Origin of the sequence: Streptomyces sp. NPDC101393, assembly GCF_044767385.1 — a bacterium.
In the GTDB taxonomy this organism is placed as follows: Bacteria; Actinomycetota; Actinomycetes; order Streptomycetales; family Streptomycetaceae; genus Streptomyces.
The window spans coordinates 454,592-512,262 of the sequence record NZ_JBIWNU010000009.1; the positions used below are offsets into that span (position 1 = coordinate 454,592).

The 57,671-nt window shown below is 70.5% G+C and carries 45 protein-coding genes, 2 tRNA genes and 1 pseudogene (2 of these 48 running past the window's edge); 33 read left to right on the forward strand and 15 right to left on the reverse strand.

Annotated elements, in window-relative coordinates:
- Together ACIRQ7_RS29055 and alc are read left to right on the forward strand one after the other, a co-directional pair.
- On the forward strand, positions 1-964 hold the 3' portion of the coding sequence (locus tag ACIRQ7_RS29055) for a LysR family transcriptional regulator (RefSeq protein ID WP_404265588.1). The gene continues 23 nt to the left of window position 1, outside the view; 964 of the gene's 987 nt are visible here — the last part of the coding sequence; the start codon falls outside the window, past its left edge; it ends in the stop codon at positions 962-964.
- Between the two features lie 92 nt (positions 965-1,056).
- Entirely contained in the window at positions 1,057-2,211 is a 1,155-nt protein-coding gene (alc, locus tag ACIRQ7_RS29060) for an allantoicase (RefSeq protein ID WP_404265589.1), read from the forward strand.
- 220 nt (positions 2,212-2,431) lie between these two features.
- On the opposite strand, the gene pepN (ACIRQ7_RS29065) is transcribed toward alc, so the two are convergent.
- The gene (gene pepN / locus ACIRQ7_RS29065; RefSeq protein ID WP_404265590.1) at positions 2,432-5,032 is read right to left on the reverse strand and encodes an aminopeptidase N; all 2,601 of its coding nucleotides are present in this window, start codon (positions 5,030-5,032) and stop codon (positions 2,432-2,434) included.
- Between the two features lie 121 nt (positions 5,033-5,153).
- On the opposite strand from pepN (ACIRQ7_RS29065), the gene ACIRQ7_RS29070 reads away from it, so the two are divergent.
- Both ACIRQ7_RS29070 and ACIRQ7_RS29075 read left to right on the forward strand, forming a co-directional pair.
- Entirely contained in the window at positions 5,154-5,384 is a 231-nt protein-coding gene (locus ACIRQ7_RS29070) for a ribbon-helix-helix domain-containing protein (RefSeq protein ID WP_404265591.1), read from the forward strand.
- On the forward strand, positions 5,371-5,718 hold the full coding sequence (locus ACIRQ7_RS29075; RefSeq protein ID WP_404265592.1) for a type II toxin-antitoxin system PemK/MazF family toxin: 348 nt from the start codon (positions 5,371-5,373) through the stop codon (positions 5,716-5,718). Before ACIRQ7_RS29070 ends, ACIRQ7_RS29075 begins: the two co-directional genes overlap by 14 nt.
- A gap of 77 nt (positions 5,719-5,795) precedes the next feature.
- Here ACIRQ7_RS29075 and ACIRQ7_RS29080 read toward each other — a convergent pair whose 3' ends face one another.
- The gene (locus tag ACIRQ7_RS29080; protein WP_401470209.1) at positions 5,796-6,827 is read right to left on the reverse strand and encodes an aspartate-semialdehyde dehydrogenase; all 1,032 of its coding nucleotides are present in this window, start codon (positions 6,825-6,827) and stop codon (positions 5,796-5,798) included.
- 419 nt (positions 6,828-7,246) lie between these two features.
- On the opposite strand from ACIRQ7_RS29080, the gene ACIRQ7_RS29085 reads away from it, so the two are divergent.
- Positions 7,247-8,992, forward strand: a complete 1,746-nt coding sequence (locus tag ACIRQ7_RS29085) for a TIGR03767 family metallophosphoesterase (protein WP_404265593.1) — start codon at positions 7,247-7,249, stop codon at positions 8,990-8,992.
- 26 nt (positions 8,993-9,018) lie between these two features.
- On the opposite strand, the gene ACIRQ7_RS29090 is transcribed toward ACIRQ7_RS29085, so the two are convergent.
- Positions 9,019-10,041 (reverse strand): hypothetical protein, encoded by a 1,023-nt coding sequence (locus ACIRQ7_RS29090; RefSeq protein ID WP_404265594.1) that lies wholly within the window; start codon positions 10,039-10,041, stop codon positions 9,019-9,021.
- A 150-nt stretch (positions 10,042-10,191) separates the two neighbouring features.
- Positions 10,192-12,774 carry an aminopeptidase N gene (gene pepN / locus ACIRQ7_RS29095; protein ID WP_404265595.1) on the reverse strand — a complete coding sequence of 861 codons (2,583 nt, stop codon included), beginning with the start codon at positions 12,772-12,774 and terminating at the stop codon, positions 10,192-10,194.
- Positions 12,775-12,876: 102 nt separating this feature from the next.
- On the opposite strand from pepN (ACIRQ7_RS29095), the gene ACIRQ7_RS29100 reads away from it, so the two are divergent.
- On the forward strand, positions 12,877-13,512 hold the full coding sequence (locus tag ACIRQ7_RS29100; RefSeq protein WP_404265596.1) for a DsbA family protein: 636 nt from the start codon (positions 12,877-12,879) through the stop codon (positions 13,510-13,512).
- 625 nt (positions 13,513-14,137) lie between these two features.
- Here the strand turns inward: ACIRQ7_RS29100 and ACIRQ7_RS29105 are convergent.
- From ACIRQ7_RS29105 to ACIRQ7_RS29115, 3 genes are all read right to left on the reverse strand, one after another.
- On the reverse strand, positions 14,138-14,779 hold the full coding sequence (locus ACIRQ7_RS29105; protein WP_404265597.1) for a superoxide dismutase: 642 nt from the start codon (positions 14,777-14,779) through the stop codon (positions 14,138-14,140).
- A gap of 183 nt (positions 14,780-14,962) precedes the next feature.
- Complete coding sequence (locus tag ACIRQ7_RS29110) at positions 14,963-16,411, reverse strand: amino acid permease (protein ID WP_404265598.1); 1,449 nt, start codon at positions 16,409-16,411, stop codon at positions 14,963-14,965.
- Positions 16,412-16,704: 293 nt separating this feature from the next.
- Positions 16,705-18,129 carry an amino acid permease gene (locus tag ACIRQ7_RS29115; protein ID WP_404265599.1) on the reverse strand — a complete coding sequence of 475 codons (1,425 nt, stop codon included), beginning with the start codon at positions 18,127-18,129 and terminating at the stop codon, positions 16,705-16,707.
- A gap of 309 nt (positions 18,130-18,438) precedes the next feature.
- On the opposite strand from ACIRQ7_RS29115, the gene ACIRQ7_RS29120 reads away from it, so the two are divergent.
- Positions 18,439-19,035: a biotin transporter BioY gene (locus tag ACIRQ7_RS29120; protein WP_401470232.1), complete on the forward strand. Its 597-nt coding sequence runs from the start codon at positions 18,439-18,441 to the stop codon at positions 19,033-19,035.
- 87 nt (positions 19,036-19,122) lie between these two features.
- Here ACIRQ7_RS29120 and ACIRQ7_RS29125 read toward each other — a convergent pair whose 3' ends face one another.
- Positions 19,123-20,592, reverse strand: coding sequence for an amino acid permease (locus ACIRQ7_RS29125; protein WP_404265600.1), 1,470 nt, complete (start codon positions 20,590-20,592; stop codon positions 19,123-19,125).
- Positions 20,593-20,782: 190 nt separating this feature from the next.
- Here ACIRQ7_RS29125 and ACIRQ7_RS29130 point away from each other — a divergent pair, with 190 nt between their 5' ends.
- The 3 genes from ACIRQ7_RS29130 (at position 20,783) to ACIRQ7_RS29140 (ending at position 23,447) form a co-directional block, all read left to right on the forward strand.
- Positions 20,783-21,268: a ribose-5-phosphate isomerase gene (locus ACIRQ7_RS29130; RefSeq protein ID WP_404265601.1), complete on the forward strand. Its 486-nt coding sequence runs from the start codon at positions 20,783-20,785 to the stop codon at positions 21,266-21,268.
- A 67-nt stretch (positions 21,269-21,335) separates the two neighbouring features.
- Positions 21,336-22,163, forward strand: a complete 828-nt coding sequence (locus ACIRQ7_RS29135) for an Fpg/Nei family DNA glycosylase (protein WP_404265602.1) — start codon at positions 21,336-21,338, stop codon at positions 22,161-22,163.
- A gap of 147 nt (positions 22,164-22,310) precedes the next feature.
- Positions 22,311-23,447, forward strand: coding sequence for a PP2C family protein-serine/threonine phosphatase (locus tag ACIRQ7_RS29140; protein WP_404265603.1), 1,137 nt, complete (start codon positions 22,311-22,313; stop codon positions 23,445-23,447).
- 88 nt (positions 23,448-23,535) lie between these two features.
- On the opposite strand, the gene ACIRQ7_RS29145 is transcribed toward ACIRQ7_RS29140, so the two are convergent.
- A complete protein-coding gene (locus ACIRQ7_RS29145) occupies positions 23,536-24,741 on the reverse strand; it encodes a cation:proton antiporter (protein ID WP_404265604.1) in 1,206 nt (401 codons plus the stop codon).
- 298 nt (positions 24,742-25,039) lie between these two features.
- Here ACIRQ7_RS29145 and ACIRQ7_RS29150 point away from each other — a divergent pair, with 298 nt between their 5' ends.
- Complete coding sequence (locus ACIRQ7_RS29150; RefSeq protein WP_404265636.1) at positions 25,040-25,861, forward strand: ABC transporter ATP-binding protein; 822 nt, start codon at positions 25,040-25,042, stop codon at positions 25,859-25,861.
- Here the strand turns inward: ACIRQ7_RS29150 and ACIRQ7_RS29155 are convergent.
- Positions 25,851-27,017: an acyltransferase family protein gene (locus tag ACIRQ7_RS29155; RefSeq protein ID WP_404265605.1), complete on the reverse strand. Its 1,167-nt coding sequence runs from the start codon at positions 27,015-27,017 to the stop codon at positions 25,851-25,853. The two genes, ACIRQ7_RS29150 and ACIRQ7_RS29155, sit on opposite strands and share 11 nt — an antisense overlap.
- Positions 27,018-27,692: 675 nt before the next feature.
- Here ACIRQ7_RS29155 and ACIRQ7_RS29160 point away from each other — a divergent pair.
- Complete coding sequence (locus ACIRQ7_RS29160) at positions 27,693-27,887, forward strand: hypothetical protein (protein ID WP_401470252.1); 195 nt, start codon at positions 27,693-27,695, stop codon at positions 27,885-27,887.
- Here ACIRQ7_RS29160 and ACIRQ7_RS29165 read toward each other — a convergent pair.
- Both ACIRQ7_RS29165 and ACIRQ7_RS29170 read right to left on the reverse strand, forming a co-directional pair.
- Positions 27,884-28,275, reverse strand: a pseudogene (locus ACIRQ7_RS29165) (ArsC/Spx/MgsR family protein). The gene ACIRQ7_RS29160 and the pseudogene ACIRQ7_RS29165 sit on opposite strands and share 4 nt — an antisense overlap.
- Positions 28,276-28,390: 115 nt before the next feature.
- Positions 28,391-28,464 (reverse strand) — tRNA-Gly (locus ACIRQ7_RS29170).
- Positions 28,465-28,646: 182 nt separating this feature from the next.
- On the opposite strand from ACIRQ7_RS29170, the gene ACIRQ7_RS29175 reads away from it, so the two are divergent.
- The 5 genes from ACIRQ7_RS29175 (at position 28,647) to clpX (ending at position 33,445) form a co-directional block, all read left to right on the forward strand.
- A tRNA-Pro gene (locus ACIRQ7_RS29175) sits at positions 28,647-28,723 on the forward strand.
- Positions 28,724-28,969: 246 nt separating this feature from the next.
- Positions 28,970-30,358: a trigger factor gene (tig, locus tag ACIRQ7_RS29180; RefSeq protein ID WP_404265606.1), complete on the forward strand. Its 1,389-nt coding sequence runs from the start codon at positions 28,970-28,972 to the stop codon at positions 30,356-30,358.
- A 295-nt stretch (positions 30,359-30,653) separates the two neighbouring features.
- Entirely contained in the window at positions 30,654-31,256 is a 603-nt protein-coding gene (locus ACIRQ7_RS29185) for an ATP-dependent Clp protease proteolytic subunit (protein ID WP_401470367.1), read from the forward strand.
- Positions 31,257-31,323: 67 nt separating this feature from the next.
- Positions 31,324-31,998: an ATP-dependent Clp protease proteolytic subunit gene (locus tag ACIRQ7_RS29190; protein WP_401470370.1), complete on the forward strand. Its 675-nt coding sequence runs from the start codon at positions 31,324-31,326 to the stop codon at positions 31,996-31,998.
- Between the two features lie 163 nt (positions 31,999-32,161).
- A complete protein-coding gene (clpX, locus tag ACIRQ7_RS29195; protein ID WP_401470261.1) occupies positions 32,162-33,445 on the forward strand; it encodes an ATP-dependent Clp protease ATP-binding subunit ClpX in 1,284 nt (427 codons plus the stop codon).
- 72 nt (positions 33,446-33,517) lie between these two features.
- Here the strand turns inward: clpX and ACIRQ7_RS29200 are convergent, their stop codons facing one another.
- Entirely contained in the window at positions 33,518-34,489 is a 972-nt protein-coding gene (locus ACIRQ7_RS29200; RefSeq protein WP_404265607.1) for a hypothetical protein, read from the reverse strand.
- A gap of 139 nt (positions 34,490-34,628) precedes the next feature.
- On the opposite strand from ACIRQ7_RS29200, the gene ACIRQ7_RS29205 reads away from it, so the two are divergent.
- Positions 34,629-37,250, forward strand: coding sequence for a valine--tRNA ligase (locus tag ACIRQ7_RS29205; protein WP_401470270.1), 2,622 nt, complete (start codon positions 34,629-34,631; stop codon positions 37,248-37,250).
- Here ACIRQ7_RS29205 and ACIRQ7_RS29210 read toward each other — a convergent pair.
- The gene (locus tag ACIRQ7_RS29210) at positions 37,216-38,439 is read right to left on the reverse strand and encodes a hypothetical protein (protein ID WP_404265637.1); all 1,224 of its coding nucleotides are present in this window, start codon (positions 38,437-38,439) and stop codon (positions 37,216-37,218) included. The genes ACIRQ7_RS29205 and ACIRQ7_RS29210 overlap by 35 nt on opposite strands.
- 224 nt (positions 38,440-38,663) lie before the next feature.
- Between ACIRQ7_RS29210 and ACIRQ7_RS29215 the strand changes: the two genes are divergently transcribed.
- From ACIRQ7_RS29215 to rodA, 9 genes are all read left to right on the forward strand, one after another.
- Positions 38,664-40,112 carry a peptidoglycan D,D-transpeptidase FtsI family protein gene (locus ACIRQ7_RS29215; RefSeq protein WP_404265608.1) on the forward strand — a complete coding sequence of 483 codons (1,449 nt, stop codon included), beginning with the start codon at positions 38,664-38,666 and terminating at the stop codon, positions 40,110-40,112.
- 47 nt (positions 40,113-40,159) lie between these two features.
- The gene (locus tag ACIRQ7_RS29220) at positions 40,160-41,674 is read left to right on the forward strand and encodes a bifunctional folylpolyglutamate synthase/dihydrofolate synthase (RefSeq protein ID WP_404265609.1); all 1,515 of its coding nucleotides are present in this window, start codon (positions 40,160-40,162) and stop codon (positions 41,672-41,674) included.
- A 2-nt stretch (positions 41,675-41,676) separates the two neighbouring features.
- Complete coding sequence (locus tag ACIRQ7_RS29225) at positions 41,677-42,042, forward strand: DUF4233 domain-containing protein (RefSeq protein ID WP_401470279.1); 366 nt, start codon at positions 41,677-41,679, stop codon at positions 42,040-42,042.
- Positions 42,043-42,187: 145 nt separating this feature from the next.
- Positions 42,188-42,601: a nucleoside-diphosphate kinase gene (ndk, locus tag ACIRQ7_RS29230; RefSeq protein ID WP_401470282.1), complete on the forward strand. Its 414-nt coding sequence runs from the start codon at positions 42,188-42,190 to the stop codon at positions 42,599-42,601.
- 295 nt (positions 42,602-42,896) lie between these two features.
- Positions 42,897-43,916: a rod shape-determining protein gene (locus tag ACIRQ7_RS29235; RefSeq protein WP_401470376.1), complete on the forward strand. Its 1,020-nt coding sequence runs from the start codon at positions 42,897-42,899 to the stop codon at positions 43,914-43,916.
- Positions 43,917-44,207: 291 nt separating this feature from the next.
- Complete coding sequence (gene mreC / locus ACIRQ7_RS29240) at positions 44,208-45,140, forward strand: rod shape-determining protein MreC (protein WP_401470285.1); 933 nt, start codon at positions 44,208-44,210, stop codon at positions 45,138-45,140.
- Positions 45,141-45,145: 5 nt separating this feature from the next.
- Positions 45,146-45,880: a rod shape-determining protein MreD gene (gene mreD / locus ACIRQ7_RS29245; protein WP_401470288.1), complete on the forward strand. Its 735-nt coding sequence runs from the start codon at positions 45,146-45,148 to the stop codon at positions 45,878-45,880.
- An 85-nt stretch (positions 45,881-45,965) separates the two neighbouring features.
- Complete coding sequence (mrdA, locus tag ACIRQ7_RS29250; protein WP_404265610.1) at positions 45,966-48,116, forward strand: penicillin-binding protein 2; 2,151 nt, start codon at positions 45,966-45,968, stop codon at positions 48,114-48,116.
- Entirely contained in the window at positions 48,113-49,327 is a 1,215-nt protein-coding gene (gene rodA / locus ACIRQ7_RS29255; RefSeq protein WP_404265611.1) for a rod shape-determining protein RodA, read from the forward strand. The genes mrdA and rodA overlap by 4 nt, the downstream gene beginning before the upstream one ends.
- 72 nt (positions 49,328-49,399) lie before the next feature.
- On the opposite strand, the gene ACIRQ7_RS29260 is transcribed toward rodA, so the two are convergent.
- Positions 49,400-49,900: an ATP-binding protein gene (locus ACIRQ7_RS29260; RefSeq protein ID WP_404265612.1), complete on the reverse strand. Its 501-nt coding sequence runs from the start codon at positions 49,898-49,900 to the stop codon at positions 49,400-49,402.
- Positions 49,901-50,146: 246 nt separating this feature from the next.
- On the opposite strand from ACIRQ7_RS29260, the gene ACIRQ7_RS29265 reads away from it, so the two are divergent.
- The 6 genes from ACIRQ7_RS29265 to ACIRQ7_RS29290 all read left to right on the forward strand — a co-directional run.
- Positions 50,147-51,745, forward strand: coding sequence for a CHAD domain-containing protein (locus ACIRQ7_RS29265; protein WP_404265613.1), 1,599 nt, complete (start codon positions 50,147-50,149; stop codon positions 51,743-51,745).
- 80 nt (positions 51,746-51,825) lie between these two features.
- Positions 51,826-53,751, forward strand: a complete 1,926-nt coding sequence (locus ACIRQ7_RS29270; protein ID WP_401470303.1) for a TIGR03960 family B12-binding radical SAM protein — start codon at positions 51,826-51,828, stop codon at positions 53,749-53,751.
- A 77-nt stretch (positions 53,752-53,828) separates the two neighbouring features.
- Complete coding sequence (locus ACIRQ7_RS29275; RefSeq protein ID WP_404265614.1) at positions 53,829-54,419, forward strand: GNAT family N-acetyltransferase; 591 nt, start codon at positions 53,829-53,831, stop codon at positions 54,417-54,419.
- Positions 54,400-55,803 carry a hypothetical protein gene (locus ACIRQ7_RS29280; RefSeq protein WP_404265615.1) on the forward strand — a complete coding sequence of 468 codons (1,404 nt, stop codon included), beginning with the start codon at positions 54,400-54,402 and terminating at the stop codon, positions 55,801-55,803. Before ACIRQ7_RS29275 ends, ACIRQ7_RS29280 begins: the two co-directional genes overlap by 20 nt.
- Before the next feature lie 48 nt (positions 55,804-55,851).
- Complete coding sequence (locus ACIRQ7_RS29285) at positions 55,852-56,655, forward strand: TIGR03936 family radical SAM-associated protein (protein WP_401470312.1); 804 nt, start codon at positions 55,852-55,854, stop codon at positions 56,653-56,655.
- A gap of 219 nt (positions 56,656-56,874) precedes the next feature.
- Positions 56,875-57,671 carry the 5' portion of an Rne/Rng family ribonuclease gene (locus ACIRQ7_RS29290; protein WP_404265616.1) on the forward strand. Its footprint extends 3,070 nt past the window's final position, so 797 of the gene's 3,867 nt are visible here — the first part of the coding sequence; its start codon is at positions 56,875-56,877; its stop codon lies beyond the right edge, outside the window.

Below are 57,671 nucleotides of genomic sequence, written 5' to 3' on the forward strand. Positions count from 1 at the left end.
GCTGCGCATCCTGCGCACCCTGAACGAACTGGGCACGGTCACCGCGACCGCCGAGGCGCTGCACATGACGCCCTCGGCGGTCTCGCAGCAGCTGACCGGGCTCGCCAAGCAGCTCGGGGTGACGCTCCTGGAAGCCCACGGCCGACGGGTCCGGCTCACCGACGCCGCGCATCTGGTGCTGCGGCACGCCGAGGCCGTCTTCGCCCAGCTCGAGCGCGCCGATGCCGAACTCCTCGGCTACCTCCAGGGCGAGGCCGGCCAGATCCGGGTCGGCGCGTTCTCCACCTCCATCCCCGCGCTGGTCGTCCCCGCCGTGCAGGAGCTGCGCCGTACGCATCCGGGGCTGGCCGTCACCGTCCGCGAGGCGGAGGCGGAGGCCGCGTACGAGCTGCTCGCGGAGGGCAGCGTCGACCTCGCGCTGTCGCTGGCCGCGCACGCCCCCACCCCGCGCGACCCCAAGTTCAGCCGGGTCTCGCTGCTCGCCGACCCGCTGGACGTGGCGCTGCCGGCCGGCCATCCGCGGGCCGCCGAACCGGGGCTGCGGCTGGCCGACCTCGCGGACGAGCCGTGGATCTTCGGCAGCAGCGGCCCCTGGTCCCAGATCACCACCGCGGCCTGCGAGAACGCCGGGTTCGTGCCCGAGCAGGCGCACGAGGCGGCCGACTGGAGCGCCATCCTGGCGATGGTCGCGGCGGGCATGGGGGTCGCGCTGGTGCCGCGGATGGCGATGGCGGGCGGGATCGGCGCCGCGCTCAGCCGCGGGGAGCGCGGCGGCGCCCGGGTCGCCCTGCGGGTGCTGCACGCCGACCAGCCGCGCCGCCATGTGGTGGCCGCCGCCCGTCGCGGTTCCGAGGCGGCGCCGGGGCTCACCCGGTTGCTGGCCGCGCTCCGGCAGGCGGCGACCGACCAGACGGCGGGTGCGCAGGCGCCCCAGGAGTCCGCCGGGACTGTTCAGTCCAGCTGAACGTATACCTCAAGAACTTTCGATGGACCTGCTGGATGCGGGGTGCGACTGTGGAGAGGTCCCCAGCACGCAGGTCACGTCGAAAGGCAGAAATGACCACCACCCCGGCCGCCCACTCCACTGACCCGCACGCCAACGACGCCAACCCGTACGGCGGCGGCGACCCCTTCGCCGACTACCGCGGAGGGGACTTCCCCTTCACCTCGCTCATCGACCTCGCCGACCGCCGCTTCGGCGCCGGTGTGATCGCCGCGAACGACGAGTTCTTCGCCGAGCGCGAGAACCTGCTGAAGCCGGGCCCGGCGGTCTTCGACCCCGAGCACTTCGGCCACAAGGGCAAGATCATGGACGGCTGGGAGACCCGCAGGCGCCGCGGCGCCGACGGCGACCACCCCTTCCCCACCGACGACGAGCACGACTGGGCGCTGATCCGCCTCGCCGCCCCCGGCGTGATCCGCGGCATCATCGTCGACACCGCCCACTTCCGCGGCAACTACCCGCAGCAGGTCACCGTCGAGGCCACCGCGCTGCCCGGCAGCCCCGGCCCCGACCAGCTGCTCGCCGCCGATGTGAAGTGGGAGGAGCTGGTCCCGCGCACGCCCGTACGCGGCCACGCCGCGAACGGCTTCGAGGTCACCGTCGACCGCCGCTTCACCCACCTGCGCCTCAAGCAGCACCCCGACGGCGGCATAGCCCGCCTCCGCGTGCACGGCGAGGTCGTCCCCGACCCCGAGTGGCTGGACGTGCTCGGCACCCTGGACCTGGCGTCGGTGATGCACGGCGGCTCCGTCGAGGACGCCTCCGACCGCTTCTACTCCTCACCGACCCAGATCATCCAGCCCGACCTGTCCCGCAAGATGGACGACGGCTGGGAGAACCGCCGCCGCCGCGTCAAGGGCACCAACGACTGGGTCCGCTTCCGCCTCGCCGCGCAGGGCGAGATCCGCGCCGTCGAGATCGACACCGCCTACCTCAAGGGCAACTCCGCGGGCTGGGCCGCCCTCTACGCCTGCGACGCGGCCACCGCGGACCCGGCCGACGACGCCTCGTGGTTCCCGGTCCTGCCCAAGACCAAGCTGCAGCCCGACACCCCGCACCGCTTCAAGCTGCCCGAGGCCGTCACCGCCACCCATGTACGGCTCGACGTCTTCCCCGACGGTGGCCTCGCCCGGATGCGGGTGCACGGCAGCCTCACCGACGCCGGCCGCGCCGAGCTCGGCCGCCGCTTCGACGAGCTGAACGGCTGAGCGGACCGGACCGGACCGCTCCGCGGACCCACTTCCTCCGCCGGGCCCCGTAGGAGGGGGACGGGGCCCGGCGGACATTCCCCCGAGCTCTTCAAGGGGCCGGGTACCCCCACTCGCCCGGCGGGCGGCCGCGCACCGACGCCCGCCCGCCGGGCGGTTTCACCCCATACGCAGGGGCGCCCGGGACCACACGGTCCCGGGCGCCCCTGTCGCCTGCGGGTCAGCCGGCCGCGGCGTCCGCCGCCCGCGCCTTCAGCGCCCGCTCGACGCCCGCGCGCGATTCGGTGACCAGCCGGCGCAGCGCCGCGCTCGGACCGGCCGAGGCCAGCCAGGCGTCGGTCGCATCCAGCGTCTCCTGCGACACCTGGAGCGCCGGGTAGAGGCCGATCGCGATCTGCTGGGCCATCTCATGGCTGCGGGCGTCCCAGACGCCCTTGACCGCGTCGAAGTACTTCGCGGTGTACGGCGCCAGCAGTTCCCGCTGGTCGGTCTGCACGAAACCGCCGATCACGGCCTCCTGCAGGGCGTTCGGCAGCTTGTCCGACGCCACGACCGATGCCCAGGCCTCCGCCTTCGCCTCGGCCGTCGGCCGTGCGGCACGCGCCACGGCCGCGTGCCGCTCGCCCGCCGACGTCCGGTCCCGCTCCAGCTCCGCCGCGATGGCCTTCTCGTCGGCCCGGCCGGTGGCGGCCAGTCGCTGCAGCAGCGACCAGCGCAGGTCGGTGTCCATCGCCAGCCCGTCCAGCGTCTCCGTACCGTCCAACAGGCCCTGGAGCAGGTCCAGTTGATCGCCGGTACGGGCCGCGCCGGCGAACGCGCGGGCCCACGCCAGCTGGTGGTCGCTGCCCGGCGCGGCCGCCCGCAGCTGCTCCAGCGCGGCGTCCGTCCACTGCGTGAGGCCGCTCTCGCGCCACTCCGGGGCCGCGTACAGGTCCAGCGCCAGCTTCACCTGGCGGTGCAGCGACTGGACGACGCCGATGTCCGACTCCTTGCCGATACCGGACAGCACCAGCGCGAGGTAGTCGCGGGTGGCCAGCTCGCCGTCCCGCGTCATGTCCCACGCCGACGCCCACGACAGGGCGCGCGGCAGCGACTCGGTGAAGTCGCCCAGGTGCGCGGTGACGACCTTCAGGGACTCCTCGTCGAGACGGACCTTGGCGTACGACAGGTCGTCGTCGTTGAGCAGGATCACCGCGGGGCGCGGGGTGTTCTTGGGGAACGGCACCTCGGTCAGCTCGCCGTCGACATCCAGCTCGATCCGGCTGCTGCGGACGACCTTGCCGTCCTTGAGGTCGTAGCAGCCGATCGCGATGCGGTGCGGGCGCAGCACCGGCTCGCCCGTCGCGCCGGTGGGCAGCGCGGGCGCCTCCTGGCGCACCGCGAACGACGTGACCACGCCGTCGGCGCCGACCTCGATCTCCGGGCGCAGGACGTTGATCCCGGCGGTCTGCAGCCACTTCTTCGACCAGGTCTTCAGGTCACGGCCGCTGGTCTCCTCCAGCGCGCCCAGCAGATCGCTCAGCCGGGTGTTCTTGTAGGCGTGCGCCTTGAAGTAGGCCTGCACGCCCTTGAAGAACGCGTCCATGCCGACATAGGCGACCAGCTGCTTGAGCACCGAGGCGCCCTTGGCGTAGGTGATGCCGTCGAAGTTGACGAGGACGTCGTCCAGGTCACGGATCTCCGCCATGATCGGGTGCGTCGACGGCAGCTGGTCCTGCCGGTAGGCCCAGGTCTTCATGGAGTTCGCGAACGTCGTCCAGGAGTGCGGCCACTTCGAGCCCGGCGCGTACGCCTGGCAGGCGATCGAGGTGTACGTCGCGAACGACTCGTTCAGCCACAGGTCGTTCCACCACTCCATGGTGACCAGGTCGCCGAACCACATGTGCGCCAGCTCGTGCAGGATGGTCTCGGCGCGCACCTCGTAGGCCGCGTCGGTCACCTTCGAGCGGAAGATGTACTGGTCGCGGATGGTCACCGCGCCGGCGTTCTCCATCGCGCCCGCGTTGAACTCCGGCACGAAGAGCTGGTCGTACTTCGCGAACGGGTAGGCGTAGTCGAACTTCTCCTGGAACCAGTCGAAGCCCTGCCGGGTCACCGCGAAGATCTCCTCCGCGTCCAGGTGCTCGGCCAGCGACGGCCGGCAGTAGATCCCCAGCGGCACGGACCGCCCGTCCGCGCCCTCCCAGGTGCTGTGCACGCTGTGGTAGGGGCCGACGATCAGCGCCGTGATGTACGTCGAGATGCGGGGCGTCGGCTTGAAGTGCCAGACATGGTCCACCGGCGTGGGGGTCGGCGAGTTGGAGATCACGGTCCAGCCCTCGGGGGCCTTCACGGTGAACTTGAACGTCGCCTTCAGGTCCGGCTGCTCGAAGTTCGCGAACACCCGGCGGGCGTCCGGCACCTCGAACTGCGTGTAGAGATACGCCTGCTCGTCCACCGGGTCGACGAAGCGGTGCAGCCCCTCACCGGTGTTGGTGTACGCGCAGTCCGCGACCACCGTCAGCTCGTTGCGGCCCGCCCGCAGCCCCGCGAGCGCGATCCGCGAGTCCTTGAAGACCTCGGCCACGTCCAGCGTCTCGCCGTTGAGCCGGACCTCGTGCACGGCCGGCGCGACCAGGTCGATGAACGTCCGGGCGTCCGCCTCGGCCGAGTCGAACCGCACGGTGGTCGCGGACCGGAACGTCCCGCCCGCGGCCTCGCCCGAGGGAGAGGTCCCCCCACCCTGCGCGCCGGAGAGGTCGAGATCGATCTCGTACGCGTCCACGGTCAGCAGCCGTGCCCGCTGCTGCGCCTCGTCGCGGGTCAGATTCGTGCCAGGCACCTGGTCATCTCCTCGTAAGCGTCCTTGTATGCGGCGTTACGCCATCCTTCCACGCGTTCCCGGGCGGGCGCGGGGGGATATCGCGGTAGTGCGCTCGTTCGCACCGGGGTAGCATCAAGGTATGAAGATTAGTGTGAGTCTGCCCGCGGAGGATCTCGCTTTCGTTGACGAGTACGCGACGAGAACGGCGGCCGAGTCGCGGTCCGCCGTGATACACGCCGCCATCGAAGCGTTGCGCGCCGGGGACCTGGAAGCGGAGTACACGGAGGCATTCGCCGAGTGGGACGCCAGCGAGGACGCGGCGCTGTGGGATCGCACGAGCGGCGACGGGATCTCCCATGAGGCGTGGTGACATCTACATGGTCGACTTGGAACCGGCGCGCGGCAGCGAGACGAACAAGGTCCGACCGGCCGTCATTGTGTCGAACAACGGCGCCAACCAGTCGGTCGAGTTCAACGGCCGTGGGGTGATCACGGTCATTCCTCTGACGTCGAACACCTCACGCGTGCTCACGTTCCAGGTCTTCCTCGGTGCGGACGAGTGCCGGTTGCCGAGGGACTCCAAAGCCCAGTGCGAGCAGGTCCGTGCCGTCACCCCCGAGCGCATGCGCAAGAAGGTCGGCGCCGTGCCGCGCCCCCGTATGGCGGAGATCGACGTGGCGCTGCGCCGCCACCTTGCGCTCTGAGCGCCCCACACACACGACAGGGCGGGCGGCCCCGGTGACCACCGGATCCGCCCGCCCTGTGCGGGGCCGCGCGCGGATCAGCCGCGCAGCTCCGCCGCGACCAGCTCCGCGATCTGCACGGCGTTCAGCGCCGCGCCCTTGCGGAGGTTGTCGTTGGAGACGAACAGCGCCAGGCCGTTCTCGGCGGTCTCGTCCTCGCGGATACGGCCCACGAAGGACGCGTCCTGGCCGGCGGCCTGCAGCGGGGTCGGGACGTCGGAGAGCGTGACACCGGGGGCGCCGGCCAGCAGCTCCTGGGCGCGGGCGGCGCTCAGCGGGCGCGCGAAGCGGGCGTTGATCTGGAGCGAGTGGCCGGTGAAGACCGGGACCCGGACGCAGGTGCCGGACACCTTCAGCTCCGGGATCTCCAGGATCTTGCGGCTCTCGTTGCGGAGCTTCTGCTCCTCGTCCGTCTCGTTCAGCCCGTCGTCGACGATCGAGCCCGCCATCGGCAGCACATTGAACGCGATCGGGCGGACGTAGTTGTCCGGCTCCGGGAACTCCACCGCCGCACCGTCGTGCGTCAGCTTCGTGGCGTCCTGCTCGATGACCTTGCGGGCCTGCCCGTCCAGCTCCGCCACACCGGCGAGACCGCTGCCGGACACCGCCTGGTAGGTCGAGACGACCAGCGAGACCAGCTCGGCCTCGTCGTGCAGCGGACGCAGCACGGGCATCGCGGCCATCGTGGTGCAGTTCGGGTTGGCGATGATGCCCTTGGGGCGGTCGGTGATCGCCGAGGGGTTCACCTCGGAGACGATCAGCGGGACCTCGGGGTCACGCCGCCAGGCCGAGGAGTTGTCGATCACGACGGGGCCGGCGTCGGCGACCTTCTGCGCCAGTGCCTTCGACGTCGCGCCGCCGGCCGAGAACAGCACGATGTCCAGCGCCGAGTAGTCGGCGGTGGCCGCGTCCTCGACGGTGATCTCGGTGTCCTGCCAGGGCAGCGTGCGTCCGGCGGACCGGGCCGAAGCGAACAGGCGCAGCTGCTCGACCGGGAAGTTCCGCTCGGCGAGAATGCCCCGCATCACGCCGCCGACCTGTCCGGTGGCTCCGACGATTCCGATCCTCATGGGACTCCTTCTTTCCGACCTGACATAGGCGTCTTCAGACATGGGTGTCTTCGGACAACACCTGCTCAGTAGCGCTCCCATCATGTGTGTGACCCCCGTCGCCTTGTCCAATCCGTTCCATAACGTGGCGGGTCGGGACGGCCGAAGTCGACGCATAGTGCCGGGTCGGGCGCGGTGTGTAACCATATCTGGCCCGCTCGGACGCCCGGCGCCCGGCCGGGTGAACGCGCGGTGGACACCGCCCGCACCCGGAGCGGGCGGCCGGTGACCGCCCGCCCGCCGAAGATCCCTGTCCGGTGATGGGCGGCCGTCGTTGCGGCGCCGTTCACGCCCAGGCAACCCCCGCTGTCAACGATCCAGGATGAGCGGGCAGTTGCGCTGCCCGGCCGCCTTCGCGCTCGCACCCGGGGAGTTCGCGCATGTCCCGCATACGGTCCGCCGCCACCCTCGACCGCCGTACCTTCCTCGCCGCTTCCGGCGCCGTCACCGCCGCCACCGGGCTCGGCCTCACCCTCGGCCTCGGCGCCGACCGGCCCGCCGCGGCCGCCACCGCCGCACCGGGCCCCGCCCCCGTCGCCCCCGAACCGGTCGACGCGCCCGCAGTCCCCCGCGTGCCCTACGCGCGGGGCACCACCCTCGGCAGCGTCGCCACCCCGCGCGGCACGGGCGGCTACCGGCGGCTCGGCGACGGCCCCGCCTGGGACCGCGTCGTACGCGCCGAGCTCGCCGCCGCCCACCGCGGGCGCGCCGGGCGGCGCACCACGCTCGCGTCGTTCGTGCAGTTCACCGACCTGCACCTGGTCGATGTGCAGAGCCCGCTGCGCTACGAATACCTGCGCGCCGAGACCGCCAGCGCCTGGCGGCCGCAGGAGGCGCTGTCCGTCCCCGGCGTGATCTCGCTGATCGAACGGATCAACGCGCTGCCCGGCGGGCCGGCCACCGGATCCCCGCTGTCGTTCGTGATGACCACCGGCGACAACACCGACAACAATTCCCGGCTCGAACTCGACTGGTTCCTGACCGCGATGAGCGGCGGCCGGATCACCCCCAACTCCGGCGACCCGCGCCGCTACGAAGGCGTCCAGAACAGCGGACTTCCCCTCTACTGGCAGCCGGGCAGCGCCCTGCGCGACGCCGACAAGCGGGCCGGCTTCCCCCGCCTCGACGGCTTCCTCGACGCCGCGATCCGCACCGTGCACAGCCCGGGACTGCGGATGCCCTGGTACTCCACCGTCGGCAACCACGACTCACTGCCCGGTGGCTGCTACGCCCCCGGGGACCCCTTCTTCACCGACCTCGCCACCGGCGACCGCAAGCTGGAGACGCTGCCGGCCGCCGAGGCCGCGACGGTGTGGAAGGCGGTCGAGAAGGGGCTCGACCCGCGAGGCGCCGACTTCAAGCGGCTGCTGACCGCACACGCGAAGAAGGCGCGTACGGTCACCCCCGACGAGCGGCGTGCCCCCTTCACCCGCGCCGAATACCTCACGGCGCACCTCGACCCGGCCCACGCCGGCCCCGGCCCGCACGGTCACGGCTACACCGCCACCCACCTCGCCGAGGACCGGCTCTACTACACCTTCGACATCTCCGACGACGTCCTCGGCATCAGCCTGGACACCACCGACCCCGCCGGCCACTACACCGGCTCCCTGGGCGGCGCCCAGCTGCGCTGGCTCAAGGAGACGCTGCGGGACAACGAACGGCACGCCGGCCGCCATGTCCTGGTCTTCAGCCACCACACCGGCAAGACCATGAAGAACACCCGCCCCGACCCGGCCCGCCCGCACGAGACGCGGCACACCGGCGCCGAACTCATCGAGCTGCTGCGCGCCCACCCCGCCGTGGTGGGCTGGATCAACGGCCACAGCCACAAGAACGACATCACCCCGCACGGCACCTTCTGGGAGGTCTCCACCGCCTCGCACATCGACTTCCCGCAGCTCGCGCGGGTCATCGAGCTGACCGACAACCAGGACGGCACGCTCTCGCTGTTCACCACCCTGGTGGAATCGGCCGCCCCGCACCGCACCGACTTCGGCGACCTCTCCCAGACCGGCCTCGCCGCCCTCTACCGCGAACTGTCCGCCAACGCGCCCCAGGCCCGTACGGACCTGGCCGGCGAGCCCGGCGACCGCAACGTCGAGCTGCTCGTCGACCGCCGCTGAAACCCTCGCCCCCTCGACGGACAGGCCTAGCGGGGCAGTACCACCACATACGCGCTCGGCTCCCGGTCCGGTGCCGTCATCAGCGCCGTCCGCACCACCGCGGCCTGATGCGCCGGGGCCTCGCGCAGGGTGCGCGGCACACAGCGCACGACCGTGATGCCCAGCCGCTCCAGATGCTCGCGCTTGCGGTCGAAGGGCGAGCGCATCGGGTCCTCCTCCGGGCGGGGCGCCCGGGTGTCGATCTCCAGGGCCACCGCGTGCTCCGGCCAGAACGCGTCCACACCACCCAGGTGCGGCCCGCCCGGCAGCCGCAGATCCACGTTCCACAGCGGATCGGGCAGCCCGTGGGTGTGCACCATCGCGTACAGCCGCTGCTCGGCCAGCGACCGGCCTTCCGCCAGCAAGGTGTCGACCGCGTCCACCACATGCGGCCGGGTCAGCACCCGGGCGCGGCTCAACTCCCGTACCACCGTGGTCGCTTCGCAGTGCCCGCCGCGTACCGCCTCGGTCAGCAGCCGGCGCGCCGACGACGCGTCGGTGAGCCGGCCGACCGCGTCCGCCAGCGCCCGGGGCACCGGCGCCACCGGCACCCCGGTGATCTCCGCGGGAAGCGGCATCTCCTGCGCCCGCACGATCTGCGCGAATCCCGTCGAACGCAGCCGCCGGGTGCGCGCGACCAGCACCTCGATCCGGTCCAGCGACAGCAGCGGGGGAGCGGCGGAGAAGCCGTGCAGGGCCAGCGCCGCCAGCCCGGTGATCATCGCCTCCGGCGCGTCCGGCACCACACCGCCCTGGCCGGGCACCCGCGGCCCCCGGTGCGCGGCGTACAGCAGCACGGCGTGCAGCCGCTCCTCGCTGGTGGGCGGCCCCGGGTGCAGCAGATACACGCCGGGCAGCACCTGTTGCCAGGGGCCGCCGGGGCGGCACCGTTCGGTGGTCTCGGTGGCGGCCACGCCGTGCTCGCGCAGCTGCCGGGTGGTGACCACCCGGCAGCCGGCACCGGCGAGGTGGTGGAGGGGGAGCGGGGAGAGCGGGGTGTCGTGGTTCATGACCCGGCCATTCCCGCTCCCGCTCCACCCCCTAACCGCTGTTACACGCCCGTACCTCAAACCGGACAACACCGCACTAAAGTACGGGAGTTCGACTGCCGAAAAGGACGGGTCCGGCAGATCTGTCCCCCGGCGCCCGCCCCTCCCGGGTCACAGCCTCGGCGCGGCCGCCTCGTCGCACACCTGCGCACGCAGCGCCCGTGCCAGGTCGTCCCGCTCCTCCGACACCAGCCGGCGCAGCGCGGGCGCCGCCCCCGCATGCCCGGCCAGCCACTCGTCCGCGGCGTCCAGGGTGGCCTGCTCCACCTGCCAGGACGGGAAGAGCCCGCGCACCACATCCATCCCGATCTCGATGGACCGCTCCCGCCACACCCGCTCGATCATCGCGAAGTAGCGCGGTGCGTACGGCGCCAGCAGCTCCCGCTGACTTGGCTGCGCGAACCCGCTGATCGTCGCCTCGACCAGTGCGTTCGACAGGGTGTCGGCCTCGACCACATCGGCCCACGCCCGCGCCTTGACCTCCGCCGACGGGCGGGCGGCCAGGCAGCGCACCTGATGGCGCTTGCCGGACGCGGTGTCGTCGCGGGCCAGCTCGGCCGCGAGGGCGTCCGCGTCGGCGGCGCCGTGCGAGGCCAGCGGCGCGAGGAGCGTCCAGCGCAGCTCCTGGTCCACCACCAGCCCGTCGATCTTCGCGGTGCCGTTCAGCAGCCCCTGCACCAGCTGGAGATCGGCCGCGGTCGAGGCGACCGAGGCGAAATGCCGGGCCCAGGCCAGCTGGTGGCCGCTGCCCGGCTCCGCCAGCCGCAGCTCGCGCAGCGCCCCCTCGGCCAGCTCGCGGGTGGCGGCCTCCCGGCGGCCCGGAGCGGAGTAGTGGTCCAGCGCCGTGCGCGCCTGGGCGTGCAGCGACTGCAGCACACCGATGTCGGTCTCCCGGCCCGCGAACCGCAGCACCAGATCCAGGTAGTCGCGGGCCGGCATCAGGCCGTCCCGGGTCAGCCCCCACAGCGCGGACCAGCACAGGGCGCGGGCCAGCGGGTCGGCGATCTCGTCGAGCCGGGCGCGCAGCGTCGCCAGCGACCCCTCGTCGAAGCGGATCTTGCAGTACGTCAGGTCGTCGTCATTGACCATGATCAGGTCCGGCCGCTCCAGACCGGCCAGCTCCGCCACCGGCGTCCGCGGCCCGGCGACATCCACCTCGGCGCGGGCGTACCGCACCAGCGTGGACTGCCGGCGCCGGTAGAGGCCCACGGCGACCCGGTGCGGCCGCAGCTCCGGATGCGAGGGGGCGGCCTCCTGGAGGACGCTCAGCTCGGTGATTCGGTCCTGCGCGTCATAAGTCACCTGCGGCGTCAGCGAATTGACGCCCGCGGTCTCCAGCCAGGCGCGCGACCAGGCGGCCATGTCCCGCCCGGAGGTCTCCTCCAGCACCGACAGCAGATCCGCCAGCCGCGTGTTCCCGTACGCGTGCCGCTTGAAATAGCGCCGCGCCCCCTCCAGGAACGCGTCCCGGCCCGCGTACGCGACCAGCTGCTTGAGCACCGAGGCGCCCTTCGCGTACGTGATCCCGTCGAAGTTGAGCTTGGCGTCCTCCAGGTCACGGATGTCCGCGGTGACCGGATGCGTCGACGGCAGCTGGTCGGCGCGGTACGCCCACGACTTGCGGCGGTTGGCGAACGTGATCCAGGCGTCCTGGAAACGCGTCGCCTCCACCAGCGAGAGAGCCCCCATGAAGTCCGCGAACGACTCCTTCAGCCACAGGTCGTCCCACCACTGCATGGTGACCAGATCGCCGAACCACATGTGCGCCATCTCGTGCAGGATGACGTTGGCGCGGCCCTCGTACGCCGCGGTGGTCGTCTTCCCGCGGAAGATGAACTCCTCGCGGAAGGTCACACACCCCGGGTTCTCCATGGCCCCGAGGTTGTACTCCGGCACGAACGCCTGGTCGTACTTCCCGAAGGGATACGGGTAGTCGAAGTGGTCGTGGAAGAAGTCCAGGCCCTGCTTGGTGACGGTGAAGATGTCGTCGGAGTCGAAGTGCTTCGCCAGCCCCTTGCGGCACAGCGCGCCCAGCGGGATCTCCAGCTCACTGCCGTCCTCGAACGTGCGCCGGTAGGAGTCGGCGACGTAGTGGTACGGACCGGCCACGACGGCGGTGATGTACGTCGAGATCGGCCGCGTCGTCGCGAAACGGTGCCGACCGTCCTCGGCGTCCCCCTCCTGCGCGCCGTTGCTGAGTACCGTCCAGCCCTCCGGCGCGGTCACCTCGAAGGTGAACGGCGCCTTCAGGTCCGGCTGTTCGAAGTTCGCGAAGACCCGGCGGGCATCGGCCGGTTCGTACTGCGTGTAGAGGTAGACCTCGCCGTCCTCGGGGTCCACGAACCGGTGCAGCCCCTCGCCCGTCCGGCTGTAGGCGCACTGCGCGTCGACGACCAGGGTGTTCTCCGCCGCCAGCCCCTCCAGCGCGATCCGGGTGCCGTCGAAGACCTCGGCGGCGTCCAGCTCGCGGCCGTTGAGGTGGACGGAGGTGACGGACGGCGCCAGCAGGTCCGCGAACGTCGCGGCACCCGGCTCGGAACAACGGAAGCGCAGGGTGGTCACGGACCGGAAGGTGGCCGCCGCATCCCCCCGCTGTACCGCTGACCGGACATCCAGTGCCACGTCGTACCCGTCAACGCTCAGCAGCAGGCCCCGATCACGGGCCTCGTCCCGGGACAGATTCTCACCTGGCACGAAGTGACTCCCTTGCCGTCGTCTCGAATATCGAACACGGGAATCATGGCACGCCGGCTCTCTGTTGAACCGTCCACAGGACTGTTCCTATGAGGAGACGACGTGCCCGAGACCACGAAAACCCCGGCCGACTTCTGGTTCGACCCGCTGTGCCCCTGGGCCTGGATGACCTCCCGCTGGATGCTGGAGGTGGAGAAGGTCCGCCCCGTCGAGGTGCGCTGGCACGTCATGAGCCTGGCGGTGCTCAACGAGGACAAGCTCGACGAGCTCCCCGAGGGCTACCGCGAGCTGCTGGCGACCGCCTGGGGACCGGTGCGGGTGTGCATCGCCGCGGAGCAGCAGCACGGCAGCGAGGTGCTCGGCGCGCTCTACACCGCGCTCGGCACCCGTTTCCACAACCAGGGCCTGGAGCGGACCCGCGAGACCATCCTGGCCGCCCTGGAGGAGGCCGGCCTGCCCGCCGAGCTGGCCGACGCGGCGGACTCCGACGCGTACGACAAGCAGCTGCGCGCCTCTCACAAGGAGGGCATCGACCTGGTCGGCCAGGAGGTCGGCACCCCGGTCATCGCCGTCCCCGGCTCCGACGGCGACCAGATCGCCTTCTTCGGCCCGGTCGTCACCCCCGCCCCCAAGGGCGAGGACGCGGCCAAGCTGTGGGACGGCACGCTGATGGTGGCGTCCATCCCCGGCTTCTACGAGATCAAGCGCACCCGCACCCAGGGCCCGATCTTCGACTGACCCCACCCCTGGCTCGCGGTGTCGGCCGGGCTGCGTGGGCGGGCGCCGGAGGGTCCGCACCGAGGTGTCTCCTCGACGCATGTGCCCTCGGCTACGTGCAGAAGTCGCCCCCGCCCCCGGCCGCCCCACGACAGCAAGCCCCCCAGTGGGCCGGAACGTGAGCGAGCAACGGGCCCGGCGCACCAGGCAACAGCGGGCCAGGCGTACGCCTGTCATACGGTCATGGGTACGGCGGGAGAGTCGGCAATGGCGGACGGCCGGAGGGGGGCCGCCCCGGGGTGTCCCCGCAGCGACAGGTGCCAGACGGGGGCCCGTCTAATCCACGTACCCGAGGGCACATGCGTCGAGGAGATACCCCGGGGCGGCCCCCCTCCGGCCCCACCACCCACACACCGAACCCACCCCACCCAAGCCACCCGACCCGTAACCACGTACGCCGACGGCAACCCGCACCGGGCCGCCGGCACGCAAGAGGCGAGGCCCCACGAGTCACGTCCTCGTGGGGCCTCGCCGTTATTCCGCCTGCCAGGTGAAGGTTGAGAAGACGATCACGAGGCAGGACGTCCAGTTCACGCCGCTACGGCACTCGCTACTGCACCCGCTACGGCACTCGCACCGGCACCCGCTACGGCACCAGCAGCAGATTGTTGGCGCGCTCCTTCGCGGACGCGTACCGCTTCGCGACGTCCTGCCAGTTGACGACCTGCCACATGGCCTCGATGAAGTCGACCTTCTGGTTCTTGTACTGGAGGTAGAACGCGTGCTCCCAGGCGTCGAAGACCAGGATCGGCACCGACCCCTGCCCGACGTTCCCCTGGTGGTCGTAGATCTGCTCGACGATCAGGCGCCCGCTGACCGGCTCGTACGCCAGCACGCCCCAGCCGGAGCCCTGCGTGGTGGCCGCGGCCTTCGTCAGCTGGGCCTTGAACCCGGCGTACGAGCCGAAGCTCTCCGCGATGGCATCGGCCAGCTCGCCCACGCCGTCCTTCTCCAGCGGCTCGCCGCCACCGTCACCGGTCATGTTGTGCCAGTAGATGCTGTGCAGGATGTGGCCGGAGAGGTGGAACGCGAGGTTCTTCTCCAGGCCGTTGATGCCGCCCCACTGTTCCTTGTCGCGCGCCTCGGCGAGCTGCTCCAGGGTGTCGTTCGCACCCTTCACGTACGCCGCGTGGTGCTTGTCGTGGTGCAGCTCGATGATCTCGGGGCTGATGACCGGGGCCAGCGCCGAGTAGTCGTACGGAAGTTCAGGAAGTGTGTAGGTGGCCATGCCGAGCCTCTCCAACTGCTTACGACTTCTTATTGCGTCTCATTTGCAAGAGCACGCTACCAGCAGGACTGATCACCGGCCGGTTGCGGGGCCCGGCCTCGTCCAAAAGACGGAGGCGGGGTGGGACCCCGGTCCGAGGTCCCACCCCGCCTTGTGTCGCGAGGAGTTGAGGTGAGGCTTGCCTTACTTTTCCGGTGCCTCCGCGGCCGCTTCGGCACCCTGCGGCGCACGCCGCTGCCGGATGAGCGCGATCAGCGTGAGGATCACTGCAAACCCGCCGGTGAACAGCAGCTGGATGCGCTGGTTCTCATCGCGCAGCATCAGCAGCAGCACCACCACGACGCCCGCCAGGGCCACCCAGGTCAGGTAGGGGAAGGCCCACATCTTCACGACGAGCTTCTCGGGCGCCTCGCGCTCCAGCCGGCGGCGCATCCGCAGCTGGGCGGCGGCGATGAAGCCCCACACGACGAGGACGGCGGCGCCGACCATGTTGAGCAGCCACTGGAAGACGGTGTCCGGCCACCAGAAGCTGAGCAGGACCGCGAGGAAGCCGAAGGCGGAGCAGACCAGCACCGTACGGCGCGGCACCCCGCCGCTCACGTGGTTGAGGAACTTGGGGCCCTGGCCGCGGGAGGTCAGCGAGAAGGCCATCCGGGACGAGCCGTAGATGTTGGCGTTCATCGCGGACAGCAGGGCCACCAGGATGACGACGTTCATGATCTGGCCGGCCGCCGGGATGTCCAGGTAGTCCAGGACCGCGACGTAGGGGCCGCTCTTGGCGATCGAGGAGTCGTTCCAGGGGATGACGGTGACGATGATGGCCATCGAGCCGACGTAGAAGAGGGCGATGCGCCACATGGCGGTGCGTACCGCGCGCGCGACGCCGCGGACCGGGTCCTTGGACTCGGCGGCGGCGATGGTCACCGTCTCCAGCCCGCCGTAGGCGAACACCGAGGCGAGCAGGCCGACCATCAGGCCGTCGACGCCCTTGGGGAGGAAGCCGCCGTCACCGGTGAGGTGGGAGGCGCCCGGTGCGTCGGTGCCGGGGAGGACGCCGAAGATGGCGAGCAGGCCGAGGACCAGGAAGATGCCGATCGCCGCGACCTTCAGGGCGGCGAACCAGAACTCGAATTCACCGAAGTTGCTGACCGCGGCCAGGTTCGTACCGGTGAAGATCACCATGAACAGCAGCACCCACATCCAGGGCTCGCTGCCCGGGAACCAGGCGGTCATGATGTCCGCGGCGCCGAGCGCCTCCGCGGCCACCGCCACACACAGCAGGGCGGTGAACATCCAGCCCACGGTGAAGCCGGCCCAGCGGCCGATGGAGCGTTCGGCGTGCACGGAGAAGGAGCCGGAGGCGGGGTTCGCGGCGGCCATCTCGCCGAGCATCCGCATCACGAGCATGACCAGGCCGCCGGATATCGCATAGGCGAGCACGATCGAGGGGCCGGCGGCGGCGATGCCCTCGCGGGAGCCGACGAACAGGCCCGCCCCGATCACGCCGCCGAGGGCGATCATCGAAAGGTGGCGCTGCTTGAGGCCGTTGGACAGCGGGGAGCCGTTGTCCTGACCTGTGCCCGGGACCGCGTCGGTCTGCGCGGGAGCGGCGGACGAGGGTGTCCGATTCATGTCGTACCTGTCCCAGTATGTGAGAGCGAAGTGGGGCGATACAGCGTTCTCCCGGGGCCGCGACCAGTGCGGTGCTGCTGCCTGGCCCCCCTGGCCCCCGGACCCCCGCCGGGACAGCTGGTCGCGCAGGAACTGCCGACGGCTCAACTCCGGGGTCCTCCTGAAGCGCGCTCAGTTTGGGTGCCGGTGTCCGCTCAGGGCAACAGTCATGCAGCGAATGTTCGGTATTCAGACGCGATCGTCACCGTAAGTGTCCGATACATCGTCGAATGCGACGCGGTGTGAGGTCCGCCTCAGGGGCGCCGGCCGCCGCCGGCGCGGCGGGCCCGCAGTTCGCGTGCGCCCGCGACCAGCAGCACCGCGGCGGTGGCCCCGGCGGACCACAGCAGCTGCGGGCGGGCCGTGGCGTCGGTGAGCATGAGCACCAGCACCCCTGCCATCGCGACCAGCGCCGCCCAGGTCAGGTAGGGGAAGGCCCACATGCGCAGGGTCAGCGTCGCCGGCGCCTCGCGCTCGATGCGCGGGCGCAGCCGCAGCTGGGAGACGGCGATCAGGCCCCAGACGAACAGCAGCACGGCGCCGACCGCGTTGAGCATGTAGAGGAAGACCGAATCCGGCCATTTCAGATTCAGCAGGACGGAGACGAAGCCGAAGGCGACGGAGGCCAGCACGGCCCGGCGCGGCACCCCGCCGCCGGACACCTTCAGCAGCGCGCGCGGCGCCTCGCCCCGTTCGGCGAGCGAGAACACCATCCGCGACGAGCCGTAGAGGTTGGCGTTCAGCGCCGACAGCAGCGCCACGAAGACCACGATGTTCATGATCTGTCCGGCGCCCGGCACCCCGATGCTGTCCAGCACCGCGACGTACGGGCTCTTGCCCGGCTGCATCGACGACCAGGGCAGCAGGGTGACGATGACCAGCATCGAGCCGACGTAGAAGAAGAGGATGCGCCAGACCGCGCTGCGCACCGCACGGCCCACGGCGCGCGCCGGATCGTCCGATTCCGCCGCCGCGATGGTGACGACCTCCAGGCCGCCGAAGGCGAAGACCACGGCGAGGACGCCGGAGACGACGCCGGACCAGCCATTGGGGAGGAACCCGCCCTGGCCGGTGAGGTTGGCCAGGCCGACGGGGTGGGTGTCGGGCAGCACGCCGAAGACCGCGAGCACGCTCAGGACGAGGAAGAGCACGATCGCGGTGACCTTGAGCGTGGCGAACCAGAACTCGAACTCGCCGAAGTTCTTGACGGCGGCCAGGTTGGCCACGGTGAAGACGACCATGAAGATCAGCACCCAGCCCCACTGCGGGACGGCGGGCACCCAGCCGCCGGCGATCTGTGCCGCCCCGGTGGCCTCCACGGCGAGCACCACGACCAGCAGGAACCAGTACAGCCAGCCGACGCTGAAACCGGCCCAGCGGCCCAGCGCCCGCTCCGCGTGCACCGAGAACGCACCGGACGCCGGCATCGCCGCCGACATCTCGCCGAGCATCCGCATCACCAGCATGGCCAGCGCACCGGCGATCAGATACGAGAGCACGATGCCGGGTCCGGCCACCGCGATGCCCGCACCGGAGCCCACGAACAGTCCGGCGCCGATCACCCCGCCGAGCCCGAGCATGGTCAGATGGCGCTGCTTGAGCCCGCCGGACAGCGGCTCTCGTTCGCCGGCGCCCTCACCGAGGGCGGTCTTCCCGGTGGGGGTCGGTGCATCGTGCATGGGCTCGTACTCTCGCAAGGTGCTTTGGGGGAACTCCACAGGTCTCCGCGGGGCGGAGCCAGTTTCCCCGGATGCCGCGCGCTACCACAAAACGCACGCTCTGCAGGGGCATCGCCCGTGATGAGCATCACGTGGCGGGGAAAGGCGCGGGGCATCCCAACGAGGCCCGGCATCCTGGCCGTTGCACGGAACTCTCCAAGCGGGCCGCGGCGGCTTTGTCCTCGTACCCGCTGATCGACGGCCGTGTGCTTCGACTAACGTCGTCGCGTCCCTCCTGTCCGGATCCCTCTCACACCTTGCGGAGTACCGATGAGCACTGCCGCCCTCTCCCGTCCCGGTGCGGTCCTCGCCGATCTGCTGCCCGCCGCCACCGCCTCCCGCGCCCGCGTCCGCGACGCCACGCTGGTGCTCGGTGGTGCCGCGCTCACCGGCATCGCGGCCCAGATAGCCGTCCCGGTCCCCGGCTCCCCGGTCCCGGTCACCGGCCAGACCTTCGCTGCCCTCCTGGTCGGCGCCTCGCTCGGCGCGCGCCGCGGGCTGCTCTCGCTCGCGCTGTACGCCCTGGCGGGCATGGCGGGCATGCCGTGGTTCGCGGGCGGCGCGTCGGGCGCCGGCGGCGCCACCTTCGGCTACGTCCTGGGCATGCTGCTGGCCGCCACCGCCGTGGGCGCGCTGGCCCGCCGGGGCGGGGACCGCGGGGTGCTGCGCACCGCCGCCACGATGGCCGCCGGCACCGCGCTCATCTACGCCGTCGGCGTGCCCTACCTCGCGCTGAGCACCGGCATGTCGTTCGGCGAGGCGGTCGCCGCCGGGCTGGTCCCCTTCCTGATCGGGGACGCGCTCAAGGCCGCTCTGGCGATGGGCGCGCTGCCCACGGCCTGGAAGCTGGCGGGCCGCCGCGGCTGACGGCCGGGTGCCGGAAGAACAACCGGAAGAACACGAGGGCGGGCCCGCACCGGGATGGTGCGGGCCCGCCCTCTCTTGCGTGTGCCGCTACTCGGCCTTGGCGGCCTCCGGGGCGGCCTCCGTGGCGGCCTGCTCCCGCGGCCGACGCCGGTCCAGGATCAGTCCGACGGCCAGCACGACGACGGCGGCGACCACCGAAAGCACCATCTGCTTGCGCCCGTCCTCGTCGTAGAACATGTAGCCGATGACGAAGATGATCAGCGCGATCGTCGCGTACGTCAGATACGGGTACAGCCACATCCGCACCGTCAGCCGCTCCGGCATGTCCCGCTCGATGACCCGGCGCATCCGCAGCTGCGAGAAGCAGATGACCAGCCACACGAACAGCGCCACCGCGCCGGAGGAGTTCAGCAGGAACTGGAAGACGGTGTCCTTCGACGTGTAGCTGAAGATCGTCGCGACGAAGCCGAAGGCGACCGAGGCCAGGATCGCGATCGCCGGCACCCCGCCCTTGTTGACCTTCTTGAACGCCTTGGGCGCATCGCCGCGCTCACCCAGCGAGAACGCCATCCGGGAAGCGGTGTAGAGCCCGGAGTTCAGACAGGACAGCACCGCGGTCAGCACCACGATGTCCATCACCGTGCCCGCGTACGGGATGTCCAGCGACTTCAGCACGGCCACGTACGGGCTCTTGATCACCGACGGGTCGTTCCACGGCAGCAGCGTGACGATCACCGCGATCGAGCCGATGTAGAAGATCGCGATCCGCCAGATGACGCTGTTGACGGCCTTGCGGACGGCCTGCACCGGGTTCGGCGACTCGCTCGCCGCCAGCGTGACGATCTCGCTGCCCATGAAGGAGAAGACCACCAGCAGCATGCCGGAGAGGATCGCCCCCGGCCCGTGCGGCAGGAATCCGCCGTGCCCGGTCAGATTCTCCGTACCGACGGCCTCACCGCCCGGCGGCAGCCCGAAGATCGCCAGCGCGCCGACCACGATGAAGATCACGATCGCCACGACCTTGATCCCGGCGAACCAGAACTCGAACTCGCCGAACGAGCCGACCGAGATCAGGTTGGTGCCGGTCAGAATGACCATCACCAGCAGCGCCCAGGCCCACTGCGGGACGGCCGGGACCCAGCCGGTGAGGATCGCGGCGGCGGCGGTCGCTTCGACGGCCAGCACGACCGACCAGAAGAACCAGTAGAGCCAGCCGATCGTGAAGCCGGCCCAGCGGCCGAGCGCCCGGTCCGCGTACGCGGAGAACGACCCCGAAGTGGGGGAGGCCGCGGCCATCTCGCCCAGCATCCGCATCACCAGCACGACCAGCAGGCCGGTCAGCGCGTAGGAGAGGAGGATGCCCGGCCCGGCGGCCGAGATACCGGCGCCGGAGCCGACGAACAGGCCCGCGCCGATCACGCCGCCGATGGCGATCATGGACAGGTGACGGTTCTTGAGACCGGCCTGAAGCCCGTCCTGAGGTTCTCCCCCGGTGGGTCCGCCACTGGGGGTTCCTGTGGTGGGGACCGCTTTGGTGGTAGGCGGGTGCGCGCCCATGTGCACCGTCCTTCAGTGGTTCTCGGTTGCGAGTCCCCGCATTAGAACGTTCCTCCGGACCCCTTAGGAAGATCCGAATCCGGATCGTTGTCGTTCCTGTTCAGATGTAAGAAGACCCGCAGCCATCCGCCCGCCATTTGTACGAAGCCCCCACGGCGTGCACGGTGCTCCGCCGTGCCACACTCTTGCCATGCGCGTGTATCTCGGCTCCGACCATGCAGGTTTTGACCTCAAGAACCACCTCGTCGAGTGGCTCAAGGCCAACGGCCACGACCCCGTCGACTGCGGCCCGCACCTCTACGACGCCCAGGACGACTATCCCCCGTTCTGCCTGCGTGCCGCCGAGCGGACCGCCGCGGACCCGGCCGGCCTCGGCATCGTCATCGGCGGCTCCGGCAACGGCGAGCAGATCGCCGCCAACAAGGTCAAGGGCGTACGGGCCGCGCTGGCCTGGAGCGAGGAGACCGCGAAGCTCGGCCGCGAGCACAACAACGCCAACGTCCTCTCGGTCGGCGGCCGGATGCACACCGAGGAGGAGGCGACGAAGTTCATCGAGATCTTCCTCGCCACGCCGTACTCGAACGAGGAGCGGCACACCCGCCGCATCGACATGCTCTCGGCGTACGAGACCACCGGCGAACTCCCCGCCATCCCCGCCCACCACCCGCAGGGCTGACCCGCCCGAGCCGCCGCCCGCCCACCCCGCAGCCGGGGAGGGCGGGCGCCCCCATGGAGGAACCACCGTGCCCGAGGGGCATACGATCCACCGCCTCGCGCTGGATCACCGGGCCCGCTTCGAGGGCGAGCCGGTACGCGTCAGCAGCCCCCAGGGGAAGTTCACGGACGGTGCGGCGCTCGTCGACGGCCAGGTCATGGACGGCGCCGAGGCACACGGCAAACACCTCTTCCTCGGCTTCGGCCCGGACCGCTGGATCCACATCCACCTCGGCCTCTTCGGCAAGCTCGGCTTCGGCGAGGCCCCCGCGCCGCCGCCCACCGACACCGTCCGGCTGCGCCTGGCCACCTCCCGCCACCACGCCGACCTGCGCGGCCCCACCACCTGCGCGCTGATCACCGACGCCGAGAAGCAGGCGATACACGAACGCCTCGGCCCCGACCCGCTGCGCCCCGAGCACGACGGCGAGCGGGCCCGGCAGCGGATCGCGCGCAGCCGTACGACGATCGCCGCACTGCTCATGGACCAGAAGGTCATCGCGGGCGTCGGCAACGTCTACCGCGCCGAGGTCCTCTTCCGGCACGGCATCGACCCCTACCGCCCCGGCCGCGACCTCACCCGCCCCGAATGGGACGCCATCTGGGCGGACCTGGTGTTCCTGATGCGTGAGGGCGTCCGGCACAACCGCATCGACACCGTGCGTCCCGAGCACCTGCCGGAGGCGATGGGCCGCCCGCCGCGGGTCGACGACCACGGTGGCGAGGTGTACGTCTACCGCCGCGCCCACAGGCCCTGCCATGTCTGCGGCGCCGAGATCCGCACCGCCGGACTCGCCGCCCGCAACCTCTTCTGGTGCCCCGTCTGCCAGCCGGTGACGGGCGGCGGCCGGGACTGAACCCGGAATTCCGCCGCCCTCTGCCCCCGCCGACAGGACACTCTCCGGCCGCGCGCCCGTATTTCGAACATGAATTCCCGGCAATTGCCCAAGTGGGTGGCCGGCGAATCGACGCGCCGCCGAACGGGTGGATAAGGTCCCAGAGCAATGACGAGCGGACCGGGAACGGAACCCCTGACGGCCCGGATGCACAAGTGTGCACACCGGGCCCGAATCGCCGTGCGCAAGGCGGGCGTCGACTACTTCCGCGGTGACGGCTCCGACTGGATCGCCCTGGCCGCTCTGCTCCTCTCCATCCCCGCCATCGCCGCCGGCACCCTCTGGCGGCCCGACTGGATCGCACCCACCGCCCTGGTCCTCCCGGTCATCGCCGGCGGTCTGCTGCTGCGGCCCGCCAACCTCCTGGTGCTGTACGCCGGTTCGGCGACCGCGCTGATCGTGGAGGCCGCCCTGCTGGGCCCCGGGCCGGACCGGGTCACGCCCGGCATGGTCCTGGTCGTCGCGGCCGTCGGGCTCTTCGGCCTGCTGATCGCGCAGTTCCGCAGCCGGGTCGGCGTGCCCTGGCGGCGCGGCGGGACGATGCTCTTCGACCTGCGCGAACGGATCCGCGTACAGAGCAAGTTGCCGCAGCTGCCCGCGGGCTGGCACCGCGAGATGGCGCTGCGCCCGGCCGGCGGGCAGTCCTTCTCCGGGGACTTCGTGGTGGCCTCACGCACCCAGGGCGGCAACATCCTCGAAGTCGTCCTGACCGACGTCTCCGGCAAGGGCATGGACGCGGCCTCCCGCGCCCTGCTGCTGTCCGGCGCGTTCGGCGGTCTGCTCGGCTCGCTGCCGCCGCACGGCTTTTTGCCCGCGGCCAACGGCTATCTGCTGCGCCAGGACTGGGAGGAGGGCTTCGCGACCTCGATCCACCTCGTCCTCGACCTGGAATCCGGCGACTACGAACTCCTCTCCGCGGGCCATCTGCCGGCCCTTCAGCTCAGCGCCGGCAGCGGCCGCTGGGAGGAGAAGTCGGGGGACGGGCCGCTGCTCGGGGTCTATGACGGCGCCCAGTTCGACCCGGTCAAGGGCAGGCTGCGCCCCGGCGACGTGCTGATGATGTTCACCGACGGCCTGGTCGAGGCCGCCGACCGGGACATCGCCGAGGGCATCGACCGGCTGACCGGTGAGGCCGACCGCTATGTGGCCGGCGGTTTCGTGGGCGCCGCCTGGCATCTGATCGAAACCGTTGCCAAGGACGTCAACGACGACCGTGCGCTGCTGCTGATCTGCCGGGACGCCTGAGCGCACCCGCCGTGCAGGCGCGCCGCGTTGGCGCCCTGCCCGGTCCGGCCCGGCCTTGAGCGCCGGGAGCGGACCGGAAACCGGAGCCTCAGCCGGGCACCGAGACCGGCTCGCGACCCGGGCGCCCCGACTCCCCGTCCGCAGGCCCGTCGTCCGCCTTCCCGCCCGGCAGGACGCGCGCCAGCAGGCCCGAGCGGCCGGCGGCCAGCGGGCCGAGCACGGCGAGGATCAGCACATAGCCGGCGATGAAGGGGGACAGCCGCTCGTCCAGCCCGGCGCTCGCCGCCATCGTCGCGAGGATCAGCGCGAATTCACCGCGGGCGAGCAGCGCGGTGGCGATATTGGCGGCCGGGCGGGGCCCGAAGCGGTGGATCCGGGCGGCTGCCAGCCCCGCGAGCACGTTCATCAGGAGCGTCACCGCGACCGCGATCAGCACCGGCCACACGACCGTGGGCAGATCGCCGGGGTCGATGGACAGCCCGAAGGCGAAGAAGAAGATCGCCCCGAACGCGTCCCGCAACGGATGCACCAGCTCGCGGATCCGCTCCCCGGAACTCGTACTGCCGAGCATCAGCCCGACCATGAACGCGCCGATGGCGTCGGCGACCCCGAACCCTTCGGAGACCCCGGCGACCAGCACGGCGGCGCCCAGGAAGGAGATCACCAGGAGTTCGTTGTTCTGGGTGGCGATGAGCCTGCCGATGATCCGGGTGCCCCAGCGGGCGACGACCGCGAGCAGCAGCAGGAAGCCGAAGGCCTTGCCGGCGTCCAGAGCGGCGGCGGAGAGCGAGTCCGCGCCGGAGATCACCGGCTGGAGAGCGGCCAGACAGAGGGCCAGAAAGATGTCCTCGACGACGATGATGCCGAGGATCGGCTTGGTCTCCGGATTGCCCAGCCGCCCGGTGTCGACCAGCACCTTGGTGACGATCGCGGACGACGAGATGCCGAGCACCCCGGCGAGCACCAGCGCCTCGGAGGTGCCCCAGCCGAGCGCGAAGCCGAAGCCGAGCCCGGCGCCGACGTTCAGCGTCAGATAGGCGGCACCGGCCAGTGCCATCCGCCGGCCGCCCGTTTTGAGGTCGTCCACATGGAAGGCGAGCCCGAGGTGGAAGAGCAGCAGCACCAGGCCGAGCAGGGAGAGCATCTCCAGGTCGTGCGGGTCGGCGACGAGCACGATGCCGGGGGTGTTCGGGCCGAGCAGGATGCCGGCCAGGATGAAGAGGGGGATGGTCGGCAGTCCGATCCGGCCGCCGATCCGGGCGAGAACGGCGGCGGCGAGAAAGGCGCCGCCCATGGCGATGAGTGTCTGGGCGTGTCCGATGGCTCCTCCAACGGTGCGGCCTACGACGAGCAGGCAAGTAGGTCAAGGGGGAGTCAAGAAAGCGTCAATGGTTAGTTTACCAAATGAATCCTGAGGCGCCTCGGCCCGTCCTCCGCCTGCCCTCGACCCGTCCTCGGGGGGCGGTGGCTGGGGTTTGCCCCACCCCCGATCCACCGGCGGCCGCCATGGCCGCCGGCCGCCCCGCCTCCGTACGTTCGGTGACATGACCGGGCGCGCACCAGGCCGCCCGGAGAGGACGGGGGACGACACCATGGGCCTGCGCAGTGAACGCCGCACCGCGGACGGGGGAGGCCCGGCCACAGGTGCCGCCCCCTACGCCGTCGAACTACGCGGTGTACGCCGCCAATACGGGCGCGGCGCCCGCGCGGTACACGCCCTGCGCGGCATCGACCTGGCGCTGCCGCGGGGCTCGTTCACCGCCGTCATGGGCCCCTCGGGCTCGGGGAAGTCGACCTTCCTGCAATGCGCGGCGGGCCTGGACCGCCCGACCGGTGGCTCGGTACGCCTCGGCGGCACGGAGATCACCACGATGGGCGAGAACCGCCTCACCATCCTGCGCCGCACCCGGCTGGGCTTCGTCTTCCAGGCGTTCAACCTGCTGCCCGCCCTCACCGTCGAGCAGAACGTCGTGCTCCCGATGCGGCTGGCCGGACAGCGCCCGGACCGCCACCGGGCGGCCGGTGTACTGGAGCGGGTTGGCCTGCACGAGCACGCCGGACGGCGCCCCGGCCAGCTCTCGGGCGGTCAGCAGCAGCGAGTCGCCCTCGCCCGCGCGCTGGTCACCGACCCGGAAGTGCTCTTCGCCGACGAGCCGACCGGCGCCCTGGACACCGGCACCGCGGCCGAGGTGCTCGGCCTGCTGCGGAACGCTGTCGACACCCTCGGTACGACGGTCGTGATGGTCACCCATGACCCGGTGGCCGCCGCCTGGGCCGACCACGTCCTGATCCTCGCCGACGGCATGCTCGCCGACCGGCTGACGGGCGCCACCGCTGAGGCGATCACCTCCCGCATGACGGACCTCACGGCGCGGCGGCAGCCGGCCCCGGCCACTGGTCAGCTCACGCGTTGACGCGCTCCCGCGTCCGCGCCGTGTCCGCCGGGTCCTTCTTGAACGCCCAGGCCATCGTCGGCTCCATCGCGAAGCGGAACGCCCTGCGGACCGGCGGTGTGCACAGCGCCGTCACCACGGCCCCCGCGATCAGCGTGACCGCGATCTGGCCGAGCGGCGTGTGCAGCCACGGGTAGTCGTCGAACCAGCCCCAGAAGCGCGAGCCCTTGGCCAGGAAGCCGTGCAGCAGATAGCCGTACAGCGTCCCGGCGCCCAGCACCGTGAACCACATGGGCCGCTTGGGTACCCAGGAGTAGAAGCACGCCACCATCACCAGCGAGCAGCCGAAGAGCGCCAGCGTCATCACGGCGCCGATCCACCAGGTGGTGCCCAACTCCTGTGCGCTGTCGCGGTGGTAGAACCAGGCCGAGGTCATCCGCGGCGCCGCCCAGTACGCCATCACCAGTGCGCAGGCGAAGATCGGCAGCGAGGCGATCCGCACCGCTCGCCGCTGCACCAGCTTGAAGTGCTCCGGCCGCAGGCACAGGCCGATCACGAAGAACGGCAGGAACTGCAGCACCCGCTGGAGGTCCAGGTCGTCGCCGATGTCCGGTGACACGGACGCGAGGACGGCGATGGCCAGGGCGAGGGGGATCGGCCAGCGCACGATCTTCCACAGCGGGGTGGTCAGCCGCCAGATGAACAGCGCGACCAGGAACCAGGTGAGGAACCACGGATCGAGCAGGCTGATCGGATGCCCGGGATCGTTGTCCGCCCACCGCTTGAAGAAGGCGTACGCGGTCTCGAAGAGGATGTACGGCACCGCGACGCCGGTGACCAGCCGCTGCAGCCGGTCCTTGCGCATGTCGAAACTGCGCGAGAAGTAGCCGGAGATGATGATGAACGCCGGCATGTGGAAGGTGTAGACGGTCATGTAGAGCGCCTCGGCCGTCCGGCTGCTGTCGGTCAGCGGCTCCCAGACATGGCCCATCGCCACCAGCACGATGGCGAGGTACTTCGCGTTGTCGAAGAACGCGTCCCGGCCGGCTTTCGGCGCGGCTGCCGGCGGGGGCTCCGGCACACCCGACGGTTGTGCCGCGCCCGCTGTCCGGTCCGCAACCGGGGCCTCGTTGGCCGGAGGGAGCTCACGTCGGGGTGTCGGGGCAGCGTGAAACATCTGAGGCACGATAGCGGCGGGCGGCGAATGCGTAAAACCGCCTCGGCGCAATTCCGCATTTCCCCAGGTGCCCGCCGCGCATAGGGCACACATAAACTCCGGCAATCGCTGCGGAACGATCCCCCGTACGGGCCAAGTGCCTTCTGCGCCCGGCCGCCCAGGCCTCCGCATCGCCGTGCTATATCCCCTTACAACGGCCTAAGTCGGGCGGTTTCCCCTGCGAACGTCCCGGAGGGAATGTCCGCTCACGTGACGTGGGGCCGGATTCGTTCGGCATGGGCCGGAGGGGTGGGGAATGGCACAAACGATTCACTCGCGACCGGCGTGTGAGCCACTCAACCCCGTGACGCAGGCCACCGGAAAGGCATGGTGACGGACGTCATGAATATCGAATTCCGTGGCGTACGACACTCTTGCCGGCCGGTCGTTTCAGGCCCCGTGGCGAGAATTCGCCGCTATGGGGCGAGGTCACTCGGAACCGTCAACTCCGCAACACCCGTACCGCGGCCGGACGTTCCGCGTCCCCCGTGGGTATGAATCGGGCAAAGCGTTGGCCGATGATTCGCCACCCGCCTGCAGTGGGAAGGGAGTTGGTGGCACGATGGGGACCAGGGGGGTGTGCGCGGCATGCTCCTATGGGCCGGTGAGGCGTTCCGACCAAGGGTGTGATCAGTTGTGGCTCTGTCGCTGTCAGTTGTGCTGCTGTTGGGGATTGTGCTGATCGTGCTGATCAGAGGGAAGTCGATCAAGGCGGGACCGGCGTTCGTCGCGATCCTCTTCGGCTTCTTCCTCGCGTCGACGGGCATGGCTCCGTCGATTAACAAATTCCTCAACTCCATCGCGGACACCATCAATAACATCACCTTTTAGGCGACGGCTCCAGGCTCCTGCCCGCCCCCGGTCCGCGCCACCGCGTCCCGCACGGCGTCCTCGCTACGGCCCACCAGCGCCGATCCGTCATCCGCGGTGATGATCGGCCGCTGAATCAGCCGGGGACGGTCCGCCAGGGCCGCGATCCATCGCTCCCGCGCGGCGTCCGTGCGCTCCCACGCCGCGATCCCCAGCTCCTTCGCCTCGGCCTCCTGGGTCCGTGTGATGTCCCACGTTCCAGGCCCAGTCGTTCCAGCACGGTGCGCAGCTCGTCCGCGGTCGGCGGCTGCTCGAGATAGCGGCGCACGGTGTAGTCCGCGCCCTCCTCGTCGAGGATCTGCACGGCGGAACGGCACTTGGAACACGCGGGATTGAGCCAGATCTCCATGCGCTCACTTTAGAGAAACGCGCCCCGCGAGCGAAGGGGGCGTCCTGCCCGAGTGCCTCCGCAACGACGAAGGGCCAGGTCGAGGAAATATCCTCTGACCTGGCCCTTCGTGCTGTGGAGCGGGTGACGGGAATCGAACCCGCGTAGCCAGTTTGGAAGACTGGGGCTCTACCATTGAGCTACACCCGCAAGCGCCACCGGTCCAAGGACCTCGGCACGCACAGCATCGTAGCGGGTCATGGCGCCTGCTCGCACACCACATCGCGCCGACGGACGCACGCGGTGCGTACGTGCTCCCGCGCGCCCCCGCGGGCATCCCGATAACTGGCAGCCGCGCTGTCTGCGGCCATGTACCCTACGTGTCGCACCGACGGGGTGTGGCGCAGCTTGGTAGCGCGTCCGCTTTGGGAGCGGAAGGTCGTCGGTTCGAATCCGGCCACCCCGACCAGCACCTTTCCGCGGCTCATGTCAGAGCCGCCTCTCACCACCGCACAGCACCACCGCGAAGCCCTCGCAGGCCCCGGGACAAGCGGCTGTTCAAGATCGCGTTGTGGGCGCCATCCTCCTTGCGGTTACTATGCAAGCTGCGTGTCCGTGTGTCTGTGTACCGGGCGCGGTCGGCCGGGGCCCGAATCAGCGGGTGCCGGCGGATCTCAAGCAGAACCCCAGAAGTCAGCCCCAAGGAGACCGAACCGTGAAGAGCGCCGTGGAGACCCTGAACCCGACCCGGGTTCGGCTCACAGTCGAGGTGCCCTTCGAGGAGCTCAAGGACAGCCTCGACGCGGCGTACAAGAAGATCAACCAGCAGGTCACGGTGAAGGGCTTCCGCCAGGGCAAGATCCCGGCCCGCGTCATCGACCAGCGGTTCGGCCGCGGTGCGGTGCTGGAGGAGGCCGTCAACGACGCCCTCCCGAAGTTCTACACCGAGGCGGTCAACGAGGGTGAGCTGAATGTCCTCGGCCAGCCCGACGTGGACATCACCGAGCTGAAGGACGGCGAGCTGCTGGCCTTCACCGCCGAGGTCGACATCCGCCCCGCCCTGGAGATCCCGGACTACTCCGGTATCGAGGTCGAGGTCGACGCCATCGAGGTGTCGGACGAGGACATCGACAAGTCCGTCGAGCAGCTTCGTGAGCGCTTCGCCTCGACCTCCCCGGTCGAGCGGGCCGCCCAGGACGGCGACGTCCTGACGCTGGACCTCGAGGCCAAGGTGGACGGCGAGGTCCTGGAGGACGGCGTCGCCCAGGGCGTCAGCTACACCGTCGGCTCCGGTGAGCTCCTCGACGGCATCGACGAGGCCGTCAAGGGCGTCGAGGCCGGCGGCAGCGCCACCTTCACCTCCGAGCTCAAGGGCGGCTCCGCCCAGGGCAAGGAGGCCGAGGTCAAGGTCGACGTCACCGCCGTCGCCGCCCGCGAACTCCCCGAGCTGGACGATGACTTCGCGCAGCTGGCGAGTGAGTTCGACACGCTGGAAGAGCTTCGCGCCGACAGCAGCAAGCGCCTTGCCCAGATGAAGAAGTACGACCAGGCCACCCAGGCGCAGGAGAAGGTCCTGGACGAGCTGCTCAAGCTCGTCGAGGTGCCGATTCCCGAGAAGCTGCTCGCGGACGAGATCCAGACCCGCAAGCACAACCTGGAGAACCACCAGCTCGGCCAGATGGGCCTCGACCTCGCGAAGTACCTGGAGATCCAGGGCAAGACCGAGGAAGAGTTCGACGCCGAGACCAAGGAGCAGGCGGAGAAGGGCATCAAGACCCAGTTCATCCTGGATGAGCTGGTCAACAAGGAGAAGCTGAACGTCAGCCAGGAGGAGCTCACCGAGCACCTCATGCGCCGCGCGCAGTCCTCCGGTATGTCCCCCGACCAGTTCGCCCAGGCCGTCGTCGAGGGTGGCCAGGTGCCGATGCTCGTCGGCGAGGTCGCCCGCGGCAAGGCACTCGCCGTGGTCGTCGAGGCCGCCACGGTCAAGGACACCACCGGCGAGGTCGTCGACCTCGACGACGAGGACGAGACCGCCGAGACGGTCGAGGCCGGCGCCGAGACCGCCGAGGACGCCCCGGCCGAGGAGAAGAACGAGGCCTGAGCCCCGGCTCCCTCGCTGCTTCCCCGAGTCAGCTGATCACGGGCCCGAACACGCACGTCCGCGTGTTCGGGCCCGTAGTCATACCGGCCCGGTGAGCCTGCGCTCACAGCGAACAGTTATCGATGCGGGATGGCGTTGTCCGACCTGCGCGTTAGGGTCCGTAGATACGAGGGCAGGGGAGTACCGCACACCGCGCCGGAAGCACCACACGGCGACGGTCCCCGCGCCCCAGAAGACGACGCTGAGACGGTCTCGAGCCGTCCGACAACGAGCAGGTGGACACGTGACGATCCCGATGCCTTCCGCCGCCGCTGAGCCGACCTTCGGTGGCCTCGGCGACCAGGTCTACAACCGGCTGCTCGGCGAGCGGATCATCTTTCTCGGCCAGCAGGTCGACGACGACATCGCCAACAAGATCACCGCGCAGCTGCTTCTCCTCGCCGCGGACCCGGACAAGGACATCTTCCTCTACATCAACTCTCCGGGCGGCTCGATCTCGGCCGGTCTGGCGATCTACGACACGATGCAGTACATCAAGAACGACGTCGTGACGATCGCGATGGGCCTCGCCGCCTCGATGGGGCAGTTCCTGCTGAGTGCCGGTACCCCGGGCAAGCGTTTCGCGCTGCCGAATGCGGAGATCCTGATCCACCAGCCGTCCGCGGGTCTGGCGGGCTCCGCCTCGGACATCAAGATCCACGCCGAGCGGCTGCTGCACACCAAGAAGCGGATGGCGGAGCTGACCGCCTTCCACACCGGCCAGACCGTCGACCGGATCACCCACGACTCCGACCGCGACCGCTGGTTCTCCGCCGACGAGGCCAAGGAGTACGGCCTCATCGATGACGTGATGACCTCCGCCGCAGGCGTTCCGGGCGGGGGCGGCACCGGGGCCTGAGCCCCGTACCACTCGCCCCACAGCCACCCCAGCCCACTTGATCGCCACCAGGACGGTGAACACCACGATGAACAACTACCCCGGCAGCGGCCTGAACCAGGGCGCCGAGTCCGAGTTTTCCGGTCCTCGGGCCGAGTCCCGCTACATCATTCCGCGCTTCGTCGAGCGCACGTCGCAGGGTGTGCGCGAGTACGACCCGTACGCCAAGCTCTTCGAGGAGCGGGTGATCTTCCTCGGCGTGCAGATCGACGACGCTTCGGCCAACGACGTCATGGCGCAGCTGCTGTGCCTGGAGTCGATGGACCCCGACCGGGACATCTCGATCTACATCAACTCGCCCGGTGGCTCCTTCACGGCGCTCACCGCGATCTACGACACGATGCAGTTCGTGAAGCCCGACATCCAGACGGTCTGCATGGGCCAGGCGGCCTCCGCCGCGGCCGTGCTGCTCGCGGCCGGCACCCCCGGCAAGCGGATGGCGCTGCCGAACGCCCGCGTGCTGATCCACCAGCCGTACAGCGAGACCGGCCGCGGCCAGGTTTCCGACCTGGAGATCGCCGCCAACGAAATCCTGCGGATGCGTTCGCAGCTGGAAGACCTGCTGGCCAAGCACTCCTCCACCCCGATCGAGAAGATCCGCGACGACATCGAGCGCGACAAGATCCTGACGGCCGAGGAGTCCCTGGCGTACGGTCTGGTCGACCAGATCGTCTCGACGCGGAAGTCGTCCGTCTCGGTCTGATCGCGGTCCTCGCGAAATGAGCCGGAGAGTTGCCCCCTTGGGCCGAGTGAACTTCAGTCGGTCCAAGGGGGGCCCGTACGGGGGGCCCGGCAAGGTACCGTCGATAGGCAAGCACCCGGGTCCGTAGGAGCAATGCGGATCCCAGGCGAAGGGGAAGCACCTCGTGGCACGCATCGGTGACGGCGGCGACCTGCTCAAGTGCTCATTCTGCGGAAAGAGCCAGAAGCAGGTGAAGAAGCTCATCGCGGGACCTGGTGTGTACATCTGCGACGAGTGCATCGACCTCTGCAACGAAATCATCGAGGAGGAGCTCGCCGAGACCTCCGAGGTGCGGTGGGAGGAACTCCCCAAGCCTCGGGAGATCTACGAGTTCCTGGAGAGCTACGTGGTGGGCCAGTCGCCCGCCAAGAAGGCGCTCTCGGTCGCCGTCTACAACCACTACAAGCGGGTGCAGGCGGGCGAGAACGGCGGCGGGCGCGGCGACGAGGGCATCGAGCTCGCCAAGTCCAACATCCTGCTGCTCGGCCCCACCGGCTCCGGCAAGACCCTGCTTGCCCAGACGCTCGCCAGGATGCTGAACGTCCCCTTCGCGTTCGCCGACGCCACGGCGCTGACGGAGGCCGGCTACGTCGGCGAGGACGTCGAGAACATCCTCCTCAAGCTGATCCAGGCCGCGGACTTCGACATCAAGAAGGCCGAGACCGGCATCATCTACATCGACGAGATCGACAAGGTCGCCCGTAAGAGCGAGAACCCTTCGATCACCCGCGATGTTTCCGGCGAGGGCGTCCAGCAGGCGCTGCTGAAGATCCTGGAGGGCACCACCGCCTCCGTGCCGCCGCAGGGCGGCCGCAAGCACCCGCACCAGGAATTCATCCAGATCGACACGACGAACGTGCTGTTCATCGTGGGCGGCGCGTTCGCCGGCCTGGAGAAGATCGTCGAGGCGCGGTCCGGTGCCAAGGGCATCGGCTTCGGCGCCACGATCCGCTCCAAGCGCGAGATCGAGTCCAAGGACCAGCTCCAGGAGGTCATGCCGGAGGACCTGGTGAAGTTCGGGATGATCCCGGAGTTCATCGGCCGCGTCCCGGTCATCACCTCCGTCCACAACCTCGACCGCGAGGCCCTGCTGCAGATCCTCGTCGAGCCGCGCAACGCGCTCGTCAAGCAGTACCAGCGGCTCTTCGAACTCGACGGTGTGGAGCTGGACTTCGACCGCCCGGCCCTGGAAGCCATCGCCGACCAGGCCATCCTCCGAGGCACCGGCGCCCGCGGTCTGCGCGCCATCATGGAAGAGGTCCTGCAGGCGGTGATGTACGAAATCCCGTCCCGCAAGGACGTCGCCCGCGTCGTCATCACCGAAGAGGTCGTGCACTCCAACGTGAACCCGACCCTCGTCCCCCGCAACCGCGGTGAGTCGGACGAGCCGCAGGAGAAGAGCGCGTAACGGGGCGGTCCACCGCACGGACAACGAGAGAGCCGCCGGCAACGAGGACGCTGCCGGCGGCTCTCTGTCTGCTCACTTCTCCTTGCGGACCTCGTCGCGGATCTTGGCGGTCTTCTCCGCCAGTTCCTCGGCGCCGGGCGCCTTCGCGAGGGACTCAGCCGTCGCGGAGGTGGGGGGCGTGTCGGTCGCCGTGACGACGCCGATCGCGCTGGTGTCACCCCAGATGCAGACGGAGGCGTTGAGCGAGATGTTGATGCCACCCTGACCGGCGGTGATCTTCTGTGTCTTGCACTTGAGCACCGCGCCGTCGAATCCGTCCGGCGAGTATTCGGTGGCCTCGGTGACCGTCTCGATCTGGACCTTCCGGGTGGCCGCGGACTTCTTCTGGTTGTCGTCCAGCTTGGCGAACATCTGGTCCACCGCGGACTCGGGGTCAGCGATCTTGCCGTAGGCGCCGGCCACCGAGAGCTTCAGCTTGCTGGGGTTCTCGTACGCGCCCTGGACACCCTTGCCGTCCGTGATCCCCAGCGCCTTGGACTCCTTGTCGTCGGTGAGGTCCTCGGCGCCGCCGGCCCCGGAACCGTCCGACGACTTGGTGAACTCACCACTCAGCAGCTTCTCCGGCATCACCATCGTGTACGGCTTCACGTCGCCGCCACCGCCCGAGCCGAAGACGAAGTACGCGCCGACGCCGATGGCCGCCACGACCGCGACCGCTCCGACGATGAGGCCGATCTTCTTGCCGTTGCCGCCGGACTCCGGCGGGGCCGGGGGGATCATGCCGTACGGCGTCTGCTGGCCGTAGGGGCCGGGCTGTTGGGGCTGCTGGCCGTAGCCGGGCTGGCCGCCCTGCTGGGGGTAGCCGTAGCCCTGCGGGGGCGCCTGGCCGCCCTGGGGGTATCCGTATCCCTGCTGCGGGGGCACCTGGCCGCCCTGCTGCGGGTAGCCGTACCCGGGCTGCTGAGGCTGCTGCGGCTGACCGTACGGGCCGGGCTGCTGCGGCTGCTGGCCGTACGGGCCGGGTGGCGGCTGGTTGTAGCTCATGGAGCGGTTCCCCTCGTGACAACTTCAGGCAGCTGATGTTTATGCGCTGCCGACATCCTGTACGACGCCACCGACAGCCGGTGCCCCGGGGGCGAAACCGGTTCGAGACTGCTACATCCGCGCCCGTACACTGTGCGTCGTGACCGAGAACACTCAGCAGAGCACCCACAGCGCCCCCGAACTGCCGACTCAGTACACGCCGGCCGACGTAGAGGGGCCGCTGTACGAGCGCTGGGTAGAGCGGGGCTATTTCGAGGCGGACGAGAAGAGCGAGAAGCCGCCGTACACGATCGTCATCCCGCCGCCGAACGTCACCGGGTCCCTGCACCTGGGGCACGCCTTCGAGCACACCCTCATCGACGCGCTCACCCGGCGTAAGCGCATGCAGGGCTTCGAGACGCTGTGGCAGCCGGGCATGGACCACGCCGGTATCGCCACCCAGAACGTCGTCGAGCGCGAGCTGGCCAAGGAGGGCGTCTCCCGCCACGACCTGGGCCGTGAGGCGTTCGTCGAGCGCGTCTGGCAGTGGAAGAACGAGTCCGGCGGCCAGATCTCGGGCCAGATGCGCCGGCTGGGCGACGGCGTCGCCTGGTCGCGTGAGCGGTTCACGATGGACGAGGGCCTGACCAAGGCCGTCCAGACCATCTTCAAGCGGCTCTACGACGACGAGCTGATCTACCGCGCCGAGCGCATCATCAACTGGTGCCCGCGCTGCCTGACCGCCATCTCGGACATCGAGGTGGAGTACCAGGACGACGACGGCGAGCTGGTCTCGATCCGCTACGGCGAGGGCGACTCGTCGATCGTCGTCGCCACGACCCGTGCGGAGACGATGCTGGGTGACACCGCGGTCGCGGTCCACCCGGAGGACGAGCGGTACGCGCATCTCGTCGGCACCGAGATCGAGTTGCCGCTGACCGGCCGCCGTATCCCGGTCGTCGCCGACGAGCACGTCGACCCGGAGTTCGGCACCGGCGCGGTCAAGGTCACCCCGGCCCACGACCCGAACGACTTCGAGATCGGCCGCCGGCACGACCTGCCCAACCTCGCCGTCCTCGACGAGCGCGGTGTGATCACCGCGCACGGCCCCTTCCAGGGCCTGGACCGTTTCGAGGCCCGTTCCGCGATCGTCGGCGCGCTGCGCGCCGAGGGCCGCATCGTCGCCGAGAAGCGTCCGTACACCCACTCCGTCGGGCACTGCTCGCGCTGCAAGACGACCATCGAGCCGCGGCTGTCGATGCAGTGGTGGGTCAAGGTCGGCCCGCTGGCGCAGGCCGCCGGTGACGCGGTCCGTGACGGCAAGGTCGCGATCCACCCCAAGGAGATGGAGTCCCGCTACTTCGGCTGGGTCGACAACCTCCACGACTGGTGCATCTCGCGGCAGTTGTGGTGGGGACACCGCATTCCGGTCTGGTACGGCCCGAACGGCGAGGTCGTCTGCGTCGGACCGGACGACGAGGCGCCGACCGGCGAGGGCTGGACGCAGGACACGGACGTCCTCGACACCTGGTTCTCGTCCGGACTGTGGCCGTTCTCCACCCTGGGCTGGCCCGAGCAGACCCCGAGCGTCGAGAAGTTCTACCCGAACTCCGTCCTGGTCACCGGCTACGACATCCTGTTCTTCTGGGTCGCCCGGATGATGATGTTCGGCATCTACGCGATGGACGGCACCCCGCCGTTCCACACCATCGCGCTGCACGGCATGGTCCGTGACCAGTTCGGCAAGAAGATGTCCAAGTCCTTCGGGAACGCGGTCAATCCGCTGGACTGGATGGAGGCGTACGGCGCGGACGCCGTCCGCTTCACCCTCGCCCGCGGCGCCAACCCCGGTGTCGACGTGCCGATCGGCGAGGACTGGGTCCAGGGGTCCCGGAACTTCGCCAACAAGATCTGGAACGCCACCCGCTTCGCGATGATGAACGGCGCCACGATCGAGGGTGAGCTGCCGGCCGCCGAGCAGCTGTCGGCGACCGACCGGTGGATCCTGTCGCGGCTGAACTCGGTCGTCGCCGAGGTGGACGCGTACTACGACGACTACCAGTTCGCGAAGCTGTCGGACACGCTCTTCCACTTCGCGTGGGACGAGGTCTTCGACTGGTACGTCGAGCTGTCCAAGACGACCTTCATGGCGGGCGGGCCGGCCGCCGAGGTCTCGCGCCGGGTGCTGGGCGAGGTCCTGGACGTCACGCTGCGGCTGCTGCACCCGATCGTCCCGTTCGTCACCGAGACCCTGTGGACGACGCTGACCGGCCGTGAGTCGGTCGTCATCGCCGAGTGGCCGGGCGACTCCGGCTTCCGGGACGCGGCGGCCGAGCAGGAGATCGGGCTCGTGCAGCAGGTGGTCACCGAGGTCCGCCGCTTCCGCTCGGACCAGGGGCTGCAGCCCGGCCAGAAGGTTCCGGCCCGGCTGGACCTGTCCGGTACGGCGCTGGCGGCGCACGAGGCCGGGATGCGTTCGCTGCTGCGGCTGCAGCCGGCCGGTGACGACTTCAGCGCCACCGCCTCGCTGCCGGTCGCGGGCGCGACCGTCGCGCTGGACCTGTCCGGTGCGATCGACATCGAGGCCGAGCGCAAGCGGCTGACGAAGGACCTGGCCGCGGCGGAGAAGGAGAAGGCGCAGGCCAACGGCAAGCTCGGCAACGAGGCGTTCCTCGCCAAGGCGCCGGAGAAGGTCGTGGACAAGATCCGCGGCCGGCTGGAGGCCGCGGAGGCGGACATCGTCCGGATCACCGCGCAGCTGGCGGCCCTGCCCCAGGCGTAGCGGCCCGACCGGGCCACGGCCCGGGTTCCGTGCCGCTCGCAGGCCCCTCGTCCTCACGGGCGGGGGGCCTGCGGCGTACCCGCCCCCGTTGTCCCCGCTGCCCCTGGCCGCGCCCGCCCCGTTCCCGCACCGGCCAGAACAGCACGTACGCCGTCGACACCGCCACGAACGCGAACCGGATCAGGCCGCGTGCGGCGTCGTCGGGTATCGCGAAGACGCTCCCGTAGAGGGTGAGCAGCGCCAGCCAGCTCCACCAGGGGACCAGCCGTCGCTGGCCGATGACGTCCCACAGCAGGGTGCCGAGCAGTACGGACGCCGTGTAGTACGTGTAGACGCTCGGGTCCAGGACGATGCGGGCGTTGGCGCCGAGCAGGACCACGGCGGCCCACCGGCCGCGCCAGACGGCGAGGGCGCCCAGCGCGAGCCCCAGGGCGGCCTGCGCGGGCCGGTCCCAGCCGGGTGTCTCCGGGTCGCCGACGCCCAGCCAGCGCAGTGCGGACGCCGGATGGTTGGGGATGGCGAACTTCGCCGCGGCGAGGGACTGCGGGTCGCCGATGAAGAACGGCAGCCAGGCGAGCGCGACCAGGCCCGCCAGCCACAGGGCGGCGCGCAGCCACTTCTCCCGGGGGAGGGCGAGCAGCAGCGGCACGAAGGCCAGCGCGGTCGGCTTGGAGTCCATGGCCAGCGCCAGGCACGCGCCGGTCAGGGCGGCGTTGCCGCGGGTGACGGAACGTACCGCGAGGGTGGTGAAGAACAGCGCGAGGACGTCGTCGAGATGCCCGAAGCGGACCGCGACCTCGATCCACATGGGGATGAACGCGAGCCCGGCGATCAGGACGCGCTGCCGCAGCCGCTGGTGGTTGGTGCCGGTGCCGAGGAAGTGGTGGGCGGCGCTGCGGCCGGCCAGGACCACGATCACCAGGCCGAGCAGCGACATCAGGGCCGCGGCGAGGAACTGGCCGGTGGCCTCGTGGAAAGGGTTGAACAGTCCCGCGACGAGGAAGCTGACCGGGCCCATCTGGAGTTCGGGGTGGTGGGCGTAGAGGTTGAGGCCTCCGGTGCCGTCGCCGGCGGCGCCCTGGTAGAGGAGTTCGCCGCCGGTGCGCAGATAGTGCCAGGAGAAGCCGCCGTTCGGCTCGACCACGGCGAACCAGAGCACGGTCCACACGGTGAGCAGCACCAAATGCATCCGCTGGCTGATTGCCGGCACCCGTCCTCAGCTCCCGCTCTCCGTTGTGGGCGTACCGGGGTGTTCAGAGCCCGCCGTCGAAGAGGGCGGAATGCGGCAAAAAGTTGTTCCGTCCGGTCAATTGATCGTTCTCATGGCGCTCTCATGTCGGCGAGGCACGGTGGAACGGAATGCCGGAGCCCCGGCAGACCGCGCACGAACAGCACCGAGGAGCCGCGCCCGCCATGAACAAACCGCTGCGACGGGTCTCGGTCTTCTGCCTCGCGCTGATACTCGCGCTGATGGGCTGGGCCACCTGGCTGCAGGCCGCGAAGGCGAGCGACTACAAGGACGACCCGAAGAACCCGCGGGTGGCGATCGGCAAGTACTCCGCGCCGCTGGGCAACATCCTCGTCGGCGGGCGGCCGGTCACCGGATCCGTCGCCACCCCCTCCTCCCTGAAGTACAAGCGGACGTACAAGGACGGCCCGCTGTACGCGCCGGTCACCGGCTTCACCTCGCAGATCTTCGGCAGCAACCAGCTGGAGAGCCTGAACGGCGACCTCCTCGACGGCTCCGACAGCCGGCTGCAGAGCCCCGCCGACGCGCTGACGCACCGCCGCGCCAAGGGCGGCGACGTGGCCACCACCATCGACTCCAAGGTGCAGAAGGCCGGCTACGAGGCGCTCGGCGACAAGACGGGCGCCGCGGTCGCCATGGACCCGGCGACCGGGCGGATCCTGGGCATGGTCAGCACACCGTCCTACGACCCGGCGAAGTTCTCCGGTTCCGGCAGCGCCGACCAGAAGGCCTGGAAGGCGATGTCGGACAATGCCGGGAAGCCCGAGCTGAACCGCGCGCTGCGCCAGCCGCTGCCGCCCGGCTCCACCTTCAAGCTGGTGGTCGCGGCCGCCGCGCTGGAGGACGGCCTGTACTCCTCGGTGGACGAGCCCACCAAGAGCCCCGACCCGTACACCCTGCCGCACACCCGCACCGAGCTGACCAACGAGAACGCCTCCGCGCCCTGCAAGAACGCCGACATCCGCACCGCGCTCCAGTACTCCTGCAACACCGTTTTCGCGAAGATGGCCGCCGACCTGGGGCAGCAGAAGGTGGCGGCGCAGGCCGAGAAGTTCGGCTTCAACGACGACAAGGTGGACACCCCGGTACGGGCCGGCAAGAGCGTCTACCCCACCGACATGGACGACGCGCAGACCGCGCTGTCCGGGATCGGCCAGTTCAACGACCAGGCGACCCCGCTGCAGATGGCGATGGTCTCCGCGGCCATCGCCCACGGCGGTGAGCTGAAGAGCCCGCAGCTGGTCGACAAGCTGACCGACGGCGGCGGCAACACCGTCCAGCAGAACACCCCGAAGACGTACGGCCGGGCGATGTCGGCGCGGACCGCCGAGCAGCTGCGGTCGGCGATGGGGACGGTGGTGGACAAGGGCACCGGATCCGGCGCGAAGATCGGCGGACTGACCGTCGGCGGCAAGACGGGCACCGCTCAGCACGGCGTCGACAACAGCGGTACGCCCTACGCCTGGTTCGTCTCCTATGCCGAGGACAGTGAAGGCCGCCAGGTCGCGGTGGCCGTGATGGTCGAGGACGGCCATGCGGCCCGCAACGAGATCTCCGGCAACGGTCTCGCGGCCCCGATCGCCCGCTCCATGATGAAGGCGGCCCTCGGGTAGGTGCCGCAGCGCGACCGCTGTCACCGGTGCCTCGTAGACTGGTCGGCGTGAGCGAGCGCCCCCAGAACGACGACCCTGACCCGACCGAAGCCTTCGACGACATGGTCGAGGCGGAGACCAGCCGTGACCCCGATCTCGCGGTGATCGAGGCCGGCAGCCGCACCCTGCGCGCGCAGGCCGGACCGCCGCAGGACGACGGTGTCCCTGCCCGCCCCACCGACCCCGAGGTCGACCGCGCGCTGCGTGCCGTGGAGGACGAGCTGGCCGGCCGCTGGGGTGAGACCAAGCTCGACCCGTCGGTGCAGCGCATCGAGGCGCTGCTGGACATCCTGGGTTCGCCGCAGCGCGCGTATCCGTCGATCCACATCACCGGCACCAACGGCAAGACCAGCACGGCCCGCATGATCGAGGCCCTGCTGTGCGCCTTCGACCTGCGCACCGGCCGCTACACCAGCCCGCACGTCCAGTCCGTCACCGAGCGCATCAGCCTGGACGGCAGCCCGATCTCCGCCGAGCGCTTCATCGAGACGTACCACGACATCGCCCCGTATGTGGAGATGGTCGACACCCAGCAGGATTACCGCCTGTCCTTCTTCGAGGTCCTGACGGCGATGGCGTACGCGGCCTTCGCCGACGCGCCGGTGGACATCGCCGTCGTCGAGGTCGGCATGGGCGGCACCTGGGACGCGACGAATGTGATCGACGGCGATGTCGCCGTGGTCACCCCGATCTCGCTGGACCACACCGACCGGCTGGGTGAGACGCCCGAGCTGATCGCCGGGGAGAAGTCCGGGATCATCAAGAAGGACGCCACCGTCGTGCTGGCCCAGCAGCCGGTCGACGCGGCGTCCGTGATGCTCAAGCGCGCCGTCGAGGTGGATGCCACGGTCGCCCGCGAGGGCATGGAATTCGGGGTGATCGGCCGCGAGGTCGCGGTCGGCGGCCAGATGCTGACGCTGCGCGGGCTGGGCGGCGAGTATCCGGAGATCTTCCTCCCGCTGTACGGCGCCCATCAGGCGCACAACGCCGCGGTGGCGCTCGCCGCGGTCGAGGCGTTCTTCGGCGTCGGCTCCGAGCACGCCCGGGTGCTGGACATCGACACCATCCGCTCGGCGTTCGCCGCCGTCTCCTCGCCCGGCCGCATGGAGGTCGTCCGGCGCAGCCCGACGGTCGTGCTGGACGCGGCGCACAACCCGGCCGGCGCGCGGGCGGCGGCCGAGGCGGTCACCGAGGCCTTCGGCTTCAGCCGTCTGGTGGGCGTGGTCGGGGCCAGCGCGGACAAGGACGTCCGGGGTTTCCTGGAGGCCTTCGAGCCGATCTTCGCCGAGGTCGTGGTGACGCGGAACGCCAGCCATCGTGCGATGGACCCCGATGAGCTGGCGGCCGTCGCCGTCGAGGTGTTCGGCGCCGACCGGGTCCAGGTCGAGCCGCGGCTCGACGATGCCCTGGAGTCGGCGATCACCCTCGCCGAGGAAGAGGGCGAGTATTCCGGAGCGGGTGTGCTGGTGACCGGCTCGGTGATCACGGTCGGCGAGGCCCGGCTGCTCATGGGGAGGAAATGACCATGCGCACCTTGTGTGCGAGCACCCTGATAGGGGAGTTCTTCGTGATCGGCTTCGCCGGCCTGGTCGCGACGCAGCTCGGTGATCTGTCGGCGGCCACGGTCTGGACCGTCAGCGGGGCGGCGATGCTGCTGAGCGTGCTGCTGTGCGGCATGCTCTCCCGCCCCGGCGGCATCCAGCTCGGCTGGGCGCTGCAGATCGCCCTGATCGCCAGTGGCTTCGTCATTCCGACGATGTTCTTCCTGGGCGCCGTGTTCGCGGCCCTGTGGTGGGCGTCGGTCCATTTCGGCCGCAAGATCGATGAGGCGAAGGCCCGTTGGGCGGAGCAGGCCGAAGCGGCGGATGAGCCGGTGGGGGACCCGGCGTAGGACCCCGGAGGCGGCCCGGCGGGGGGCCTGGCGGCCGGGCCCGGGACGGCCGCTCCGGAGGCCGGGGGCGGGCCCGCGAGAGGCCGTGTCCCCCATGTAGCCTCAGGGCACCCGCTGACCGTCGTTCGTATACAGGGAGTCTTTCGTGAGCCAGCGCACCCTCGTCCTTCTCAAGCCCGACGCCGTTCGCCGCGGTCTGGTCGGCGAGATCATCGGCCGTATCGAGAACAAGGCCGGCTGGACGATCGGCGCACTGGAGCTGCGCAGCCTGGACCGTGAGCTTCTGGAGCAGCACTACGCCGAGCACGTCGGCAAGCCGTTCTACGAGCCGCTGGTGGAATTCATGTCCTCCGGTCCGGTGGTCTCGCTCGTCGTCGAGGGCGAGCGGGTCATCGAGGGTGTGCGTGCGCTGGCGGGTCCGACTGACCCGATTGCCGCACCGAGTGGGTCCATTCGTGGGGACTTCGGCACGATCACCCGAGAGAATCTGATCCACGCCTCGGATTCCGAAGAGTCCGCCGAGCGCGAGATCAAGATTTTCTTTCCGGGCGTTTCCTGACGCTTCATCAGCTCTAAACCCCTCGTGACCAGGGGCGACCGTCAAAATCACCGGTCGCCCTTTGGTGTATGCACCGCGATCGGGGGAACGCATCATCGCGACACGACGTCACCATTGAGGCGGGCGGGTGCGTGTACGCCTGACAATGGCGGAAGTGCCTTACAACGTGTTCGATAGGGCAAGACGACGAACTACGATGGAGGCTTCCGCGCCTCACAGCGCATCACCTCCTGCCGACCTCCAGTAAGCATTCGCTCCAGTTGGGAAGGCCAGACGTATCCTCATGGGGAACAACATGTCGTTCATCGGCCGTGACATGGCTGTCGACCTCGGGACCGCCAACACGCTGGTGTACGTCAGGGGCCGAGGAATCGTTCTCAACGAACCGTCGGTCGTGGCCATCAACACCAACACCGGTGGCATCTTGGCGGTCGGTTCCGAGGCGAAGAAGATGATCGGGCGAACGCCCGGCAACATCGTCGCCGTACGACCCCTGAAGGACGGCGTGATCGCCGACTTCGAGATCACCGAGCGGATGCTCCGCTACTTCATCCTCAAGATCCACAAGCGCCGCTGGATGGCCCGGCCCCGCGTGGTGGTGTGCGTCCCCTCCGGTATCACCGGAGTCGAGCGCCGCGCCGTCATCGAGGCCTCCACCCAGGCCGGTGCGCGCCAGGTCCACATCATCGAGGAGCCGATGGCCGCCGCCATCGGGTCCGGGCTGCCGGTCCACGAGGCCACCGGCAACATGGTCGTGGACATCGGCGGCGGTACGACCGAGGTCGCGGTCATCTCGCTCGGCGGGATCGTCACGGCCCAGTCCATCCGGGTGGCCGGCGACGAGCTGGACAACGCGATCATCCAGCACATCAAGAAGGAGTACAGCCTTCTGCTGGGCGAGCGCACCGCCGAGAGCATCAAGATCACCATCGGTTCGGCGTACGACCTGGAGCAGGACGAGCACACCGAGATCCGCGGTCGCGACCTGGTCTCGGGCCTGCCGAAGACCGTCGTCATCTCGGCCGCCGAGGTCCGCAAGGCCATCGAGGAACCGGTCAACTCCATCGTCGACGCGGTGAAGACGACCCTCGACAAGTGCCCGCCGGAGCTCTCCGGTGACGTCATGGACCGCGGCATCGTGCTCACCGGAGGCGGCGCCCTGCTCCGCGGCCTCGACGAGCGGCTGCGCCGCGAGACCGGAATGCCCATCCATATCGCCGAGGACCCGCTCGACTCCGTCGCGCTCGGTTCCGGCAAGTGTGTCGAGGAGTTCGAGGCGCTCCAGCAGGTCCTCGACTCCCAGCCGCGCAGGTAGCGAGCGCCGGGCCCGCCGTCCTCCAGGCGGGCCCTTGCTCGCGACCCGCCCCGCCGGCACCGTGCGGCGGCCACCAGGGTCGGGCACCATGGCCCTATCGACGGATTCGTCCGGCGGATCGCTGATATACAGACACAACAGCCCCACACCCGCGGTGCACTGACTCTTCACCACCCGGCACCGCCCACAAAAGGCACAACGCTCCATAGAGGCAGAACGCTCAACTCCCGAACGAGACCGGCGAGGGCCCGCAGCCGGCCGGTCCTACGAGGAAGGACACGGCCGCCGCACGTGAGGGACACACGAGAGAGCCGGCTGCTGCTGGTGCTGCTGGTCGCGATCGCGTTCGCGCTGATCACGGTCGATATCCGCGGCGGCGAACAGTCCCCGCTCGACGGTGCCCGGCAAGCCGCCGCATCCGCCTTCGGACCGGTCGAGAGCGGCGTGGCAACCGTCGTCAACCCGGTCGGCAACGCCGTCGGCGCCGTACGCGACTCCGGCGACCGGCACACCCGGATCAGCGCGCTGGAGCACGAGAACGCCGCCCTGAAGGCCAAGCTCGGCTCCTCCGACCGCAACCGCAACCGCGCCGCCGAGCTCGACAAGATCCTCAAGAGCGCCGGCACCGGCCAATACGGCATCAAGGGCGCCGAGGTCATCGCCATCGGCGCCACCCAGGGCTTCTCCTGGACCGTCACCATCGACGCCGGCACCCGCGACGGCATCGCCCGCGACATGACGGTCCTCAACGGCGACGGGCTGGTCGGCCGGGTCACCACCGTCGGCGCCAACACCGCCACCGTGCTGCTGGCCAACGACCCCGACTTCACCGTCGGCACCCGTATGGAGAAGACCAACGAGATCGGCTTCGCCAACGGCCAGGGCGGCCGCTCGCTGCGCGTCCAGCTCCTCAACGGCAAGGCCGCGATCAGCAAGGGCGACCGGCTGGTCACCTTCGGCTCCAGCAAGGACAAGCCGTTCGTGCCGGGCGTCCCGGTGGGCCAGGTCGTCAAGGTCGAACGGTCCAACGGCGCGCTGACCCGCACCGTCCAGGTCCGTCCCTACGTCGCCTTCTCCCAGCTCGACATCGTCGGCGTCGTCGTCCAGCCGCCCCGCGAGGACCCGCGCGACACCGTCCTGCCGCCCAAGCCCGAGAAGCCCAAGCCGGCGCCGACGGTCACCGTCACCGCAACGCCCTCCGCGAGCGCCTCCCCCAGGAGCTGACCCCGATGCGCATCAACCGGATCCTGCTCGCGACCCCGCTGGTGGTCCTGGCCCTGGTCATCCAGGTCAGTATCCTCGCCCGGCTCCAACTCCCCGGTGCCGTACCGGACCTGCTGCTGCTGATCGTCCTGGGCCTCGCGCTGGTCTACGGCCACGTCAGCGGCGCGCTGGTCGGCTTCGGCGCCGGGCTGCTCGCCGACCTCGCCCCGCCCTCCGATCACGCCATCGGCCGCTACGCCCTGGTCCTCTGCGTCATCGGCTACGTCGCCGGACTGACCAAGCCGGACTCCGGCCACCACCGTTCGGCGACCGTCCCCCTGATGGTCGTCATCGGCGCCGCCATCGGCTCGACCCTGCTCTACGCCGGCGTCGGCTCGCTCGTCGGGGACACCGCCGCCCGGCACGTCGGCATCGTCGGGCTGCTGCTCAGCGCCACCCTCTACGACCTGCTGCTCGCCCCCTTCATCGTGCCCCTGGTGATGGCCCTGGCGCGCAGAACCGACAGCGACCCGCTGGCCGGCGAGGGCTCCGGCAGCGCGAGCGGCTCGGCGATCGCCCGGGAGCCGGCGTACGGCTGGCTGACCACCACCAGCAGCGGCTTCAAGTCCAGCCGCAGCAGCATGAAGGCGAGCCGCATCCGCGCGGACAAGGCGGCCGGCATCGGCAGCCAGCGCACCGGACTGCTCGGCAAGACCGCCCGCGGCAAGGCAGCACGCCTCAAGGGGGTCAAGCGGCTGTGAGCGGCGCACCCACCGCGCCGGCGGCGCGGACAACCACCGCACGGCGAGCCCGGGACCGGGCCATCGGAATAACAGTGGGGGCGCTGTGAGCAACCTTCCCGCAACGGGCCGGACCTCCCGGGTCACCGTCCGTCTCATCGCCATCCAGATCCTGGTGTTCTCCCTCCTGCTGACGCTCGGCGGCCGGCTCTGGTACCTGCAGATCCGCAACGGCGAGGAGTTCGCCAACGAGGCGAAGAGCAACCACGTCCAGCAGGTCATCGATCCCGCCACCCGCGGCTCCATCCTCGACGCGCGCGGTGTGCCGCTGGCCGACAACCAGACCCGTCTGGTCGTCTCCGCCAGCCGTACCGAGCTGCTGAAGATGAAGGACGACGGCAAGGGCGTGCTCGGCCGGCTCTCCAAGGTGCTCGGCATGTCCGAGAAGGAGATCCGCAACAAGGTCCGGCTCTGCGACGCCAAGACCCCGCAGCCCTGCTGGAACGGCTCGCCCTACCAGCCGATCCCGATCACGGACGAGGCCACCACCCAGCAGGCCCTCCAGATCCGCGAGCGCTCCGAGGACTTCCCCGGCATCAGCGCGGAGCCCACCGCGGTCCGCCGCTACGCCGCCCCCGGCAAGGCCAACACCGCCCAGGTCCTCGGCTATCTCTCGCCGGTCACCGACGACGAGATCAAGAAGGCCGAGCACACCCGTTCGCCGCTGCTGCGCTCCGACCAGATCGGCCGCTCCGGGCTGGAGCGTACGTACGACAGCGATCTGCGCGGCAAGGCCGGCGTCACCCGATACGAGGTCGACAACCTCGGCCGGGTCATCGGCCAGACCAAGAGCGAGAAGGGCCGGTCCGGCTCCAGCGTCGTCACCAGCATCGACGCCCGCGTGCAGGCGCTGACGGAGCGGGAACTCGACCAGGCGATGAAGACCGCCCGCAAGGAAGTGGACCGGAACACCGGCACCAACTACAAGGCCGACTCGGGTGCCGCCGTCGTCATGGAGGCCAAGACCGGCCGAGTGGTGGCGATGGCCTCCAACCCCGCCTACGACCCCAACGCCTGGGTCGGTGGTATCGACGCCAAGGACTACGCCAACCTCACCGGCAAGAAGTCCAACTACCCGCTGCTGAACCGCGCGATCCAGGGGCAGGCCGCCCCCGGCTCGATCTTCAAGGTCATCTCCACCGCGGCCTCGGTCAACGCGGGCTACGACTTCAACGGCCACTACCCCTGCACCAGCTCGTACAGCATCGGCGGTCAGGTCTTCAAGAACTTCGAGTCCGAGAGCCACGGCGCGATCAGCCTGGGCCGGGCGCTGGAGGTCTCCTGCGACACCGTCTTCTACAAGCTCTCGCACGACGAGTGGAAGAAGGACGGCGGGGACAAGCCGAAGAAGGACGCCCACAACTGGTTCTACAAGACGGCCCACCAGTTCGGGCTGGGCAAGGAGACCGGGGTCGACCTTCCCAACGAGGTCACCGGCCGGGTCCCCGACCGTCAGTGGAAGAAGCAGTTCTGGAACGCCAACAAGACCGACTGGTGCGAGGCCGCGAAGGCCTGGCCGAAGAAGAAGGACTTCAACACCAAGCTCGCCCGTGAGGGCTGCCTCGAAGGCATGAAGCTGCACGCCTACGACTCGATCAACTACGCCATCGGCCAGGGCGACACCCTCGTCACCCCGATCCAGATGGCGACCATCTACTCCGCGATCAGCAACGGCGGCACCCTCTTCAACCCGACCGTCGGCAAGGCGGTCGTCAGCCCCGACGGCAAGGACATCCGGCAGATCAAGCCGTCCTCGCACGGCAGGCTGCCGGTGGGCAAGAAGACCCTCGCCCAGATGGACAGCGCGCTGGCCGGCGTCGCCACCCGCGGCACCGCCGCCTGGCGGTTCGGCGGCTGGCCGCAGGACAAGATCCCGATGCACGCCAAGACCGGCACCGCCGAGGTCTACGGCAAGCAGACCACCTCCTGGTTCGCGACGTACACCAAGGACTACGCGATCCTGATGACGATCGCCCAGGGTGGAACGGGCTCCGGTGCCTCGGGCCCGGCCGTGCGCAACATCTACAACGCCCTGTACGGCGTCAACGAGAAGGGCGACATCGACCCGAAGGCCGCTCTGCTGCCGAAGCCGCAGGACTCGCTCCCCAAGATCGCGAGTGACGGCACGATCGAGTCCCAGCCCATCAAGCCGTTGGCGCCCAAGCCGTCGGCCGAGCCGGCGAGCGAGGAACAGTGACGACCAGCCACACCTCCCGGACGTTCTCCATCCGGCGCTACACCCCCGAACTCAACACCTGGGGGAAGCTCACCGCGCGCGATTCGGTGGTCCGCAAGCTGGACTGGATACTGCTGCTGTCCTGCCTGGCGCTGTCCTGCATGGGCGCGGTGCTGGTCTTCTCGGCCACCCGCAACCGCATCGAGCTCAACCACGACGACCAGTACTTCTTCCTGCTGCACCACCTGCTGAACACCGGCATCGGCCTCGCCCTGGCCGGCGCCACTATCTGGCTGGGCCACCGCACCCTGCGCGGCGCCGTCCCGGTCCTCTACGGCCTCTCCGTCGTGCTCTCGCTGCTGGTGCTGACCCCGCTGGGCGCCACCATCAACGGTTCGCGTTCCTGGCTGGCCATCCCGGGCGGTTTCTCCCTCCAGCCCGCCGAGTTCGCGAAGATCACCATCACGCTCGGTATGGCGATGCTGCTGGCGGCGCGAGTCGACGCCGGCGACCGCCCGCACCCCGACCACCGGACCGTCTTCCAGGCCCTCGGCCTGGCCGCCGTGCCCGTCGGCATCATCCTTCTGATGCCCGACCTCGGCTCGGTGATGGTCCTCGGCGCGATCATCCTCGGCGTCCTGCTCGCCTCCGGCGCCTCCAACCGCTGGGTCCTCGGCCTGCTGGGGACCGGCGTCGTCGGCTGCCTCGCCGTCTGGCAGTTCGGTCTGCTCGACGACTACCAGATCGCCCGGTTCGCCGCCTTCGCCAACCCGAGCCTCGACCCGGCCGGTGTCGGCTACAACACCAACCAGGCGCGTATCGCCATCGGCGGCGGCGGCCTGACCGGCTCGGGTCTCTTCCAGGGGAGCCAGACCACCGGCCAGTTCGTCCCCGAGCAGCAGACCGACTTCATCTTCACCGTCGCGGGCGAGGAACTCGGTTTCCTGGGCGCGGGCCTGATCATCGTGCTGCTCGGCGTCGTCCTGTGGCGCGCCTGCCGTATCGCCCGCGAGACCACCGAGCTCTACGGCACGGTCGTCGCGGCCGGCATCATCGCCTGGTTTTCCTTCCAGGCCTTCGAGAACATCGGCATGACGCTGGGCATCATGCCCGTGACGGGCCTTCCGCTGCCCTTCGTCTCGTACGGCGGCACGTCCATGTTCGCCGTCTGGATCGCGATCGGACTGCTCCAGTCGATCCGGGTGCAACGGCCGGTGTCGGCCTCGCGGTGAGCGGGGGCGGGCAGCGCCCCGCCGGGGTGCGTGCGGCGGGCGAGCCGGCAGGACCGGCTGCGGTCCGCCGCGTCAGCCGCTGACGCCCCTGCCCGCGCTGCCGTCACCGCCGGCGGCGTAGAGCTCGAACCAGAGGGACATCGAGCGGACCGGCCCCTCGGACGGCGTCGTGCCCCAGCGGTCGGCGAGCCGCGTGAGCAGCAGCACGCCCCGGTCCGGCTGCTCGGGGTCCGGCTGCCGGCCGGCCTCCCCGCGCGGCGCCGGGGCGGTGGCCATCCCCTCGTCATGGACGCTGATCCGCAGACCGTGCGCCGCCGTCAGCACGCGGACCAGGATGTCCGTGGTGCCGGCGCCGGCCGGGGCCCGGAGGTGGGAGCGGGTGACCGCCTCCGACGCGAGGAGCACCGCCGTGTCGGCGAGCGGAGCGAGCGGCGTGCGGTGCAGCACGGCGCGTACGAAGTCCCGGGCGACCTTCGGGGCGGTGGGCGCGCTCGGTGCGGCCAGGAGGTACGGGCGGGCGCCGGCCGAGACGCGGAGGGGCGTCGGGGCGACGGCGGCGGTGTGAGGGTGCACGGGAGTCTCCCTCCCCGGAGGGGTCGAGTGAACGCCAGGGCCACCTTGCGTGGGTGGGTGGTGACACACCGTAGGTCACCCCGTGCGGTGCGTGCGACCTTCCCCATGAGCGGCGCGAAGCGTCAGCGCGTGGGCGGTGACGTGCGCCGCGCCCGTGCTCCGTCATGAGCCCGGCGGATCCGTGAGCGGGGCGGTCGGCCGGTCCGGAGGGTGGCCGTCCGTGGGGCAGGTGACTAGGTTCGATGCATGGTGGACACCGTGCGAGAGATCGAGCGGAAGTACGCAGCGGCCGACGAGACGCAGCTGCCGGACCTGACCGGAGTGGCGCGGATCGCTTCCGTGGTGGAGCACGGCGCCGTCGACCTGGACGCGGTCTACTACGACACCGCCGAGCAGCTGCTGGCCGCGGACGGCATCACCCTGCGACGGCGCACCGGCGGCCAGGACGCGGGCTGGCATCTGAAGCTGCCGGTCGCCCCTGGGGTGCGCGACGAGATCCGGGCCGGACTGTCCGACGAGCCGCCCGGGGACCTGACCGCTCTCGTGCGCTCACGGGTGCTGGGCCGCGCCCTCGTCCCCGTCATCCGGCTGCGCACCCGGCGCACGGTCCGGATCCTCCAGGATGCCGCGGGCACCCCGCTCGCGGAGGTCGCGGTGGACGCGGTGCGGGCGCGCCGGGTGTTCCCGGGTGCCTCGGCCGAGGTCGGATGGCACGAGATCGAGGTGGAGCTGACCGGGGAAGGGGCGGGCGGGGGAGAGGGCGCGGGGACGGGGGGACGCGCCGGCGCGGAACTGCTGGATGCCGTCGAGCGGGCGCTGGCCGCCGCCGGGATCCACCCTGCCGGATCGGCGTCGAAGCTGGCCAGGGCGCTCGCCGAGACCGCGCCGGAAGGCCCGCCCGCGCAACAGGACGGCGCCCGCCCGCCCGGCGCGCGTCGCCGCAAGCACGGCACCAAGGCGCCCACCGCCGGCGACGTCGTGCTGCGCTACGTCCGCGCCCAGATGCGGGCGATCATCGAACTGGACCCGGCGGTGCGGCGCGACCTGCCCGATGCCGTGCACCGGATGCGGGTCGCCACCCGTCGGCTGCGCAGCGCGTTCCGCTCGTACACGACGGTGTGGGACCGGGACGTCACCCGGCCCATCGGCTGTGAACTGAAGTGGCTGGCGGGTGAGTTGGGGAAGGAGCGGGATCAGGAGGTGCTGACGGAGCGGCTGCGCGGCGGGCTGGCGGAGCTGCCCGGGACGCTGCAGCTCGGACCGGTGGCCGCCCGGCTGCGGATCTGGTCCCAGCGCAGCCGCCTCGTGGCACGGCAGGAGCTGATGGCCGAGCTGGACGGGGCGCGGTACCTGGCGCTGCTGGAGTCCCTGCACGCCCTCCTGGAGGACCCGCCGCTGTTGAAGGCGGCCGCCCGTCCGGCGCCGGAGGTGCTGGCGAAGGCCGTGCTCAAGGACTACCGGCGGCTGGCCGGCCGGATGGCGACCGCGCTGGACACGCCCGCCGGGCCCGGCCGGGACGAGGCGCTGCACCGTGCCCGCAAGGCGGCCAAGCGGACCCGCTACGCGGCGGAGGCGGCGCGCCCGGCGCTCGGCAAACCGGCGAAGAAGTTCACCAGGCGGACGAAGCGGGTGCAGCAGCTGCTGGGCGACCACCACGACAGCGTCGTGGCGCGCGCGACGCTGCGCGAGCTGGCCCTCCAGGCGCACCGCGCGGGCGAGGGAGGGTTCACCTTCGGCCTGCTCTTCGGGAGGGAGGAGGCGCGGGCGGCACGACACGAGCGGGAACTGCCGGCCCGGTGGAAGAAGGCGTCCCGGCGCAAGCTCCGCAAGGCCCTCCGCCCCTGACCGGATCCCCGGCCGTAAAAGGGAGCGGCCGCGGGCGGTTACGCTTGTGAGTCGCCCCTGTCAGCTCACGAAGGTCACAGATGTCTGTCGATTCGGTCTTCCCACAGCTAGAGGCCCTGCTCCCGCACGTGCAGAAGCCGATCCAGTACGTCGGAGGAGAGCTGAACTCCACCGTCAAGGAGTGGGACGACTGCGACGTCCGCTGGTCACTCATGTACCCGGACGCCTACGAGGTCGGTCTGCCCAACCAGGGCGTCATGATCCTTTATGAGGTGCTCAACGAGCGCGAGGGCGTGCTCGCCGAGCGCACCTACAGCGTCTGGCCGGACCTCGAAGCGCTGATGCGCGAGCACAAGGTGCCCCAGTTCACGGTCGACGCGCACCGCCCCGTCAGCGCCTTCGACGTGCTCGGCGTCTCGTTCTCCACCGAGCTGGGTTACACCAACCTGCTCACCGCCCTGGACCTGTCCGGCATCCCGATCGAGGCCAAGGACCGCACGGAGGACCACCCGCTGATCCTCGCGGGCGGCCACGCGGCCTTCAATCCGGAGCCGATCGCGGACTTCCTGGACTGCGCGGTCGTCGGCGACGGCGAGCAGGCGGTGCTGGAGATCACCGACATCATCCGTGCGTGGAAGAACGAGGGCCGGCCCGGCGGCCGCGACGAGCTGCTGTTCCGCCTCGCCAAGACGGGCAGCGTCTACGTCCCCAAGTTCTACGACGTCGAGTACCTGGCCGACGGGCGGATCTCCCGCGTCGTGCCGAACCGTTCCGGCGTGCCGTGGCGGGTGTCCAAGCACACCGTCATGGACCTCGACGAGTGGCCCTACCCCAAGCAGCCGCTCGTCCCCCTGGCCGAGACCGTCCATGAGCGGATGTCGGTCGAGATCTTCCGTGGCTGCACCCGCGGCTGCCGTTTCTGCCAGGCCGGCATGATCACGCGCCCCGTCAGGGAGCGAAGCATCACCGGCATCGGCGACATGGTGGAGAAGGGGCTGAAGGCCACGGGATTCGAGGAGGTCGGCCTGTTGTCGCTGTCCTCCGCGGACCACACCGAGATCGGCGAGGTCGCGAAGGGGCTCGCCGACCGGTACGAGGAAGACAAGATCGGCCTGTCGCTGCCGTCGACCCGCGTCGACGCCTTCAACATCGATCTTGCCAACGAGCTGACGCGCAACGGCCGTCGCTCGGGACTGACCTTCGCCCCGGAGGGCGGCTCGGAGCGCATCCGCAAGGTCATCAACAAGATGGTCTCCGAAGAGGACCTGATCCGGACCGTCTCCACCGCCTACGGCAACGGCTGGCGGCAGGTGAAGCTCTACTTCATGTGCGGTCTGCCCACCGAGACCGACGAGGACGTCCTGCAGATCGGCGACATGGCGGTCAACGTCATCGCCGAGGGCCGCAAGGTCTCCGGGCAGAACGACATCCGCTGCACCGTCTCCATCGGCGGCTTCGTCCCCAAGCCGCACACGCCGTTCCAGTGGGCGCCGCAGCTCTCCGCCGAGGAGACCGACGCCCGGCTGACGAAGCTGCGCGACAAGATCCGCGGCGACAAGAAGTACGGCCGCTCCATCGGCTTCCGCTACCACGACGGCAAGCCCGGCATCGTCGAAGGGCTGCTCTCCCGCGGCGACCGCCGCATCGGCTCGGTCATCCGCGCCGTCTACGAGGGCGGCGGCCGTTTCGACGGCTGGCGCGAGCACTTCTCGTACGACCGCTGGATGAAGGCCGCCGAGGAGACCCTGCCCGCCTTCGGTGTCGACGTCGCCTGGTACACCACCCGTGAGCGCACGTACGAAGAGGTGCTGCCCTGGGACCACCTGGACTCCGGCCTCGACAAGGACTGGCTCTGGGAGGACTGGCAGGACTCGCTCGACGAGACCGAGGTCGAGGACTGCCGCTGGACCCCGTGCTTCGACTGCGGCGTCTGCCCGCAGATGGACACCGAGATCCAGATCGGCCCCACCGGCAAGAAGCTGCTGCCGCTGTCGGTCGTCAAGTAGCGCCGCTCGTCAGCCGCTTCGGCCCGGTCACCGTATTTTGGTGGCCGGGCCGAAGCGTGTCCGGCCACACTGGGGCGATGCCTCAGCTCATCGCACCCACCGTCCGCGTACAGACCTCCTTCCTCCAGGCCATGGCGGAATTCCAGGCGGAGGGCAGGGGCGCCGACGAGGACGGCTCGGCGGTCGGGCGGGAGATCCGGAAGTACGCCGACCGGTGGCACGACCCGGCCGTCTTCGCCGAATACACCGCCTGGCTGCGGTCCATGACCGACGAGGAGGTCTTCGGGCCGCTCGGCTACGTCCCCTGCGACAACCTCTGGTACGTCGAGGGCGACACCTACCTCGGCCGGCTGGGCCTGCGCCACCGGCTCAACGACTTCCTGTACGAGTACGGCGGCCACATCGGCTACGACGTGCGCCCCACCGCCCGCCGCCGCGGTCACGCCACCGCGATGCTGCGCGCCGCCCTCCTGTACGCGCACCGGGAGGTGGGTATCGATCCGGTGCTGGTCACCTGTGATGACACCAACACCGCCTCGCGTAGGGTCATCGAGGCCTGTGGCGGGGTCTTCGAGGACCAGCGGGAAGTGAAGCTGCGGTACTGGATCCACGCGGCCGCGGGCAGCGAAGCACTAGGGGGCGCAGCACATGGAGCCGTCGGACCGTGAGCCGGGGCGGGCCGAAGCCGTACCCCTCGACAAGAGAGTTCCGGGGCAGGCCCGGCACGCACCGGTGCGGTACGAGCCCGGTGAGGGCTGTCTGACGACCGCGGTCCGGCTCCCGGTGCGGATCGTGGTGCTGGTCCTCGTGGTGCCGGTACGGCTGGTGTGGGACGCGATGGTCGTCTGCGCCAAGGCCGTGGACCGGACGGTGCTGCGCCCCTTCGGCCGCGGCCTGGCCTGGCTGGGGCGCACGCTCGTCGTCACACCCCTCGCGTGGGCCTGGCGCACACTCGTCGTCGCCCCGGTCGTCTGGACCCACCGCCAGATCCTGACGCCGGTGGGGCGCGGGATCGTGTGGTGGGCGCGTGGTGTCGGTGTGGGGTTGGTGTGGTGCGGCCGGGCGTTGTTCGTGTGGCCGTGGGTGGGGCTGTGGCGGTTCGTGGTGGTGCCGGTGGCGCGCGGGATCGGGGCCGCGGCGGCGTGGCTGTGGCGGTATCTCGTGGTGGCGCCGGTGCGGTGGATGTACCGGCGGATCCTGGTGCCGGTGGCGTGCGGAATCGGGGCCGCGGCGGCCTGGCTGTGGCGGTATCTGGTCGTGGCGCCGGTGCGGTGGCTGTACGGGTACGTGCTGACGCCCGTGGGGCGGGGGGTCGCGTGGTGGGCGCGTGGTGTCGGTGTGGGGCTGGTGTGGTGCGGCCGGGCGTTGTTCGTGTGGCCGTGGGTGGGGCTGTGGCGGTTCGTGGTGGTGCCGGTGGCGCGCGGGATCGGCGCCGCGGCGGTCTGGCTGTGGCGGTATCTGGTCGTGGCGCCGGTGCGGTGGCTGTACGGGTACGTGCTGACGCCCGTGGGGCGCGGCATCGCGTGGCTGGTGCGTGGCACCGGTGCGGTCCTCGCCGCGCTCGTCCGGTGGATCCTCGTCGTACCGGCGGCGGCGCTGTGGCGGTACGTGCTGGTGCCGGTCGCACGGGCGCTGGTCGCCGTGGTGACCGTGCTCGTCCGGGAGGTCGGTGACGCGCTCGGCCACTGCTGGCGCGCGGCCGGCTTCGTCTCCCGCGCCATCGGCAGATTCCTCGGCACGCTGCTGCGCCTGATTCTCGTGGAGCCGTGCCGCTGGACGTTCCGCCATGTGCTGACCCCGCTCGGGCACGGCCTGCGGGACGGCATCTGGCGGCCGGTGCGCACCGCCGTACGGGCGGCGGGCCGGGCCACCGCACAGGCGCTGGCCGCCGCACGCGAGAGTGCGCGGCAGACCCGCAGGGAGATCCGGCGCGCGCTGTTCGGCGCCCCGCGGGAGCCGGAGCGGGCCTCTGTGGGGGCGCCCCGCCGGGAACCGGACACGCCCGAGGCACGTACTCTAGGTAGCAGTACGACCGCACTCACGAAGGACTGAGAGACACTGGGCAAGCGACAGCCCGAAGGCCCGCCGCCCGCACCGGCGGTGCAGCGCATCCGACTGCGCTACACCAAGCGCGGCCGCCTCCGGTTCACCAGCCACCGCGACTTCCAGCGCGCTTTCGAGCGGGCGCTGCGCCGCGCCGAGGTCCCCATGGCCTACTCCGCGGGCTTCAGCCCGCACCCGAAGGTGTCGTACGCCAACGCCGCCCCGACGGGCACGGGCAGCGAGGCCGAGTATCTGGAGATCCAGCTCGCCAAGCACCGCGACCCGCAGACGCTGCGCGCCCTGCTGGACGAGTCGCTGCCGACGGGGCTCGATGTGATCGACGCCGTCGAGGCGCACACCACCGGTCTCGCCGACCGGCTGCAGGCCTCGGTGTGGGAGATCCGGCTCGAGGGCGTCGAGGCCGAGGCGGCCCAGCGGGCCGTCGAGGCGTTCCTCGCCGCCGAAGAAGTGCAGGTGGAACGCCGTACCAAAAACGGCATGCGGGCCTTCGACGCACGGGCGGCGGTGGCGCGTCTGGAGGCCACCGAGCGCGAGGGCGATAGGCCCGACGGCAAAGCCTGTGCGATACTGCGGCTGGTTGTTCGGCATCTGACACCTGCCGTTCGACCCGACGACGTCCTGTCCGGCCTCCGAGCTACGGCCGACCTGGCGCCGCCGGTCCCCGCTGCGGTGACCAGGCTGGCGCAGGGGCTGCTCGATGAGGAGACCGGCGCGGTGACTGACCCGCTAGCGCCCGACCGCGACGCTGCCACGGCCGCCCCACCCACGGCCGCCGGGCTGAGTGCCGCGAAGGCGCCGAGTGGGTCCTCCCCGGCAGTTTCCGGGGAAGGTACTGCGTAGGACCGCCGTCGTCGCGTCGCCGAGCAGCCAGGGAGCCACCCCGGTCCGGCAGCGCACTGACCAGGAGACTTTCGCCGGTCCCCGACCTACGGAACCGGCGAGCGAGACGACAGCTCCCGTGCGGCGCTTACGCCCCCGGACAGCGGAACCGCGCACATCACGCGGACCGCGACCGGAATCAGGCGCGGCGCCCGGGAGCGTGACGGGAGAACCGCCCGCATGCTCGAACCAATTGAGCCCACCGAATCCACGCAGTCCGCGGACCGTGGTGCCGACGACAACCACTCACCCAGCGACACGCTGCCGCCGCGCCGAAGGCGCCGCGCGGCATCCCGGCCGGCCGGCCCGCCGGCGGCCGGCAGCGCCGCTGCCGCCGCGGTGGTGAGCAGCGAGACCGCTGCCGCGCCCGCGCCGCAGCAGGCCGCCGCCGAGGAGAACAACGCCTCCACGGTCACCACCGGCGACGACGCCAAGCCCGCCCGTACCCGCCGCCGCGCGACCCGTAAGGTCACCGCTCCGGCCGGTTCCCCGCAGGCGGGGGACGCGGAGCAGGCCGAGGCCCCGGCTGCCGCGCCCGCTCCGGCCGTAGTGGAGGAGACCGCAGCCTCTTCCGCTGACACGGAGAACTCCGGCGACGACGCCAAGCCCGCCCGTGGCCGCCGCCGCGCCACCCGCAAGGTCACCGCTCCCGCGGGGACCCCGCAGGCGAGCGACGCCGAGCCGGTGGTCGTCGAGGCGTCCGCGCCCGCCGCGCAGCCCGCCCCGGCCGCTGCCGAGCCCGCCCCGGCCGCCGCCCAGGACGACGACGCCCGGCCCGCCCGTGGCCGCCGCCGCGCCACCCGTAAGGTCACCGCCCCGGCCGGCGCCCCGCAGAGCGCCGCCGAGGAGACCGCCGCATCCGAGCCCGCCGAGAGCGCCGCCCCGGCCGCTCCGGTCGCCGAGGAGCAGGCCCCCGCCGAGGACGCGGCTCCGGCCCGCTCGCGCCGCCGTGCCGGCCGCAAGGCGACCTCCGCCGC

Coding starts and splice junctions, on each gene's coding strand:
- ACIRQ7_RS29090 (WP_404265594.1), bottom strand. CDS start 10,041: ATGAACCACGACACCCCGCTCTCCCCGCTCCCCCTCCACCACCTCGCC.
- ACIRQ7_RS29075 (WP_404265592.1), top strand. CDS start 5,371: ATGAGGCGTGGTGACATCTACATGGTCGACTTGGAACCGGCGCGCGGC.
- ACIRQ7_RS29265 (WP_404265613.1), top strand. CDS start 50,147: ATGGTGGACACCGTGCGAGAGATCGAGCGGAAGTACGCAGCGGCCGAC.
- ACIRQ7_RS29225 (WP_401470279.1), top strand. CDS start 41,677: ATGCGCACCTTGTGTGCGAGCACCCTGATAGGGGAGTTCTTCGTGATC.
- ACIRQ7_RS29270 (WP_401470303.1), top strand. CDS start 51,826: ATGTCTGTCGATTCGGTCTTCCCACAGCTAGAGGCCCTGCTCCCGCAC.
- ACIRQ7_RS29280 (WP_404265615.1), top strand. CDS start 54,400: ATGGAGCCGTCGGACCGTGAGCCGGGGCGGGCCGAAGCCGTACCCCTC.
- ACIRQ7_RS29105 (WP_404265597.1), bottom strand. CDS start 14,779: ATGGCCACCTACACACTTCCTGAACTTCCGTACGACTACTCGGCGCTG.
- ACIRQ7_RS29275 (WP_404265614.1), top strand. CDS start 53,829: ATGCCTCAGCTCATCGCACCCACCGTCCGCGTACAGACCTCCTTCCTC.
- ACIRQ7_RS29200 (WP_404265607.1), bottom strand. CDS start 34,489: ATGAGCTACAACCAGCCGCCACCCGGCCCGTACGGCCAGCAGCCGCAG.
- ACIRQ7_RS29080 (WP_401470209.1), bottom strand. CDS start 6,827: ATGAGGATCGGAATCGTCGGAGCCACCGGACAGGTCGGCGGCGTGATG.
- ACIRQ7_RS29215 (WP_404265608.1), top strand. CDS start 38,664: ATGAACAAACCGCTGCGACGGGTCTCGGTCTTCTGCCTCGCGCTGATA.
- mreD (WP_401470288.1), top strand. CDS start 45,146: ATGCGCATCAACCGGATCCTGCTCGCGACCCCGCTGGTGGTCCTGGCC.
- ACIRQ7_RS29145 (WP_404265604.1), bottom strand. CDS start 24,741: ATGGGCGGCGCCTTTCTCGCCGCCGCCGTTCTCGCCCGGATCGGCGGC.
- ACIRQ7_RS29140 (WP_404265603.1), top strand. CDS start 22,311: ATGACGAGCGGACCGGGAACGGAACCCCTGACGGCCCGGATGCACAAG.
- ACIRQ7_RS29115 (WP_404265599.1), bottom strand. CDS start 18,129: ATGCACGATGCACCGACCCCCACCGGGAAGACCGCCCTCGGTGAGGGC.
- alc (WP_404265589.1), top strand. CDS start 1,057: ATGACCACCACCCCGGCCGCCCACTCCACTGACCCGCACGCCAACGAC.
- ACIRQ7_RS29130 (WP_404265601.1), top strand. CDS start 20,783: ATGCGCGTGTATCTCGGCTCCGACCATGCAGGTTTTGACCTCAAGAAC.
- ACIRQ7_RS29155 (WP_404265605.1), bottom strand. CDS start 27,017: ATGTTTCACGCTGCCCCGACACCCCGACGTGAGCTCCCTCCGGCCAAC.
- ACIRQ7_RS29070 (WP_404265591.1), top strand. CDS start 5,154: ATGAAGATTAGTGTGAGTCTGCCCGCGGAGGATCTCGCTTTCGTTGAC.
- ACIRQ7_RS29110 (WP_404265598.1), bottom strand. CDS start 16,411: ATGAATCGGACACCCTCGTCCGCCGCTCCCGCGCAGACCGACGCGGTC.
- ACIRQ7_RS29235 (WP_401470376.1), top strand. CDS start 42,897: ATGTCGTTCATCGGCCGTGACATGGCTGTCGACCTCGGGACCGCCAAC.
- ACIRQ7_RS29085 (WP_404265593.1), top strand. CDS start 7,247: ATGTCCCGCATACGGTCCGCCGCCACCCTCGACCGCCGTACCTTCCTC.
- ACIRQ7_RS29150 (WP_404265636.1), top strand. CDS start 25,040: ATGGGCCTGCGCAGTGAACGCCGCACCGCGGACGGGGGAGGCCCGGCC.
- ACIRQ7_RS29185 (WP_401470367.1), top strand. CDS start 30,654: ATGCCTTCCGCCGCCGCTGAGCCGACCTTCGGTGGCCTCGGCGACCAG.
- ACIRQ7_RS29120 (WP_401470232.1), top strand. CDS start 18,439: ATGAGCACTGCCGCCCTCTCCCGTCCCGGTGCGGTCCTCGCCGATCTG.
- ACIRQ7_RS29190 (WP_401470370.1), top strand. CDS start 31,324: ATGAACAACTACCCCGGCAGCGGCCTGAACCAGGGCGCCGAGTCCGAG.
- ACIRQ7_RS29125 (WP_404265600.1), bottom strand. CDS start 20,592: ATGGGCGCGCACCCGCCTACCACCAAAGCGGTCCCCACCACAGGAACC.
- ACIRQ7_RS29210 (WP_404265637.1), bottom strand. CDS start 38,439: ATGCATTTGGTGCTGCTCACCGTGTGGACCGTGCTCTGGTTCGCCGTG.